Source organism: Allopusillimonas ginsengisoli (assembly GCF_004153455.1).
GTDB lineage: Bacteria > Pseudomonadota > Gammaproteobacteria > Burkholderiales > Burkholderiaceae_B > Allopusillimonas > Allopusillimonas ginsengisoli.
Window position 1 is genome coordinate 1 of record NZ_SDQE01000017.1, and the last position, 57,671, is coordinate 57,671.

Here is a 57,671-nt window from a genome sequence, read left to right on the forward strand (position 1 = left end):
CGCCGCCGGCGTTTTAACGATTCGTTCTCTTGGCTCGTGTACATGTGTCCACCTATTTTGATGGACACTATGCTCTTATGAGCGAGCGGCTAGCTCAAGATGCATTTACCGGACGCTTACGATGTCGTGACCAGCCGCTTGCAGGCGGTAGTCGGGTGCGCTCTCGTTGTCACCCTTGTCGTTGGGAACCAGCTTGACCTTGACGTTGAGCGTCAAGGTGCGAAGCGTGCCGGTAAAGCCGTCTTTCTATGCGGTGAAGGTGCCGATGTTAGCCATGATGATTTCTCCTTTCGGGTTGAACAAGGTCGCGCCAGTGCGTCCTTGTTGTGATCCGCCCGGCGGGGGATGGGCTGGCCGCACCGCGGAGCGGTCGCAACAACGTGGAGAACCTGGAGGCGAAAAGAATTTGTCCCGCAAGGAATGCGCGTAGCGCAGGGGAAATTGTTTTCGCTGGAAGGTTGCGGCCATGAAGCCCAAGGCGCAGCCGCGCCACCGCCAGGATTCACAACAAGACAAGGACGTACAGGCCGCCCCTCCCGAATGGAGACATGACCGACTCGGCATCCCCGCATGACGGCCTCACTGGCTTGCACCCTTACGCGGGCCTGGCCAAGCCTTGACGACAAGGCCAGAGCACCCCAGCTGCAACTCGCGGTCACATGCTTGAGGCGAGGCATGGAAGTTCCATGCAGAGGCCGGGCGGTGTGTCGGTGAACCGTCCTTCTTGACGAACAGGCAACGAACCGCCCAGCGTCGAGGATGACACGCTATCGCACAACCTGCCGCAGCAAACTGGGACGTAGCCTCACAAGCCCCGCCCATTGCGACGGGGCGCAGAGTTCACTGCAAGCGGAGCGCGCAGCGCCGTCAGGCGCGAAGGCGTGAGGGATTGAAGCCGAATGGCCGTGACGACAAAGACGGCACGGGGCGCAGCCCGAAAGCCCGGCGGCGCAGTGCGCCGACACGCTTACCTCACCTTACTTTCAGGGCGCACGAAGAGCGACATAGGCCTCACTCCCGTCCGAAGAAAATGAAATTTCATCAATCAGAGCAGCATCTGATCGGGGAGCATCAATGCTTTCAAGTGCAATTTCAGGACTGATGCTCAAAACGTTTCTTGCAATCTCTCTTACACGCGTCGTATCGCCCACGGAAGTGTTGAAGGATTTTTTGTCATGGCGCGTGCCATCAGCGTTCCACGATGCCTGCATGTTCTTCGCACTGGTGTGCTTCTTCTTGGCAATGTGGATGTGGCGTTGCAAAGGAAGCCTCGGATCTTCGGGGTCAACGCGATACATCCAGTCCTTGTACCCCGAGTTCACCCAGATGCTTTCTAGGGCGATTTCCAAGTTGCAGCGGAGAAGAGCATCGGACGATACCAGAACAGAAATCTCCGACGGCTCCGCATCCATCTCCCTCAAAATATCAGCCAATTTCATTTCAAAAATCCCTCTTGAAAGCCCTCGTTGAGCCACATGCAGCAGCTTTGAAACTCGTAGATGGGGTGCTCATCGGGAATTTCAACATCGCCACCAGAGTTTCTGCCAGGGAGCTATCCACTGAACTTACTATTGGTTGCTCGTTGTTCCTTCGTTTCGACAATCCACCACGCGGCAAGGCGTAGCCCGTGCCGAGGGCAGAGGTCGCGGCCATGCGCGAGCGGTTCGTGGTGTCGTGGCTCATGGGGGAATCCTCAACATGAAGCGCCCCGGCCGGAACCGGGGCGCTATTTGCGGTGCAAGGTCACGCGGCCAGTGCCTCGGCCTGCGGCTGCTCATACGCCACGGCGACGACTTCCTCCGGCGCTTCGGCCTCCTTGTCTGCCGTCACTTCTTGCGCGTCCTGCTGCGGGGCTTCGGGACGAAAGATGGCAGGCATCCATCCGGTGCCATCGGCCAGCCGTTCGGCTTCGCTGGCAATGTCGCCTTTCTTCAACTTCGCCAGCCGGGTGACGTGCTCCGGTGCGAACGCGCCCACGGCTTCCAGAATCGCGGCCTTCGGTACATGCTGGAAATAGCCGTCTGCGGTGGGCTTCCACCATGCGGCCATTTCCAAGCCGACAGCCTGCGCCAGTTCCGCGCCCGGTTGCTGCGCCGTAGCGCGGGGCGTCACCACATCGACCGTGGATGCCACGCATACGGCCAGCAGGCGCACCAGTTCATCCTGCGACTTCGCCAGCAGTGCGGCGAACAGTTCGGCGTTGTCCTCCGGCAAGGCTTGACCCGCTGCCTGTTGCAGTTCGCGCAGTGCCACGGCGGCAGGTGATTCCGGCCAGTCCGGGGCCATGCCTTCCAGCCGATCTTGCTGGGTCAGCTTCACGCCCAGCGGCAGATCGTGGCCGTAGTAGCTGCCTTGCAAGACAGCCTGCACCATGCCATGCACCAGCGCGGCCAGCGCCACCTGCGGATGCCGGGCCACTTCGATTTGCAGCGCGGCGGTACGGTGGGCACTCAACCGCTGCGCCAGTCGGTCGGACATAGCGGCGGGCTTGGGGGTATCGTCGACTTTCTCGCCGGTGTCGTCGTTTCCGGCTTCGCCCTCACTGCCGAAATCTTGCCGCAGCCGTTCAAGCGTGCGCAGTGCCTTGGCCTCGGCTTCGCGCAGCAGGCCACGATGAATCACGGCCTCGCCGTTGCGGTCGATGGTGACGATGGCACCGGCGGCAGCTTTGACGGCTTCCCCGTAGTCCTGCAAGCCATCTTCCAGCGCCTGCAACTGTTCGCCCAGGTGTTCGCCTTTCTCCTGCAAAGCGTCGGCCTTTTCTTCATCGTCGGCGTCCAAGGCTGCATCCACGGCCTCGGCCAGCGCCTGCATCTTGGTTTGCAGCTTCTCGATGCGTTGGGCTTCGCGCTTGTTCGGGCTGCGGCGATGCCTCGGGGCGCGCTGGAAGGCGTGCAGGTCGGCATGGGTCGTGCCGGGGGTGGCATCCACCCATGCCCAGCCTTCGGCCTTCACCTCGGCGGCAAGGCTGGCCAGCTTGTCCTGCGCCATCCGCTCCAGCAGCGTGGCATCGGTCAGATACACGCCACTATCGGCTTCTGCAAACAGATCGCGGCGTGTGCCACCGCCTGCGGCCTCGTAGGTGTCCAGTCCGACGAAGCGCACCAGCGGGTGCCGGTGGGCGTCAATCTCGCGCTCGGTCAGGCGGTCGCGCAGGTTGTGCGGGCTGCGCTGCCATGTGGGCGCATCGTAGAACGCGGCTTCCTGTGCGGTGTGGTCGTCGGTGATGGCAAGGGCCATCAACTGGTCAAGGCTCACGGCCTCGGCCCGGTAGTCGGCCAGTAGGCGCGGCGACACGTTGGCGAGTTTCAAGCGGCGCTGCACCACCAGCGGCGTGACGCTGAAATCGGCGGCAATGTCCTCGATGGGTCGGCCTTCGGCCACAAGCGCGGCGAATGCCTCGAACTGGTCAGCGGGATGCATGGCTTCGCGCTGTACGTTCTCGGTCAGGCTGGCGGTGCGGGCGGTGCCATCGGCCACCAGCAGGCAAGGGACGTCCCATTCCTTGCTGATGCGGCGCTTCTTCGCCAGCAGCTTGAGGGCGGCAAGGCGACGGCCTCCGGCCACGACTTCGTAACGCTCGCCGTCAGCGGTCGCGGTCACGATCAGGTTTTGCAGCAGGCCGACACGCTGGATGCTGGCGGCGAGTTCGGGAATCGACATGCGCGGGGTCTTGCGCACGTTGCGGCCCGTGGGACGCGATACCAGCCGCGACAGCGGCACCAGAATCAGGTTCTTGCTCGGGTCGGCGGCTTCCAGTAGCACGGCAGGCGCGGCACTGGCTGCGGTGTGATTGATGGCGTTCATGGTGAAAACTCCTTGCGATGATGGAATGCAGCAGCGAATGACGCGGCAAGGGTGGCTGCCTGCCCCTGCCGCGCAGGGAAATCAGGCTTTCAACTGGCGCAGGCCATCAGCCAGCAGCCACAGGGCGCGATTGAGGCGAATATCGGAATCAATGCCCTGCACCGGTCGGGTCTGCTGGCGGCGTCCGTTGGCGCTGCGCCCATGCAATCCGCCTTTGGTCAGGTTCTCTTGGGTGCGGTTGAACACGCTCCACAAGTCCGGGCGGCGGTCGTCGAAGCGGCGCGGCATCAGAATCTGCGACTCGGTGATAGGTGCGGGCTTGTCCGGGTCGTCGTACTTGAGCGACAGGGCGGCGCGGGCGAACACTTCGGCTTCGCCTTCATCCAGCGTGATGGCCTGCATGGATTCGCGCGATTCCAGCGCACGGTCAAAACCGTGCAGCACCTGATAGGCACCCTCGATCACTTGTCCGGCCACGTCCCCCTTGTGCGGCACGCGCACATCGGCCACGGTGTCCCCGCACACCAGCCCATTGCTGCATACGAAACGAAACATGCCGGCCAGCATCTGGTAGCTGCTGGTGCCATCGTGCGAGTTCAGCAGGATGATTTCGTTGGCTTCGCCTCGGGCATTGATCTGGCTGGCATGGCGCAGCCGGATCATGTGCTTGGTGTAGTCGCGCCGGTCTTCGTGGCGGGTGCGGGTCTGCGTCACCATGAAGGGCTGAAACCCTTCCTTGCGCAGTTCGGTCAGCACCGTGGCGGTGGGGATATAGGCGTAACGCTGGGAGCGGCTTTCGTGGGGCGCTTCCGCAAAGATGGACGGGGCCACACGGTGAATCTGGTCATCGGACAGCGGGGAATCGCTGCGCAGTACCGGGGAACGGGAAGCAAAACGGGATGCAAGCATGGTCTTTCTCCTGACGAAAAGGGTTTGCTGTTCAAGCCGCACACCGGATTCCTAGATTCGGAGCCCAGCCTTTCGGCTGTTCGGTGCGGTTGGCACGAAGAACCCGGTTGGCCCTGTTGCCACCGTCTTTCCTGAGTTCATCGCCCGCGACGGTCAGGAGCCCACGGACGTGGGCCGTCAAGGAGAAAAGCGTCAGGTAGGTGCGGCCCGCAGGCACAGCCGAGGACACGGCCTGGCGCGCCTTGATGGCACGCGGCCACGGGCTACAGTCGCGAGCAAGGTGATGGAGTCAGGAGAGACGGCTGGACATGGCAACGGCCGCCACGATGTGCAAACCGCACGCAAGCGAAGCGCGCAGGCCCGAAGCTGGAAGCCGGGCCGTAGGCGTCAGGGATGTGGAAGGCTGGCCAATGCCAGTCCCGTCAGGGATGAGCGAACAGCGAACCTGGAGCAGCGCGGTCCGTGAAACGGAGACGCAAGCATGTGTTTCGTTTATTATCTATTTGTGCTATGGACTTCTTTCGGCCATAAGCAGTAGCTCTTCTGCCAGCAAGCCGAATGGCAAAAGAACTTTTTTCGTGGAAGCTGCCAAATTGATCAGGTCAGCACATTGACCAAATCCGCCTCCGTTTCTGGCCAGGATCAGGCTGGCAAGTGGAACAGGATGTTATTGAGTCAAGAACAGCAGTTCGGACCGACAGGATGATAGAAAGTCAAGGGATGCTGGGGGAAGAATTGGATACAGAAAATGGATCGCCAGGTAGAAACCCTCTTGCCGCAGCACAGAGGGAAAGAGCTGGTGCGCAAACATTCGAAAAGTACGAGTACCAGTACCACTGGGCTCTCTGCCGAATTCTTGGTGCTCATGAAAACTCGGATGATTACGTTGTCTTTATCGAGCTTCATGAGGACGTAGTATTGGCGACTTCGACCGATGAATCTCTCGCGCGGTTTGAATTCAATCAGATCAAAAACGTCAATGCTACACCTTGGAATCAGAAGAAATTGACTTCGATCCCAAAGTCCACTACCAAAAAAAATTCAAATTCAATTCTTGGAAAAATGCTCCAAGGGATTCGAAAAAAGCCCTTTTTCGAAAAGCTGAACTCGCTCGATTTGGTCGCGACCTGTGGCTTTAAGCTACCTCCTAAAACCGATGGCTTGAAGCTCTCAATTATTTCAATCGGTGATCTTCATGATGAGTGTCTGAAAGACATCCAGGCTGCAATCGACAAAGAGCTTGGCTCCTACCCTATTCCCAGAACCTTAAGGTTCATCACACCTGATCTAGCCACCACCGGATTTCAGGATGTAGCTATTGGCCGAATTTCCAAACTTGTCAACATTAAAGCTCCCGGAGCCATGTATGACTCATCAACGATTTATCGAGTATTAATTGATGACTTGCATCGCAAGGGAACTGTAGCCTTTGATTTTACTGATTGGAAAAATCTTATAAAGAACAAAGGAACCACTCATGGCGATGTTGAGCGGGTTATATCGTCCTATACGGAGAAGAAGGGGCTCGAGGCATTCGAGAAAGACTTGGACGATATTCTCAAGGATCTTGAACTGAAATCGAATAAGCGGATTCAGGTACGCAGAGCGTTTGAACGCTATCACAACGCCGTGCGCCTGGAGCGTTCATTGATTGCCATTGACAACCAACAAGCAGTTAAGAATGCGGTTGAACACAACTTTGAAGTATTCGAAAAACAAGGCGTGATGGATTTTATGAATCTGACACTTGAAATTTTGCCAGAGGCAACCAAAAAGAATCTGGTGAACTTGGAGTCAATCCAAGCAGCCATCATTTACGAACTATTGAGCAAGTGTCATGAAAAATGAGCCGACTATCGACAACTTCAAACTGCTGATCAGAAATCTTAGGACAAAGCGGCATGGAAAACTTAGTATTCAAACGACTAGTAGTGGCGTCCGATACCCTAAAATCCGGAAATCAGTTCGAGTTCAAACCTCGCTTCAACTTGATAACGGCGAACGACAATAGCGTTGGGAAATCGACTCTAGCGAAGTTGCTTTTTTGGGCTCTAGGTGGAGACCCTGTCTTAGATGTTACGTGGACGGGGTTTGACGTTCGATGCCTGGTTGACTTCAGTGTCGGCAATCAGACTTATCAGGCGGGGAGATACGGGAACATCATGTTCCTTCGTCGCCCAAATGGAGAATGGGAAAAATTTCCCAAAATCACAGGCGCATACTCGGATGCCTTTGCTGAGATCGTAGGCTTCGAGGCTCTATTGCCGAGCCGGAGCGACTCAACCAAACTCGAAACACCGCCTCCTGCTTTCTACTTTCTGCCTTTCTACGTAGATCAGCAGCGCAGTTGGTCCCACGCATGGAACGGCTTTACCAATCTTGAGCAATACGCGAAATGGCAGAAGACCATCATCGAATACCACACAGGCTATTTACGGCCTGAATTTTTCACGTTCGAAGAGAAGATTGCTGCTCAGAACCTTGAGAAAAAAACTGCAGAAGGTGAAGTTAGAAAGATTGAGACAGCTATTGATGTAGTCAAAACATACGTACCTCAATCCAGAAAAATGGTCACCCTATCAAAAGGTGAGTTCGACATCCTCGCCTCCGAGGTCTCTGACGACATCGCAAAATTGCAGGCTAAGCAAGAGGATCTGCTTGGGACGATTGCCGAACTTCAAACGGAACGTGTCTATTTACAAGGCCAACTTGATCTGGCAGCGATTGCATCTTCTGAACTTGATAAGGATTACACCTTCTCTGTCGAGTGTATTGAAGGTGAGTCTCTTCTTTGCCCGTTGTGTGGAACCATGCACGACAATTCGTCACCGAGTCGAGCCTCCATTCTCGCCGACAAAGACGAGGCTGAAAGGCAAGTAATGCAAATCAACGGGAAGATCGAGCGGCTGAATAAAGAGTTGGCTAACTCTCAGAAAAGGCTTGAGAGTACGCGCACCGAAATTGATGAGATAAACAGCAAATACAAATCGCTTGAGCCCTCGAGCATGCCTGAAAATCAGGAAAATGCTTCCGAAGCATCATTTCTAGACAGCATAGCATCTCGTGCAGTTCAAAAACATGTACAGCGGACGATGGAGACAAAAACAGCTTTAATACGTTCCATAAATTCTACGAATAGAAGCTTGAGGGCCGAACAGAAAAAACTACTGACCAAGGAACAGCGGGAGGATCTGAACGCTGCATTCAAAAACTCTTTGACCTCTTACCTACAGGAGCTGAATGCGCAAGGCGTTAATCTGGCACCTGTCGAATCCCCCCTAGATTACAAGAAAATCCATGGAAGCGGAGGCGCAGCGGAAAGCACCCGTGGCATCTTGGCTTACTACATGTCCGTTATCCGGCAGGCACACAAAGCAGAAAATGAGGCTTTTTCGGCTATTGTGATCGACACTCCGAATCAGCAGGAACAAGCTGACTTCAACTACGAAAAAATTCTCCAATTCTTGACGGGTGCAGTACCTTCAAACGCACAGCTGATTTTATGCGCCATGAATCGCGACGAAATCAAGGACTACAAACGTGAGGCGCATGTGATCGAACTGGACGAACAGAAAATCCTCAAAGAGACGAATTACACGGAGTGCCGATCTTTGCTTAACTTTGATGGATCAATCACAGGGCCTTCGAATAATTTGCCGAGTTAAATCACTCATATTTATATTTACAAAATTTATCCGGACGCAGCAGCATAATAATTCTGCAGAGTGGAAGTTTTAAAAAATAACTTTAGCCGGTCTGCTGTTCATGAATGCATGCGCTGAACGTGAACTGTAATCATAGATGCGCTGTTTTGTCATTTCGAAGATTCACGGCCTCTACGGGGTATTGGCAGCGGAATTCTTGATCTGAGCGCTCTCAAAAAGGATGATGAAGATGCGAATAGCCAACTTGAGGATCGAGAATTTTAGGGGTGTAAGAAGCGGTTTTATTCAGTTTGGAAAACATCCTGTTCTTGTCGGAGACAATAACTCAGGCAAGACTACCCTGATCGAAGCTTTGACTCTCGTGCTTGGCAGGGATCGTCTTATTCGCGAGCTGAGCGAGCATGACTTCTTCGGGTCCAATCCACAAGCAGCCGATAGGATCAAAGTCGTCGCAACAGTCACAGGTTTTACCGGCGACGACCCAGAACAGAGTAGCCAATGGTTTCGTGATGAAAGAGCAGTAGTGAAATGGCTTGACGAGACGTCAGGCCAAGTGCATCCCGTGCGCAACAGCCCGGAATGGAAACTATGCTGTCAGCTCGGCGTTCAAGCACGCTTCGACCATGACACCCTAGCCGTGGAGACTGTACGCTACTTTTATGACCACGATGAACCTATAGATCCGTTTGCTGATGAGGCTCCGGCCCCTGTTCCAGGCAAGCTCATTCAAGAACTGAGTTTCTATCTGGTACGTGCGAGCCGGACGTGGGACAAAGTCTTCTCGTGGGGGAACGAGCTCTTCAAACGCACAGTGCTTGCAGCTGCGGCTCAGCCCGCAGCTGCGTTGCTGGCCGAGCGGGACCGTCTGCGAGAACCGGCGCAACCTATCGACGCCGACCCGGGCATTCAACCGCTGATTCAGAACTTGAATACCGAGCTTGCGCTCTCATTCCCAAATGCTCCAAAAGTTCAGTTGAGGCTTACTAACACAGACAGTCGGTCTGTGATGGAAGCAGTTTCAGCCCACTTTGCAGGCACTGATGGCTTCAGTATTCCTGCAGGCAGACAGGGCAGCGGGCTGGTTTCCATGCAGGGTCTGCTACTACTGCTCGAGCTGGGTCGTGCTCGTGCTGCAAGCGGTGGTGAATTCCTGATGGCATTGGAGGAACCCGAAGTCCATCTACCGCCATCTGCGCAGCAACGGTTGGTTCAGAGGGTTCAAGCTCTCTCCACTCAGACATTCGTCACGACCCATTCACCTCTTGTTGCTAGCATGGCCGATCCGACCTCTGTGCTGATCTTGAAGAAGCATGACGGCGTACTTTCAGCCGAACCGTTCCTAGCGAGCCCACTTACTGCCGCGGCGCCAAACTGGAAGCGCAAGTTCTTCCAGCACAGCAGAATTGACGTACTGAGTGCGCTGATGCAGCCGGCACTCCTCGTTCCAGAAGGCCGTGCCGATTTTCAGTTGATGCGTTGCATCCTCCGGCCGTTGACGATGACTGAAGGCTGGGTCGAAACAATGACTCGCCCCTTCGGCATCGAAGTCGGCGTGGTCCCAACGGAAGACGCAAATGTCATTGAGACCCACAGGCTGATGAGGCGCATCCACAAACGTGTGTGTTGTCTCGTCGATGGTGATGCCGCAGGTCTGGAATACGCAGATCAACTGCGGCTGGAGGCCGAGCCGCCCAGCTCGATCATCCGCTGGAACGATGGCGCAATGATCGAAGATGTCATCGGGTGGATTCTCAATGCGGATGAGCACGCAGTGGTTGCCAAGCTCGCGGAGATATCCCCTCAGCCTCCAAATTCGAGCGCGGATGTCGTGGCCTATTTGAAGACAAAGAAGATGGACGTCATCGCCTATGAAAGTCTCGCGGAAGCCATTTCTACGACGCCAGCATGCAGGGAGCGGGCCGCAGATCTCTTAAGCGGTCTGGCCTGTGCCTGTGCCGGCGATAACGCTACGCAGCGCTTTGTTCGCGGAGACCATGGTGTGTGGGTGTTTCATCCATGACGGTTCGCGCGTTCACCGGCGGTGCTGGTTGTGGAAAGACCCACATGCTCATGGCATCGCTGTCAGCGCATCTGGAGGGAGCGCCTCTCCAAAGCGAGCAGAAAGTCCTGGCTCTCACCTTCATGCATGGATCTCGCAGGCGCTTGGAAGAGCGCCTTGGGTTGCTTCAGAATCTGAGGGGAAAGACCGAGTGCACGACCATCGACAGCTTCGCATGGCGTCTGTTCCGACGTTGGCGTTCGCTCGCTTCAGCCCTCGGTTTTGTGAACATCCAACCGAGTGAGTACGAGCGCATATGCGAGGCCGCGAGTGCACTCGCACAGGTCAGAGATGTCCAAGGCTGGGTGGCTTCGACGTTTCCTATCCTTGTCCTGGATGAGGCTCAGGACATGACAGCGCACCGCCTAGGCATGGTGGCAGGCTTGGCCAACAGGTTGGAGGTCTTCGTTGCTGCCGACGAGTTTCAATGCCTGAGCGAGGAGCTACGCCCCAACCCTGCCTGCGCTTGGCTGGCCCAGGTATGCGCCCCTCAGGAGCTTTTACAGCCTCGTCGGACAAACGTTGATGAGCTACTCAATGCAGCCAGAGCAATTCGCGCCGGTGAGGCGCCCAAGTCGGAGAAGTTCTTCCTCGTTGCGCAGACCTCCACTGCGCCGTTGGCTGGCGCATGGATCAACTCCAATTTGAACTGGTATGGCGGAGGCAAGAGCGTCGCCATTATCACCCCGACCCTTGGAACGTTTGCCAAAGGCGCTTTGGCCTGGGCTGCTGCCAACAAGACCAAGAAAGGCGCAGGCCCGTATGAAGTCGCATGGGAGCAGTCAGAGGCTAAAGCCGCAAGCGAGTACCTCGCCGCGATCAAACTTGCGGACCGGACCGACGCTCCCTCCATCAACGCCGTCCTCGCGGCGGCTGGTGACGCCAGAACAGCCAGGGATGTGTTCGAATGGCTAGAGACTCAACGTCGGACCCGGGCAAAGCTGGAGTTCTCAAAGGATGAGATCGTGAAGTCGATTGAGCAGTCCTTTTCCCAGCGCCGCCAATCTCGCAGAAACGAGGTGCGTGGGTGGAAAGGGATGACAGTTCATGGCGCCAAGAACCGAGAGTTCGACAACGTCATAGTTTTGTGGCCAGCGGCGGTTGGTGGTAGCGACGACCAGAAGAGACGTTTGCTTTATAACGCAGTGACGCGTGCGAAGGAACGATGTGTTGTTCTTGTGCAGGCATCCGCCCATATGAACCGGCCTCCTTTCGCATGAAGCGCTGAATTGCCCAAAGGGGTCAGAGTTACTTCGGCATCTGGGTCAGTTTTACATCGGCGTTAACAGGTAGGATTGGGTCAAACGGATTTATTAAAATAAAAAAAAGGGGCCGAAGCCCCTAGACTCAGATCAGCCCTCGCTCTGCAAATGAAGTTGCTGCCTGTCCGGCCACGATGACATGATCCAGCGTGCGCACCTCCACCAGTCCCAGCGCATCCTTGAGCCGCTGCGTCAGCAGCTTATCGGCCTGCGACGGCTCAGGATTCCCGCTCGGATGGTTGTGCGAGAGGATGACAGCCGCCGCATTGAGCCGCAGGGCTTCCTTGACCACTTCACGCGGATACACCGATGCACTGTCGATGGTGCCGTGGAACATCTCCCGGTACTCGATCAGCCGATGGCGCGTATCCAGAAACAGCACCGCAAAGACCTCATGCTCAAAGCCTGTCAGCTTGTTGCGCAGGTACTCCTTGACCAGCGCCGGGGACGTGAACTCAGCACCACGCTGCATCTTCAGCTCGATGGCCTGACGTGCCGCTTCAAGAATTTGATCCACCGACGCCGGCAAGTAGCGCCCTTGGGCGTCACGCACCAGCAAAGCGTCATCGAACGAGGAAAAGGACAGTTGCGACATGATCGTGCTCCGGTTGCTCGGGCGGAATTGCCCGGAACCGTGGCCAGCACGGCGCAGCGCAAGCAGTCAGGGATCGAAGACGGCCGACAGGCCGCAAGCGTGCAAGCACGCGCAGTCATTGACGGCGAGAACGCCGTGATACGGTGAAGGGAACAGCAAGACCGCCTACACCCCTCCCAGCCACACACCCGCCGTTGGCAAGTGCGCAGCACGCGCAGGCTCAGATCAACGATCCAGGCCGGAGGCGTCAGGGATCAGCGCCGAATGGCTGTGATTTGGCACGAAATACGGGGCGCAGCCCGCGAGCCCGGCGGCGGAACGTCGGGACGCACAACTACTGCTTTTCGTCCTTGAGGGACAGCGTTCCGCGAGATTCGAGCAGACGCCGCGTGTTCTCCAGCTCTTTTTGCAGCAACTCGGCATCCGGCAGCACCGTCCGGTAGTTTGCCGCCATCACCTTGGTTGGCAAGCCATCCAACGCATACCGCGCCAGGGCATGACCCTTGTCCGCGCACAGGATCAGGCCCACCGGAGGATTCTCGTCCGGGTAAGCCCAATGCTCCTTGGCATAGTTGCAGTACATGTGCATCTGCCCCACATCGGCATGGGTCAGGCTGCCCAACTTGAGGTCGATGATGACCAGGCAGCGCAGCTTGCGATGAAAGAACAGCAGATCGACCCGATACCAGGTCTGGTCGATGCGCAAGCGACGTTGCCGCCCGACGAAGGTGAAGCCTTCCCCGAGTTCCAGCAGGAAGTCTTCCAGACGCTGGATTAATGCCGCTTCCAGGTCGGATTCCGAATACTCGTCCTTGAGGTCAAGGAACTCCAGCACATACGGATCTTTGATAGCGTCAGTGGGAGTGACGGTATCCTCGGGCTTGGCCACCGAACCCTTGACCAGCATCGCCGCCTTGTCTTTGGATAGGGCCGTGCGCTCGTAGAACTGGCTGCCGATCTGTCGGTCGAGCTGGCGCACGCTCCAGCCACCGCGCAGTGCTTCGGTCTCGTAGAACTGGCGTGCATGGTCATCTTTGACCGACAGCAGCCGGACATAGGCTGACCACGGCAAGGCGAAGGCCTGGGCCAGTTCGGAGAGGTCGAATTTCCGAGACACCGTCTCGGAATTCTCGATGGGCAGCCCTCCACCAGATTTCCGAGACAGTGTCTCGGAAATTGTCTCAAGGGGGTAAGCGGCGAAGAAGCGTCGCATGTTCTCCAGGTTGTCCGGGCTGAACCCGCGCCCAAATCGCGCCGTCAGGTCAGCGGACAACCGCGCCATCAACTGCTCGCCGTAACCAGCTCGCCGCCTGCCTTTCTGCTCGGCTTCGACGATCCGGCGGCCAATCTCCCAATAGCTGGCCGTCATCAGCGCATTGACGCTGCGCGCCGCTGCCTGACGCGCGGCATCCAGCAGCTCCACGATGCCGCCGTGGATGCCGGCATAGCCAGCCGGTAAGGCAGCGGGTTTCCGCGTTGCCACAGGCATCTTCCTTGTCATGCTGTCACCTCCATAGAGCGGGATGCTCCGGTAATCGCCAGCCGCCGATTCGCCACCAGTTCGGCCGCATCCCGCACCGGCTTGTCCTCGGTATGAACATAGTGCATAAACATCGCCACGGTCTTGTGGCCTGTGAGCTTCATGCCCACCTTGGTCGGCACGCCCGAGTTGGCAATGTCGGTCGTCGCCCGGTGACGGATGCCATGCGTGCCAACGTGGGGCACGCCAGCGGCCTTGAGCACGCGCGTCCAGCCGCCGTAGTGCTCACCGTGGGTCATGTGCCGGGTGGGATCGTTCGGCGACGGCAGGACATAGGGGCAGCCTTCCCGACGCGGCGCGGTGGACAGCAGCCGATAGGCTTCCTCGCTCATGGGCTTGGAAATGCCGCCGGTCTTGCTGTCAGGCCAGACGACGCGGCGCTTTTCCAGATCAACCCATGCCCATTCGAGCGGGCAGATTTCGGAGCGCCGGGCGGCGAACTCGAATTGCAGGCGAATCGCCAGCGGGATGACGTAGTTCTCCAGTCCCTCGGCTTCCAGATGCTCCAGGTGACGGAAGATCCGCACCAGCTCGTCATCGACGATGAGCCGGGTTTCCTTGCCGGGTGGGTACATCGGGACGTGGCGGCACGGATTGGTGCCGTCAGGGCGCAGCCCCCACACTTCGGCCAGGTTGAACATCTTGCGCAGCACGCCGAAGGTGCGGTTGGCCTCGGCCTGCTTGTAGGCCAGCTTCTTCATCAGCGTGGCCACGTCCGGGCGCTTCACGTCCTGCACCTTCATCCGGCCCATGATCGGGATGATGCAGCGGTCAATGACGCCCTGATAGCCGCGCTGCGTGCTGGGCTTGTTGCGCTGCTTGGAGTAGTCCTCCATGAAGGTGTGGCAAAACTCCTTCATGGTCGGTGCCTTGCGGGCAGCGCTCTTGGCCGCGCTGGGATCGCCACCCTTGCGCACCTCGGCCAGCCATTCCTGCGCCATCGTGCGCGCCTGATCGACCGTAAGTTCGCCGTACTGGCCCAGCGCTGGCTTGCGGCGCTCGCCGGCATTCGTGCGGTACTGGAGCATGAACACCTTGCGGCCCGCCGGGGTGATCTTGCACAGGAAGCCAGGCACCAAGGTATCCCGCAGTTCGATGGCCTTGTCTTGGGGTTGTGCCGCATCGACTGCGGACTTGGTGAGCTTGATCTTCGCCATGATGACTCCTCGGAAAGCCCGGTTTCCAAGAGCCGCATGGGAGCCACGCGAGGGGAAGCCGGGTCAAGTTTCGGAAAGCACCGGCATATGTTGAACTCGCCTAAGTGATTGATAAACCTGCTGTATCGAGCCTTGGCGTAGTCCAGCGAAATGCGATGCTGGAGTCATCGTGAAACAAAAAAAACCCCGGCCCATGCGTGAGCATGGCAAACCGGGGTTTTGACATTTGGCTGACCGCTCCCGGTCAGCCCGGAATATTATTTATATACCGTTTTGCTGCCATCTTTATGCCACTGGAAAACGTCGAACTTGAAATCGTTCAGGTCGCCTTGTTTGTTCCAGGAGATTTCGCCGATAGGCGTCTTGATCGAGTTGGCATGCAAGTACTCTGCCACTTTGATCGGATCGTCTTCACCGGCACCCGTAATGCCATCGGCAATCGCTTGTGTTGCCGAGAATGCCGTCAACTGGAATGCGCCGCTTGGATCACGGTCTTTGTCCTTGAAGGCTTTAACGATGCCGGCATTGGATGCATCCTGGGTGAAGTCGGCCGGCAAGGTAAGCAGCATGCCTTCGACCGATCCACCCGCAATGGCATTGATGTCTGGGTTGCCAACGCCTTCCGGACCCATGAATTGCGTCTTCAGGCCTTGTTCGGCGCCCTGTCGCAGCAGCAGGCCCATTTCGGGATGATAGCCGCCATAATAGACAAAATCGGCACCGCTGGACTTGAGCTTGGTAATGACAGCGGAATAATCGCTATCACCGGCATTAATGCCCTCGAACATCACGACATCCACACCGGCCTTTTTCAGCTCGTCGCGAACGGAGCTGGCAATACCCTGACCATAAGACTGTTTGTCATGCAGAACAGCAACCTTCTGGGGCTTGATTTTTTCGATGATGAATTTCGCCGCGGCCGGGCCTTGCTGATCGTCGCGACCGATGGTGCGGAAGATGGTTTCGTAGTTTTTGCCGTCGGTGACGGCGGGCGCGGTGGCCGAAGGCGTGACCATGACGACGCCTTCATTATTGTAGATATCGGTGGCGGCAATGGTGGCGCCTGAGCAGACATGCCCCACCACGTAATGGATTTCATCATTGACAACGCGGTTGGCCACCACGGGGCCTTGCTTGGGCTCGCAGCCGTCGTCGATGGTAATGGCTTCGAGCTGCTTGCCCAGCACACCCCCCTTTGCGTTAATCATTTCAATGGCGGTATCCACGCCCTCTTTCACCATGGCGCCGTACTGCGTCACTGGCCCGGTGAATGGACCGGCAACAGCGATTCTGATGGTGTCGGCGGCGAGCGCGCCACCCGACATGAGCATCCCCGCAATCAGGCCGACAGCGGCCGCAGCGGGAGTAAAACGAAGTTTCATATAGCCTCCTGAAAGTACGCAGCAAAGCATACACTGAAAGCCCCTTTCCGGCGTGAAAAATCAGGGTTTTCTCTAGCCGCTTTACGGATCTCTGCCAGCCTGCAATACAGGCTTATGGCGCCATCATGCAAAACACCCCTGACGTGCAAGTAACGCAAGGGGTGTCGAAGGGACAGTCTGCGGCGTGCGCTTTTCGACGCCGAGCCGGTTTACTGCAGCAAGCTGCGCAACATCCAGGCGTTTTTCTCATGGATGTCCAGGCGCTGGGTCAGCAAGTCGGCGGTGGGTTGGTCGTTGACGGAATCGGCCTTCTTGAGGGCCGAGCGCGCTGTCTTGGCGACTGCTTCGTTGCCCTTGACCAGGAGTTGAATCATGGTTTCGGCCGTAGGAACATCTTCCGGCTCCGAAATCGAGGACAGCTTGGCGTACTGCGCATAGGTGCCAGGCGCATAGTGGCCCAGCGCGCGAATGCGTTCCGCAATGCCGTCGAGCGCTTCCCATTCTTCGGTGTACTGGGTCATGAACATGTTGTGCAGCGTATTGAACAGCGGCCCGGTGACATTCCAGTGAAAATTGTGCGTCATCAGGTACAGGGTATAGGAGTCGGCCAGCATTTTGGAAAGTTCGGTGGCGACTGCGGCTCTGTCTTTATCTGAAATGCCGATGTCAATCGCCATGCCTTTGTCACTCATGGGAGCAATTTTGTTGCTTTCGATTTTGCGTGCTCTTGCCATTCTAATTCTCCAAAAAACACTAAAGGGTAATGGTCAATGTCAGAATACCACGCGGTCGTTTCGCGCCGCTGGCGTAGGCTGATGATAATTCTTAATGGTGTCGATAGCTATCATGCAACATGATCATGCCGGCTGCTCAAGCGTCTCGGGCAAGGCGGTGAGATAGTTCACGCCAGGCAAATCGCACGCATGCACTGCCTTGATCAAGGCATCGATAGCCGTAGGGCGCGGAAAGCTTTTTCGGCTCGCCAGCACCACGCGCCGATCTGGCACCGGCTTCTTGAACGGGATGTAAGTCAGCAGATGGTTCTCGATGCCAGGCATGGACAAAGAGCTGGCCGGAAGTACGGTGACGCCCAGTCCCGCAGCGACCATGTGCCGGATGGTTTCAAGCGATGAACCTTCAAAGGTGCGCTGTATGCCTTCGCTGGACGCGGAGAAACGCGAAAGCTCCGGGCACACCTCCAGTACCTGATCCCGGAAGCAGTGGCCGGTGCCCAGCAACAGCATGGTTTCATCTTTAAGCCGCTCTGCGTCGATGTGTTTCCTGTCTGCCCAGGGGTGGTGCTTGGGCACCGCCACCACGAAAGGCTCGTCGTACAGCGGATGTATCATCAAGCCCGCGTCGGGCAGCGGGAGCGCCACAATGGCACAGTCAATTTCGCCCTGGCGCAACAGCTCGAGCAGCCGAGTCGTGAAGTTCTCCTGGAGCAGCAGAGGCATTTGAGGCGTGGCCATGATTTGCGTGGGCACCAGGCGTGGAAGCAGATAGGGCCCTATGGTGTGAATCACGCCCACACGCAAGGGGCCTGCCAGCGGATCATGCCCCTGGCGAGCGATTTCGCGCAGATTGGCGCCCTCTTCCAGTACACGCTGCGCCTGCGCCACGACGCGCAAACCAATGGGCGTGATGCCGACTTCGGTGCCTCCGCGCTCGAAAAGCACGACGCCCAGTTCGTCTTCCAGCTTGCGTATGGCCACCGACAGCGTGGGCTGACTGACAAAACATGCCTCGGCCGCGCGACCGAAGTGTCTTTCTCTCGCCACAGCGACGATGTACTTCAATTCCGTAAGCGTCATAGATAGTCTCGCTATAAGCTGTTCCGTACAGGGTTTCCTCAACTGCGCAGGAAATCCTGGCGGTCGCGCATCCATCTGCGCAAGTGTGCCCGGGCATGCTCAGGAAAGCAGTCCCGCATTACCGCCACGGCTTCCTGCGCCTGGACGACCAGGCGAGTGTCGGTTTCGATGCTGGCAAAACGCAGCAGTTCCTGGCCGGACTGCCTTACCCCCAGAAACTCGCCAGGGCCTCTCAGGTCGAGATCGCGACGCGCGATCTCGAAGCCGTCGGTGGTTTCGTACATGGCCCGCAGCCGCTGGCGGGCAATGGCGCTCAGTGGCGCCTGATACATCAGCACGCAAATGGACTGCGCACTGCCACGCCCCACCCTTCCGCGCAACTGGTGCAGTTGTGCCAGGCCAAATCGCTCGGCGTGCTCGATAATCATCAAGGACGCGTTGGGAACATCGACGCCTACCTCGATAACAGTCGTGGCGACCAGCAAGTCGACGTGTCCATCACGAAACCCCTGCATCACTTGCTGTTTGTCAGCGGCTGCCATCTTGCCGTGAATCAGGGCGATGCGCAGATCGGGCAAGGCCTGGACAAGCCGCGCGTGCGTATCGACTGCTGTTTGAAGCTGCAAAACCTCGCTTTCCTCTACCAGGGGGCAGACCCAGTACGCCTGGCGGCCCTGCCTGACTTCGGCGGTAACGCTGCCCAGTACCTCGTCGCGGCGCGTGTCGGCGATCAGCTTGGTCAGAACGGGGCTGCGGCCCGGCGGGAGCTCATCGATGGCCGAGACGTCAAGATCGGCAAAGAATGTCATGGCCAGCGTGCGGGGAATGGGTGTCGCGCTCATATTGAGCTGGTGAGGGATGAGCGCGAGCACGCCCTCATGCGCCTCACCCTTGCGGCTGAGCTGCAGGCGTTGGCCGACTCCGAACCGATGCTGTTCGTCCAGGATGGCAAGCCCCAGATTGTCGAATGCCACCTTGTCCTGAATAAGCGCCTGTGTTCCCACGACCAGTTGCGCCTCGCCCGACTCAATGGCTGCCATGGCCTGCCTGCGTGATTTGACCGATAGGCTGCCCGTCAGCCACGCCACGTTCACGCCCAGCGGCTGCAGCCATGAAGCCAGCTTGCGGAAATGCTGTTCGGCCAGGATTTCCGTAGGCGCCATGAGCGCGACCTGACTGCCGGCAGAGATCGCCTGCGCGGCAGCAAAGGCGGCCACCACGGTTTTGCCGCTGCCCACATCGCCTTGCAGCAATCGATGCATGGGAAAATTGCGACACAAATCACTGGAGATTTCCTGGATCACCCGTTCTTGCGCATCCGTCAGGCGAAACGGCAGGCTGGCGCGCAGTCTTTTCAGCAATACGCCGTTGGGCGGGAGCTCACGGGCTTTTTGGCGCCGCCGGGCAGCACGGGCCGCCGCAAGCGACAACTGCTGGGCCAGCAGCTCATCGAACTTGATACGCTCCCAGGCAGGATGGCCGCGCTCGACAAGCTCTGCGTAGGACACCTGAGCCGGAGGATGATGGAGCATCCGGATGGCCTGGGCAAAAGGCAGCAATTGATACTGCTGGCGAACTTCTTCCGGCAACGTATCCGAGAGATCCGCGGTTTGCAATGCTTGATCAATGGCTTTGCGCAAGCTGGCCTGCGTAAGCCCATCGGTTGTCGGATAAACAGGCGTCAGCGCCTGCGGTAAATCCCCCCCTGCACGGCTGACCTTGGGGTGCACCATCTCGTGTCCGCCAAATCCGTTGCGCACTTCGCCACGCACCCTGAGCCGGTTGCCTTCGCTCAACTGTTTTTGCTGGCTGGGATAAAAATTGAGCCAGCGCAATGCTAACTGGCCCGAGTCGTCTTGCAGGACGGCGTGCAATTGTCGCCGTGGCCTGTATTGCACCTCGCTGCGCACGACCTCGCCTTCGACCTGTGCTGTCATGCCAGGGGCCAGGGACAGGATAGGCACGAGGCGGGTCTCGTCTTCGTAGCGCAAGGGTAAATGCACGACAAAATCGGAAGGATCACGCAAGCCCAGGCGCTCCAGCTTGCGCTGCAGGAGCGAGGTGGCGGGTTGGCCAAGTGGGAGCCTGGCGCCAGTGGCCCGGGATGCGCTCACCCTGGTTGCCTGCGTTTAGACGACGATAACCGCTTCCACTTCGAATTGGGCGCCCTTGGGAAGACTTGCAACGCCTATTGTGGAACGGGCTGGATATGGCTGGGGAATGATGTCTGCCATGATTGCATTGGCGCTGGCAAACTTGCTGAGATCCGTCAGGAACAGGGTAAGCTTTACGATGCTGTCCAGCGTCCCGCCTGCTGCCTCGATAACGGCCTGCATGTTGGCGAACGACTGGCGCACCTGGCCTTCGAAGTTCTCGGAAACCAGATCTCCTGTGCCCGGCTCAAGGCCGATCTGGCCAGACAGATAAACGGTTTTTCCGCCCTTGACCGCAACGGCCTGTGAATAAGGGCCAACAGCTGCAGGAGCCGTATCCGTGTGGATGATTTCTTTGCTCATTAAAACGCCTCAAGGAAAAAAGGATTAGTGCGACTATTGGAGTTTAATGCTCTATAGCTAAAACTAAAAGCCTATTTTACTGTGAAAGGCGTTTCAACAATGCTTGCGGCCTGTTTTTCACAAGCAGATTATTTTTCGACAAATGCGCGTTCGACAACATAATCCCCAGGCTGCCCGACGCCCGGCGACACAACAAATCCGCGTTTATCCAGCATGGCGCCGATGTCGGCCAGCATGGCGGGACTGCCGCACAGCATGGCGCGGTCAAGCGCCGGATCGAGCAATGGGAGGCCAGTATCCTCGAATACCTTGCCAGTTTCGATGACGTGCGTAATACGCCCTTCGTTGCGGAAAGGCTCGCGCGTAACGGTGGGGTAATAGATCAGCTTATCGCGGACGATATCGCCGAAGTACTCGTTGTCGGGCAACTCGTTCTGGATGAAATCAGAATAGGCAAGCTCGCTCTTGAAACGCACGCCATGCATCAGGACGACGTTATCGAAACGCTCGTAGACGTCAGGATCCTTGATGATGCTCATGAAGGGCGCCAGACCCGTGCCCGTGGCGAACAGATAGAGGTTTCTGCCCGGCTTGAGATCATCGACCACCAATGTGCCGACCGGTTTGCGGCTGACCAGGATGGAATCGCCTTCCTTGAGATGCTGCAGACGGGACGTAAGCGGCCCATTGGGAACCTTGATGCTCAGAAACTCGAGCTTGTCTTCGTAATTGGCGCTGGCGATGCTGTAGGCGCGCATCAGCGGCTTGCCTTCCACCTCGATGCCGATCATCACAAAATGGCCGTTGTGGAAACGCAGGGCCGGATCACGGGTTGTGGTGAAGGAAAACAAGGAATCGTTCCAGTGACGAACGCTGAGAACCTGCTCGGTATTGAAAGCTGCCATATCAATTCTAAAAAATGCAATGCCGCTATGCGGGTGAAAACATACACAGTGCTTTTTGCCTTGAGTTCCAGGCATGGAGCGGGCGGCAAAATGCCGCAGGCCCCGCCAGCATAGCTGTGCGTATGTATTTGAGGATAAACAGGATTTTATCGCACCTTGGTCATATCCATTTAAAACGGGCCACTAGCCTGTTTGACCCTGCTCAAAAAAACCGATGAATCACCTATTTTCAGGCTTACAAACAGTTGAATATAAGCGGCTAGTCTGTTATTGTTTCGCCATCTTACATGAGAATCATTATTATTTAAAACCGCCTGCCAATTTCGGCCGGCGGATTTTGTTTACCCCCTCTAGCCGGAGATCCCCTATGACTTCCCCGATCGGATCACAGCCGTTGTTCCGCACCCTTGTTCTTGCTGGCGCATTGGCATTGTCCTCCTTGTCAGGCGTTGCCAGCGCCGCTGATGTCAACCTGTACACCACACGCGAGCCCGGGCTGATCCAGCCCTTGCTGGAACAGTTCACCAAAGACTCGGGCATCAAGGTCAATACTGTTTTCGTCAAAGACGGCCTGATCGAACGCGTCAAGGCTGAAGGCGACAAATCTCCCGCCGACGTACTCATGACTGTCGATATCGGCAATCTGCTGGATCTGGTCGAAGCCGGGGTTACCCAGCCGGTCGACTCCAAGGTGCTTCAGGACACCATTCCCGCAAACCTGCGTGGCGCCGACAACCATTGGTTCACGCTGTCCCTGCGCGACCGCGTAGCCTATGTCGCCAAGGAACTCGACCTGGACGCCATCACCTACGAAGACTTCGCCGATCCCAAATGGAAGGGCAAGGTCTGCATCCGCTCGGGTCAGCATCCGTATAACACCGCGCTGATCGCCGCCATGATCGCGCACGACGGCGAACAGGCCACCGAAGAATGGCTGCGTAAAGTCAAGGCCAACCTCGGCCGCAAGGCTGCAGGCGGTGACCGCGATGTCGCGCGCGACATTCTGGGCGGTATTTGCGATGTCGGTATCGCCAATGCCTACTATGTGGGCCGCATGAAAAATGCCGAACCGGGCAGCGATGCGTACAAGTGGGGCGAAGCCATCAAGGTTGTGCGTCCTACCTTCGCAAACGATAAAAGCCGTGGCACGCACGTCAATATCTCCGGCGCCGCAATTGCCAAGCATTCGCCCAATCGCGATAATGCCGTCACACTGCTTGAATATCTTGTTTCCGACACCGCGCAAAGCATGTACGCAAAGGCCAACTACGAATATCCCGTCAAAGACGGCGTTGAGCTCGATCCAGTCGTTGCCAGCTTCGGCAAGCTGATCATCGACCCGCTCCCGCTGACAGAAATCGCCAAACACCGTAAACAGGCAAGTGAGCTGGTAGATAAAGTTGGCTTCAACAATTAGTCACAAGGCGGGAGCCGGGTGGCCGGCAGCGGCCTTATTGATCGCTGCCTGCGTTCTGGCTCCCGTGCTGGCCCTTGGCTGGTTTGCATTGCAGGGGGCGGCAGGTCACTGGTCACATCTTCTGCAGTTTGTCTTGCCCACGGCATTGGGCAATACATTATTGTTGCTGGCTGGCGTTGGCGTTGTTGTCACCTGTCTGGGTGTGGGCAGCGCCTGGCTGGTCACCGCGTATGATTTTCCTCTGAGAAACACCTTGTCGTGGGCACTGCTGCTCCCTTTGGCCGTGCCCACGTATATCGTGGCATTTGCGTATCTCGACATCCTGCATCCCATCGGCCCCGTACAAACGCTGATACGCGAGCTCCTGGGTTACGATAGCCCCCGCCAGTTCCGCCTGCCCGATCTGCGGTCCCTATCCGGCGCCATATTCCTGTTGGGCGTGGTGCTGTACCCCTATGTGTATCTCAGCACGCGCATCATGTTCGCCACGCAATCGGCGGCCCTGCTGGAAGCGGCCCGCGTGCTGGGCGAATCAAGTCGAAGTGTTTTTTTTCGTGTGGCCCTGCCCATGGCTCGTCCCGCAATCGCGGTCGGTGTAAGCCTGGCATTGCTCGAAACGCTCAACGACATCGGTGCTTCCGAGTTTCTCGGCGTTCAAACCCTCACTGTCTCGATCTATACCACCTGGGTTACGCGTAACGACCTGGCCGGCGCAGCACAGATCGCACTGGCCATGCTAGTCATCGTCGCATTGCTCATCGTGGCCGAGCGATACGGGCGACGGCGCCAGCGCTATGCGGGAACCCAGCGTACACGAGCTGTGCAGGCAATACGCCTGTCAGGCCTCCCGGCGCTGGTGGCGTGCCTGCTGGGTATCCTGCCCGTGCTTATCGGCTTTATTGCGCCTGCCCTTTATCTGCTCAACGAAACCATCAAGCGCATTCATCGTGTAGGTAACGTCTCGGATCAACTCTTGCGCAGTGCCTGGAATACGGTGACCATCGCGCTGGTGGCAACCCTGCTCACACTGGCCTGTGGCCTGGTGGTTGCCTGGGCCGTCCGATGCGCCAGGCAGCATTCGCGAATCGCCGAAAAGCTCGCACAAGCCGGCGCACGCGTGGCCACCTGTGGCTATGCCCTGCCGGGCACGGTTCTGGCCATCGGCCTGCTAATGCCACTGGTGTTCGCAGACCGGGTGCTATCGAACGTGTGGCAATGGCTGGGCAATCCAGACCCTGGTCTGCTCATCATGGGCTCGGGGATAGGCTTGGCGATCGCCTACGTCATCCGCTTTCTTGCGATTTCGATTGGCGGCATCGAGGCCGGCTTGGCGCGTATCCCGTCTTCCATGGAGCAAGCCGCCCGGCTGCTGGGTGAAACGCCCTCCGGCGCGCTGCGGCGCGTTCATCTGCCGCTGCTGCGCCCCGCGCTGGGCGCCGCGGCACTTCTTGTTTTCGTGGACGCCATGAAAGAGCTTCCTGCCACGTTGCTGTTGCGGCCCGTAAATTTTGATACGCTGGCAACATGGCTGTACGCAGAAGCCGCCCGTGGCACCTACGAAGAAGGTGCCGTTGCGGCGCTGGCCATCGTCGTGGCGGGGCTGATACCTGTTATTCTGCTGGCCCGCACGCAATTCAAGTCTCACTAGCTCGCTTTATCTACAACCATGTCCACCCTGCTCTCGCTCGATCACATCTCTCTTGCCTACGATACGACCAACGGTCAGGTTACGGCCGTGCAGGATCTCACGCTACAGATTGAGAAAGGCTGCATCGCCTGCCTGCTGGGTGCTTCGGGCTGTGGCAAAACGACGGTATTGCGCGCCATTGCCGGATTCGAACCCTTGCGTTCCGGCAGCATAGCGCTGGATGGCGCGGTGCTGTCCAGCGTGGAGCGTCGCATTGCGCCCGAGCACAGGCGCGTCGGCATGATGTTTCAGGATTACGCCTTATTCCCTCACCTGACGGTGGAACGCAATGTGGGATTTGGGCTGCGTCGCTGGGATAAGCACAAGCGCGCCCATCGCGTGCAGGAGCTTCTTGAACTCATCGGACTGCAGGGATCCGCCAAGCGTTATCCGCACGAACTTTCCGGTGGCCAGCAACAGCGTGTTGCCCTGGCGCGCGCCCTGGCGCCGGGGCCTGAAGTCCTGCTTCTGGACGAGCCTTTTTCAAATCTGGATATCGACACCAGAGAGCATCTGGCTTTCGAGGTACGGGATATTCTCAAGAAAACGGGCCATACCGCCATCCTGGTCACCCATAACCAGGCAGAAGCCTTCGCCATTGCCGATCGCATCGGCATCATGCAGGAAGGATCCATCGTGCAATGGGACAGCCCTTACGGCCTGCACCACAATCCCGCTACCCCATTTGTCGCCAACTTCATCCGGCGCGAGGCCCTGATGGCGCAACGCGCGCAAGCCTACCTGCGTGGCGAGGCCTCCATTCAGTAAGGCGGCTTTTGATCCAGCCCCAACTCATTGCACTTGCGCGTTAAGGTATTGCGGCCTATTCCCAGGCGCTGTGCGGCTTCCATGCGCCGACCCCGACTATAGTCAAGCGCCGCCTCGAGCAATACACGCTCGAACTCCCGACCCAGTGTCGCCATGATGGCTGGCTCATTACGGGCCAGTCTCGTCTGAGCCTCCTGCTCCAGCAGGCTAAGCCATGGCGCCCTGTCCTGCGCCGCCTCATCCGATTCCGTCGACAGCGCATGAACGTCGTGCTCGACATCGTGCTGTTTCTCGGTTTGTCCGGAAACGGCAAGCGGTCGTCCGGCGAAAGCCTGGCTTACGGACAAGAGTTCTGGAGGAAGGTCTTTGGCCTCGATGACCTGACCCGATGACATCACGGTCAGCCATTGACAGAAGTTTTCCAGTTGGCGGATATTGCCGGGATAATCGAATTCAGACAGCGCGTGCAGAGCATCAGGGGTCAGTTTGCGTTCGGGAACGCCCAGCGACTCCGCGCTGTTCTTCATGAACAAATTGACCAGCGCCGGAATGTCTTCTTTGCGTTCGCGCAAAGGTGGCAAACGCAGACGGATGACATTCAGGCGATGAAACAAATCCTCCCGAAACCGCCCTTCCGCGACCCGTTGCTCCAGGGGCTGATGCGTGGCTGCCACGATGCGCGCATCCGTCTGGATAGCCTGAGAACCGCCGACGCGATAAAAACTGCCTTCCGCCAGCACGCGCAACAAGCGTGTTTGCAGATCAAAAGGCATGTCGCCAATCTCATCCAGAAAAAGTGTTCCGCCCCGCGCCTCTTCAAATCGTCCGCGACGCTGCTGGGTTGCGCCAGTAAATGCGCCGCGTTCGTGACCGAAGAGCTCTGCTTCGAGCAAATCCTTGGGAATGGCCGCCGCATTCACGGCAATAAACGCGCCGTCAGCCCTATTGCTATGCTTGTGCAGCGCACGCGCCACCAACTCCTTGCCGGTACCGGATTCACCGGTGACCAGCACAGTGACGTTAGAGGCGGCCAGGCGCCCTATGGCCCGAAAGACTTCCTGCATGGCGGGCGCCGAAGACTGCATCATCAGCCGCTCGGCCGTACCAGCAACGGCGGGTGACGCGGGGACGGTGGCGGCCAGGTTGGTGGTAGTCTGTAGCGCGCGCTGTATCAACGCTACCGCAGCATTGACATCGAAGGGCTTGGGAAGATAATCAAACGCCCCCTTCTGGAAAGCGGCAACGGTGCTGTTAAGATCGGTAAACGCCGTCATGACAATCACAGGCAAGGCAGGATGCTGCTGCTTGATGCGATGCAGCAAACTCAGCCCATCCAGGCCCGGCATTCTTATGTCCGTCACGAGCACCGCCGGCGCGGCATCCTGGAGCTCATCCAGCATCTCGCTGGCCGCCGCAAAGCCTCGGGCAGGAATGGACACGCGTGCAAGCGCTTTTTCAAGCACCCAGCGAATACTCTGATCGTCGTCGATGATCCATACAGATTTCATACATGCTCCAGTGGCAGAATCATCCGGAATTCCGTATGACCGGGCTGGGTGTCGAACGCTACGATGCCGCCATGCTGCTGGACGAATTCCTGGGCCAGGCTCAGCCCCAACCCAGTGCCGCTGGCACGCCCCGTTACCAGGGGGTGAAAAATCTTGTCCTGCAAGGCTGGCGGCACTCCGGGTCCATTGTCGACGACTGACACGATCAGCCCCATTTTGGCCTGGTGCCCGCTCAGCAGCAATTGGCGGCCCACGCGGGTGCGCAGGATCAGGTGAGGTGTTTCCTCCTGAGGAGACTCCGTCAGGATTTGCGCTGCGTTGCGCGCGATATTCAGCAGCGCTTGAAACAGCCGCGAAAAATCTCCCAGCAGCTCAGGCACCGATGCATCGTAGTCTCGCGTGAAGGTGATAGCCGGAAACTCTACGCTCAATAGCGTATGGACGCGTTCGCAAGCCTCGTGGATATTGAACCACGATTTTTGCAGGGAACTGCCTTGCGGGGAAATCAGCCTGTCGACCAGGCCAGCCAGGCGATCCGCCTCTTCGATGATTACCTGCGTGTATTCGCGCAGCGCATCATTGCCTAATTCCGCGTCAAGCAACTGCGCCGCGCCGCGTAAGCCGCCCAGCGGATTCTTGACTTCGTGCGCCAGATTGCGCAGCGACTCGCGTTGCGCAGTCAGCTCATTGCTGAGCTGTTGATGCCTGTCCAGCAGAATATGATGCTCGATGACGCGTACTTCTGCCAGCGCAGCCCAGGGCTGCTGATGCAAGGGCACGATGGCCAGGCTGATGGCTTCTTGCCGGCCCCAGCGCTCTATCATCAAATCTTGCCGCAGTATGCCGAACTTGCCTGCAATCGCATCGGGCAGGCGATCGGCCAGCGCTGAATCGGTGTCAAACAAGCGCTGTGCGCACAGGCCTGCCAGTTGCCGGCGAGACATGCTGAACAGCTCTTCTGCGGCGGTGTTTGCGTGTTCTATCCGGCCGTCACTGCCCAGAAACAGAACCGCCGTCGAGAGCAAATCGTAACTGGCTACGTGCATGGTTCCGTCCGGATAATGCCGCCTGGGGCGACTTGACGCCGCCCCGGGCAGGCTGCCTTACAGGCTGTAGTACATATCGAATTCGACGGGATGCGTCGTCATGCGCAGCCGCGTGATCTCGGCAGCCTTGAGTTCGATATAGGCATCCAGCATTTCATTGCTGAACACGCCGCCACGTGTGAGGAACTCGCGGTCGCGATCCAGCGCGTCGACCGCCTCTTCGAGGGAAGCGCAAACGGTCGGGATCTTTGCATCTTCTTCGGGCGGCAGGTCATACAGGTTCTTGTCGGCCGGGTCGCCAGGGTGAATTTTGTTTTGCACACCGTCCAGGCCGGCCATCATCAAGGCGGAGAACGCCAGATAAGGGTTGGCCAGCGGATCGGGAAAGCGTGCCTCGACGCGACGGCCCTTGGGGCTGCCAACATAAGGAATACGGATTGAGGCGGAACGGTTCCGAGCCGAGTAAGCCAGTTTGACCGGTGCTTCAAAGTGCGGGACCAGTCGCTTATAAGAGTTCGTACCCGGGTTGGTCAGCGCGTTGAGCGCCTTGGCATGTTTGATGATGCCGCCGATGTAGTACAGCGCGAATTCCGACAGGCCCGCATAGCCATTGCCCGCAAACAGGTTTTGGCCGTCCTTCCAGATGGACTGGTGAACATGCATGCCTGAACCGTTATCGCCCACAATAGGCTTGGGCATGAAGGTCGCCGTTTTGCCATAAACATGTGCCACGTTGCGAATGGTGTACTTCATGATTTGGTTCCAGTCCGCACGCTGCACCAGCGTACTGAACTTGGTGCCGATTTCAAGCTGGCCCGGCGCAGCGACTTCATGGTGGTGGATCTCGACCGGCACGCCTTGCTGCTCAAGCAACAGAGACATTTCGGAACGCATGTCCTGGAAGGAGTCGACGGGCGACACCGGCACATAACCGCCCTTGACGCCGGGACGATGGCCCATATTGCCGCCGTCCATGTCCATGCCGCGCGACCAGGGGGCCTCTTCAGACTTGATCTTGACAAAGCAACCCGACATATCGTCATTCCAGGTCACCCCATCGAATACAAAGAACTCTGGCTCGGGACCGAAATAGGCCGTATCGCCCAGGCCGCTGGACTTCAGATAAGCTTCGGCGCGCTTGGCCAGTGAACGAGGGTCCCGACTATAACCCTTGAGATCGGAGGGTTCGACGACATCGCACGTCAAATTCAACGTGACTTCTTCACGGAAGGGATCCAGGCGGGCGGAACCCACGTCAGGGATAAGCAACATGTCCGATGCTTCGATCCCTTTCCAGCCGGCGATGGATGAGCCGTCGAATGCGACGCCTGTTTCGAGCTTTTCTTCGTCGACCGCATGCGCAGGCACGGTCAGGTGATGCTCCTTGCCAAGCGTATCGGTAAAGCGGAAATCAACAAAAGTAACTTCGCGATCGGCAATCAGTTTGACGACTTCTTCTGGACTGGACATAAAAGCTCCTGGAGCGATATGGATTCAAATTCAAAAACGGTGACACAGTGCATTATGCAAAATGCATGCCAACTTTCTGGGCAAGGCAAGGCCCCGAAAATCAGCGTATGGCGCATCGCGGCCAGCGAATTTCACCATTATGGTGCATTGAGCACCATAATGGTGCACACTTTGGTGCAAAAAAATGTATGCGCGCTGTATCCGTGGCTTTGGCATGACGAGCGCGAATTCTACATGCTGCACATCACGCCAGAAACTCCGCCTGCAGGTCGTTGAGAAACCGCCACCCTAATTCTGTGGCTTTCAGCCGCGCTGGATCAGGATCAAGCAAGCCTCGCGATATTGCATGCTCAATCGCTGGCATGATGGTCAAAATTGATTGCCCCGTATGTTCGATGAATAAAGCGCGAGGGACACCCTCCTTCAGGCGCAGGACATTCAGCATGAATTCAAAACCCATGTCCTGCCAGGGGATTTCGCGATCCTCGGCGAGATGGCCGCCGTCACGCTTCACGGCCTTTTCCATCCAGGACTTTGGGTTGCGCAGCCTGGCCTGACGCACAATGCGGTCGTGAAATGACAGTTTTCCATGCGCGCCGGGGCCGATGCCCAGGTAATCGCCAAACTGCCAATAATTCAGATTATGGCGGCACTGCTGACCGGGCTTCGCATAGGCGGAGACCTCATAGCGCGCCCAGCCCCCTGCAGCCGTGACGTCGGTGATCAGTTCCTGCATCGCTGCGCTCTCATCATCATCCGGGACGACAGGCGGGTATTTGGCAAACACCGTGTTGGGCTCCAGCGTCAGGTGATAAAGCGACAAATGGCCCGTTCCGAACGCCATGGCCTGCTGCACATCCTGTTCACACGCCTGCAGGGTCTGGCCTGGCAAGGCATACATCAGATCAAGGTTGACCCGCGCTACCACCGATTGCGCTGTATCGATGGCGCGCCGGGCCTGATCGCCATCATGGATACGCCCCAGCGCCTGGAGCGCGCTGTCGTTGAAGCTCTGGATACCGAGCGATATGCGATTGACGCCGCTGGCGGCATAATCGGCGAAACGGGCCGCCTCAACCGTGCCCGGATTGGCTTCAAGGGTGATCTCGGCGTCCGGCAACAGATTCAGACAGGCCCGAAACATGGCCAGCATCTGATCCATCGCGGCGGCAGACAGCAGGCTGGGCGTCCCCCCGCCAATAAAGATCGAAATCACCTGCCGCCCCCAGACCAGGGGCAAGGCCTGTTCCAGGTCGGCCTGCAAGGCAGCCAGATACGCCTGTTCGGGTAAATCGCCACCCAGCTCGTGCGAATTGAAATCGCAATAAGGGCACTTTCGTACGCACCAGGGCACATGAACATAAAGCGACAGCGGCGGAAGCCCGCGCAAGAGAGTGGGCCTGTCGCCACCAACGGGCATAACCACGCGCGAATGGGGCCCCACGCTACCTACCGCTGACCGGGGCTTGACCGATGGCGGCGCATTACGCCCGCCCGGGCCAGGCCTGCGGTTCGTCTGTCGCGACGGCGAATCGGGCTCCGTGTCGCCGTTTATGGGCGTGTCATCAATCATGGTATTTGCCATTGTCTGGAGTGTCTGCGTCCGTTACACCGTGCGTTCATGCAAACCGTGCAGCAGTGTTTGCAAAGCCTTGGCGCGATGGCTCAGGGCGTTCTTCTCGGCAGCGCTCAATTGCGCGACCGTTTTCCCTAAATCGGGCAGAAAAAAATGCGGATCGTAGCCGAACCCGTTCTCGCCACTCGGCACATCAACAATTTCACCATTCCAGCGCCCTTCGGCGATCAATGGCGTAGGATCTTCGGCGCTGCGGACATACACCAGCAGCGCAACATAACAGGCGCTTCGATCCTGTTTGCCGTCAAGCTGGGCGACCAGATGCTGGTTGTTGGCGGTGTCGGACTTCTCTCCACCCGCCATTGCCGCATATCGGGCCGAATACACGCCTGGCGCCCCATTCAGCGCGTGGACGCATAATCCCGAATCGTCGGCCAAGGCGGGCAAGCCTGTCAGCCGGCTGGCGTGTCTTGCCTTGGCAAGTGCATTTTCGACAAAGGTAGAAAAAGGCTCTTCGGCCTCGGTGACACCCAGTGCGCCCTGCGCCACCATATCGATACCCGCCTGGGCCAAAATGGCGGAAAACTCTCTCAGCTTGCCCGCATTGTTTGAGGCAAGCACAACTTTTTGTGTCATGGGGTGTTCTCTGTGGGAAGAATGGATTCCGTGGCCGGATCGGCCGCAAGCTTGGCGGCCACGCCGGCACGCTCTGTATCTTGTGCATTCACGGCGGCATCTTTGACCAGCAAGGACACGAGGTCCTTGGCAAACACTGGCAACTTGTCGAACTGCCGCACGCAAATATGCAGCCGTCGCAACGACCACTCGTCGTTCAGCGAGATGACCGCCAACGGCAGGCCTTGCACATAGCGCCTCGCCGCCGATTCTGGAATGATACCGATGCCGACATGCGCGGCGATCATGCGACAAGCGGCCTCAAAGTTACTGACCTCAACACGAAACCGGAGCACCCTGCCCAGATCGTCGGCAGCCTGCAGTAAAAAGCTGTGAATGGCGCTTGCCTCGGACAATCCAACATAATCCCAGGCCAGGGTTTCGTCAAAACCCACGGCATCGTGGCCCGCCAGCGGATGGTCCCGATGCGTCACGAGCACCAGCCGATCCGTGCGATAGGGCAGGAATTCTATGTTCTCGCCACCGCTGCCCTGCGCGGTGATGCCGATGTCCGCCGTACCTTCCGCGACAGCCTTGACGATGAGATAGCTGAGACGTTCACGCAATTCGACATTGACGTCAGGATGGGCGCCCAGATATCGCGCCAATACAGTAGGCATGAATTCATTCATGGCCGTGGTGTTGGCAAACACGCGGATATGCCCCTTTACGCCGCTGGCGTATTCGCGGATGTCCCCCCGCAGATGCTCGAGCTGGCGCAGAATAATGCGGGCATGGCGTATGAACGCTTCTCCGGACGGCGTCAGCGTAACGCCCTGGCTGTTGCGATAGAACAGCGCGGTGCCCAAATGCTGCTCAAGATTCTTGACGCGATTGCTCGCGGCAGGCAGCGATAAAAATGAACGTTCCGCGCCTTTGGTCATGCTGCGGGCGCCAGCAACATTTACCATCAGTTGCATGTCGATAAGGTCGAAGTGCGCGGCCATTGGATCTTCTCTTCAGTAATTGCAAAGCCCCGCTTAAGCAAGCAATAATTGGCAAGCGGCAGCGCTTGGGGCACAGTAGCACTACTTCTATTGTAATGAACCCAGAACCTCAAGCCATGACATCCCAGCAAAACGATTTCCAGGACATACGCGACGCCATCCGCGACCTTTGCGCACAGTTTCCCGCAGAATACTTCCGTAAAGTCGACGAGGAGCGTGGCTATCCCGAAGCATTCGTGAATACGCTGACCGAAGCCGGCTGGCTGGCCGCCCTGATCCCAGAGGAATACGGCGGGTCGGGGCTGAGCCTGACAGCCGCCTCTGTCATCATGGAAGAAATTAATCGCAATGGCGGCAACTCCGGCGTCTGTCACGGGCAGATGTACAACATGGGCACGCTGTTGCGTCATGGATCGGAAGCGCAAAAAAAGCAGTACCTGCCCCGCATTGCCAGCGGCGAATTGCGCCTGCAATCCATGGGCGTAACCGAACCCACCACGGGTACAGACACAACCCGGATAAAAACCACCGCTGTGCGCCAAGGCGACCGTTATGTGATCAATGGCCAGAAGGTCTGGATTTCTCGCATTCAGCATTCCGACCTGATGATACTGTTGGCCCGCACCACGCCGCTGGACCAAGTCAAGAAAAAATCCGAAGGCATGTCGATCTTTCTGGTTGATCTGCACCAGGCCGTTGGCCACGGCATGGAGGTGCGCCCCATCCCCAATATGGTCAACCATGAAACCAATGAGCTCTTCTTCGACAATCTCGAGATCCCCGCCGAAAACCTGATCGGCGAAGAAGGAAAAGGCTTCAGGTACATTCTGGATGGCTTGAATGCGGAGCGCACCCTGATCGCAGCCGAATGTATAGGCGACGGGCACTGGTTCCTGGACAAGGTATCCGCCTACGTGAAGGAGCGTATTGTTTTCAATCGCCCTATCGGCCAGAATCAAGGCGTGCAGTTTCCCATTGCCCGCGCCTACATCAATGTCGAAGCGGCCAGCCTCATGCGTTACGAAGCCTGTCGACTTTTCGATGCCCACCAGCCTTGCGGCGCGCAGGCGAATATGGCCAAACTGCTTGCTGCAGATGCCTCCTGGGAAGCTGCGAACGCCTGCCTCCAGTTTCATGGCGGTTTTGGCTTCGCCAACGAGTACGATATAGAGCGTAAATTCCGGGAAACACGGCTGTATCAAGTTGCCCCTATTTCGACCAATCTGATTCTGTCCTACGTGGCCGAGCACGTTCTGGGCCTGCCGCGCTCCTTCTGAGCCTGATAAAGAGGATCTTATGAGCCATCCCAGCGCCGACCTGGCCACCTTTGCCGCCAACCTTGCGTACGACGACATTCCGGCCACCGTGCTGCGCCGCGCAGAAGACCTGCTGCTGGACACGCTGGCCTCAGTGCTGGCCGGATCAAGTGCCCGCGCGGTTCAAAGTATTGCCAGATTCGCAGATGCCATGGGCCCGACCAGCGGGCCTGCCGAAAACATGGTTACCCGCAAGACCAGCAGTCCCCTGTTTGCGGCTATGGCCAATGCCGCAGCCGCTCATATGGTCGAGCAGGACGACGTGCACAATGGTTCGGTATTCCATCCCGCCGCCGTCGTGTTTCCGCCCGCCATTGCCACCGCCCAGGCACTGGGGCGTTCGGGCAAGGATTTGCTGGTGGCCTGTGTCGCCGGATACGAGGTAGGCATACGGGTCGGCGAATTCCTCGGCCGCTCTCATTACAAGATTTTCCATACAACAGGCACGGCGGGCACGCTTGCCGCCGCCGCTGCAGTGGGCCGCCTGCTCAACCTGAACTCCGATCAAATGCTCAATGCCTTTGGATCTGCGGGTACCCAGGCGGCCGGCCTCTGGGAGTTCTTGCGCGATGCCGCAGATTCCAAGCAGCTGCATACAGCCAAGGCCGCCGGCAACGGCCTCATGGCAGCTTACCTGGCGCACGATGGCTTTACCGGCGCCCACCGCATTCTGGAAGGATTGCAGGGCATGGCGGCGGGTATGTCCAGCGATGCCGATCCGGCCAAACTCACGGATCGCCTGAACGAACGCTGGACCGTCCTGGAAACCTCATTCAAATACCACGCTTCTTGCCGGCATACTCACCCTGCGGCGGACGCCCTGCTCGAGATCGTGCAAGCGCACGCTTTGCAGCCGGATGACATCGCCAGCGTCGTTGCTCATGTGCATCAAGGGGCGATTGATGTCCTGGGGCCTGTCGTCAACCCCACCACCGTGCATCAATCCAAGTTCTCCATGGGCACCGTGCTGGGCCTTATCGCCACCCATCGCCGCGCCGGGCTGTCAGAATTCGATGCGGGGTTCAATGATGAAGCCATCAAGGCATTTCGCGATCGCGTCACCATGGAGCTGGATGCGGAAGTAGACCAGGCCTACCCGGTTCAATGGATAGGCAAGGTCACGGTGCATACACGCGATGGAAAAACGCTGGACGCCCGGGTGGATGAGCCCAAGGGCGACCCTGGCAACACCTTGTCGCGTGACGAAATCGAAGACAAGGCGCGCCGCCTGGGTACCTACCGTAACGCGGCCAGCGCCGACGAAGTCCAGGCCATCATCGACAAGGTATGGCAGATGGCCGAGATGCCGCTTTTGGGCCGATTCATCGACTAGCTCAGGCTGCGTCCAGCGCCTGTTTCTGTAGATCAATCAGGCTGGCGATACCAGCCTGGGCCATATCCAGCAGTTCGTCCAGCGCCCTGCGCTCGAAGGTCTGTCCTTCGGCGGTACCCTGAACTTCCACAAAATGGCCGGCGCCAGTCATGACAATATTCATGTCTGCACCGCAACCCGAATCCTCGACATAATCCAGATCGAGCACAGCGTGTCCCTGGAACAGGCCTACGGATACGGCCGCAACATGATCCAGCACAGGATTGACCGCGAGCGTGCCGCTGTCGACCAAGGCGCGCACGGCGAGCGCAGCAGCCACCCAGGCGCCGGTGATGCTGGCGCAGCGTGTGCCGCCGTCGGCCTGAATAACGTCGCAATCCAGGTGCAAGGTACGTTCACCCAACGCCTCGAGGTCAAACACGGCTCGCAGACTGCGTCCGATCAGGCGCTGGATTTCCTGTGTGCGCCCGCTTTGCTTGCCTCGCGCGGCCTCGCGGTCTGATCGCGTATGCGTGGAGCGCGGCAACATACCATATTCGGCCGTCACCCAACCTTGCCCCTTGCCCTTGAGAAAGGGAGGAACCTTATCCAGGACACTGGCATTGCAAAGCACATGCGTATTGCCGGCGCGTATGAGCACCGAACCTTCGGCATAGCGCGTGTAGCCGGTTTCAATAGTGATGGCGCGCAGCTCATTGAGCTGGCGGCCGGAAGGTCGTGCAAACGTAGCGCTAATCAGATCAGACAAAAACAGCCTCTTTGATAATAAGTAGAAAAATATTCAGCGTTATTCAATGTTTTGCGCCTGCTCGCGCAATTGTTCTATTTGGAGTTTGAGATTGATGGCCGCATGCGTCACATTCAGCGCGCCTGCCTTTGACCCCAGCGTATTGGCTTCGCGGTTCATTTCCTGAAACAGAAAATCAAGGCGCTTGCCTACGCTGCCCGTGCTCTTTTTTCCGCCGGCACCCTGCTGTCCGCCGCCTAGCAGATGTCGCAGCTCGGCGATGTGCGAGCGCAACCGGGAAAGCTCCTCTGCAACATCAATGCGCATCGCGAACAGCGCACCTTCCTGAGCGATGCGCGCCGAAAGCTCCTCGCCACTGATCTGTGCAAAGCCATCAGGATTGACAGCCAGCAGCGCATCACGCAACTTGGAGACGATCTTTTGTTGATGTTCGGCCAGGACGGCAGGAAGGTCTTTTTCGACCTCGTCAACAATGACGGCGGCAGCGGTGGCGCACTCAAGCATCATTGCGGCAAGTCGCTGTCCCTCGCGTTCCCGGTTGGCCTGAAGTTCAGCCAGCGCCTGACCAGCCGCTTGCTGACACATGGCGACCCAGGCCTCGCTATCCATACTGCTACTGTCCTGGTTGCGGACAGAAGACACAAGCTCGAATAGGCTTGGCGCCGCCACATCGGGGATCAGGCGACGTGCATGGTCCAGCTGATCTGCAATCAGCGCAAGACGCGCTTCATCCAGCGTAGCGTCCGTATCGGATTCGGCACGACTGTAGTTGAGCCTGATCTCGACTTTGCCGCGCCGCACGTGCTGCCCAAGAAGCTCACGGATCGGGCCTTCCGCCATGCGCAGATCTTCGGGCAGGCGAAAGTTGACATCCAGGTAGCGGCTGTTGACACTGCGAAACTCGATACTGACGCTGCCAAGGGCAGATTCCGCGCGTGCACTGCCAAAAGCGGTCATGCTGCGTATCATGGACAAAGGTTCCTGTATTGAAATAAGGGTACACGGAGGGCGCGCCAAGCGTAGACGCCGCAGCAAACCGACGTAGCGCGCCAACCGGCTATTGTAAGCGGTGCCCGGCCACAGGATGGCCAGCAACGATCCTCGAGCCACGCCATTACCTGAAGGATATGTCCATACCGCGGACAGTCGTAAAGACCACCGAGTGCCGACAACCAAAAAAAACCAAGTGATCGATATAAACGACCATCTCATGGACACTCGAGTCCATAGATGATTGACACCATTATTTCATAATGGAACCATCACTTAGAACCAACACTCAATCAACTGATGCCAGGTTTCCAGGCGAATATCGCCAGTTATCGCCGGATTCAGGCAAGACTTTTACGCAGTGTGATGCGGATACGCTTATGATTTCCAGACTTGTAGCCACAGCAACAGAAGCGCTGGCTGATATGCCGGACGGCGCCACTGTCATGATAGGCGGATTCGGCACGGCCGGAATGCCCGTACAACTTATCGACGCATTGCTTGAGCAAGGTGCGAAAGACCTCACCGTCGTCAACAACAATGCCGGCAACGGCACGACAGGGCTCGCTGCCCTGCTCGATGCAGGGCGCGTGCGCAAAATTATCTGCTCGTTTCCGCGCCAGGCCGACTCGCAGATATTCGATGGGCTGTACCGCAGCGGCAAGATAGAACTTGAGCTGGTTCCCCAAGGCGATCTGGCCGAACGCATCCGGGCCGCAGGCGCTGGCATTGGCGCTTTCTACACGCCTACCGGATACGGCACGCCATTGGCCGAGGGCAAGGAAACCCGCGAGATCAACGGACGCCAGTACGTGCTGGAATACCCTTTGCACGCCGACTATGCCCTGATCAAGGCCGAGCGCGGCGATCGCTGGGGCAATCTCGTCTATCGAAAAACGGCTCGAAACTTTGGCCCTATCATGGCCAGCGCCGCGCGAATCACTGTCGCACAGGTACGCGAAACCGTTGAACTGGGCGAGCTGGATCCCGAGAGCATTGTGACCCCCGGCATTTTCGTGCAGCGCGTCGTGCAGATCGACGCCACGACTTCAGGCAGTGAGCAACCATGAGCAATAAACTGAGCCGCGACCAGATTGCCGCCCGTGTCGCACAAGACATTCCCGAAGGCGCCTATGTCAACCTGGGCATCGGCCTGCCGACACTGGTGGCCAACCATCTGCCGGCGGGGCGCGAAGTCATCCTGCATACCGAAAATGGCATGCTTGGCATGGGCCCCGCGCCTGCGAAAGGGCAGGAAGACTACGATCTGATCAACGCCGGCAAACAGCCCGTCACCGAACTGCCTGGCTGCGCCTTCTTTCATCACGCGGATTCCTTTGCCATGATGCGTGGCGGCCATCTCGATATCTGTGTGCTGGGCGCTTTCCAGGTTTCCCGACATGGCGACCTGGCAAACTGGCATACCGGCGCGCCCGACGCCATTCCCGCGGTGGGCGGCGCCATGGATCTGGCCATGGGCGCGAAAGATGTCTTCGTCATGATGGAGCTTCTGACACGCGATGGCCACAGCAAGCTGGTGGAACAATGCACCTATCCGCTGACCGGAATACGCTGCGTGTCACGTGTGTATACCGATGTGGCCGTGTTTGATATCCGTACAGAAGGCATCGTGGTCGTGGACATGTTTGGCGAAAACCGCCTGGGCGATTTGCGTAGCCTGACCGGCTTGCCGCTGCTGGGCCGCTGATCATACCGCGCGGGCGGGCGCCTGCTGCGGGATGCAACAGGCTAAAATGGAAAGCTTGCCCTTGGGGCCGCCTTTTGTCCATCGAAACATGATTTCCCGCCTTCGCCTCGTTTTTGACAACTTTACGCTTATCCTGATCGCGGTTGTGGCAGCCGCCACTTTCATTCCCGCGCAGGGCATCGGCGCTGTCATTTTCGGCTGGGTCACCAACCTGGCGATTGCATTGCTGTTCTTCATGCACGGCGCCAAACTGTCACGCCAGGCGATTGTGGCAGGCGCGATGCACTGGCGCCTGCATCTGCTGGTGTTTTCCTGCACTTTCATCCTGTTCCCCCTGCTGGCGCTCGCATTGCGCCCGCTTCTGCTACCGCTGCTGGGAGACCCGCTATACCTCGGCGTCATCTATCTTTGCGCCCTGCCCGGCACGGTGCAATCGGCCATTGCCTTCACATCCATTGCACGCGGCAACGTTCCGGCCGCCGTTTGCAGCGCGTCGGCATCAAGCCTGATTGGCATTGCGGTTACTCCCCTGCTGGTCAATTTGCTCACCAACATAGAGGCCAGCGGCACAGTCTCCACGCTGGATGCCATTGGGCGCATCAGCGTGCAATTGCTGCTGCCCTTTGTCGCAGGCCATCTCATGCGGCCTTGGATAGGCGGATGGATGGACAACAACAGGCGCTGGCTGAAGAACGTGGATCAGGGCTCTATTCTGTTGGTTGTCTACACAGCCTTCAGCGCGTCGGTCATAGACGGATTGTGGAAACAAGTACCGCCCTCTGCCCTGCTCGAGCTTACCGCTGTATGCTGCGTTCTGCTTGCCATCGCGCTGTTTGTCACCGCCAGGCTGTCACGCACCCTGGGATTCAATGTCGAAGACGAAATCACGATCGTCTTTTGCGGCTCCAAGAAAAGCCTGGCGACTGGCGTGCCGATGGCGCAGATCCTGTTCACCGGTGCGGCGGTCGGCCCTGCCCTGCTTCCCGTGATGATTTTCCATCAAATACAGTTAATGGTCTGCGCCGTCATGGCGCAGCATTATGCGCGCCGTAACAACCCGGCCATGGCCGCCTGACAGGATCATAAACTGCATGACACCTCCTTTAGCGCTATTTATTCTGGGACACGCCGGTGTCGGCAAGTCATTTCTCACCACGCGTTTTATCCAGGCGCAAGACGCCGCGAGCCGGGCCTGGTGCGTGCTGGATAAAGATGTGGTCAGCGAGAGCTGGTCTGGCCCGCTGTTGCAGGCGCTGGGCCACGACCCCAACGACCGCGACAGCCCTGCCTTCAAGGCTCACGTACGAGATTTGGGGTACCTGAGCACGCTGCGCATCGGCCGCGACCAGCTGGAACACGGGTTGAATGTCATCTTTCCCGGCCCCTGGAACCGGGAGTTGGCTTCAGGGGCTCTGTTTTCAGCGTCGGCGCTTGGCCTGCCGGCAGACACCCGCATGCGCCATGTCTGGCTGGAGCTGCCCGAAGCAGTACGCCGCGAACGCATCGCGCTCAGGGGCGACCCTCGCGATCAATGGAAGCTTGACCACTGGCATGAGTATGTATCGGCACTGCAACGGCCCGATGCTGTCGAACGAGGGCGCATCACGGTACTGGACGCAAGCCAGCCGCTGGCACATCAGCTTGATGCCCTGCACGCGCTGGTCGCCTGACCCGACAGGCTGTCACAGGCTCACTGTGCGCCAAGCGAAAGCGAGGCCTTGTATCCCGCGAGCCGCTACCCTCGCTGTCAGGCAACAGCGCAGGACTGCTTACTTTGCAAACACATAATCCATATTGGCAAAGGACTTGAATTCCAATGCATTGCCTGATGGATCAAGAAAGAACATCGTGGCCTGCTCGCCGACCTCGCCCTTGAAACGGATATAAGGCTCGATCACGAACTCTGTGTTGGCGGCCTTGAGCTTTGCCGCCAGCGCTTCCCACTGATCCAGCGGAAGAATGGCGCCAAAATGCCGGACGGGTACCTGTTTGCCATCCACCGAACTCGAATTGCGATGGCCAGTTTCTTCTGGCGACAAATGAGCGACGATCTGGTGGCCGTAGAAATTGAAATCAACCCAGTCTGCCGAGCTGCGGCCTTCAGGACAGCCCAGCAGGTCCCCATAAAAGGCGCGGGCCTCGGCCAAGTCATTGACGGGAAAAGCAAGGTGGAATAAAGGCAAGGATGTGCTCATTTGGAGTCTCTTCAGTCAACGTAACAGTAAGGAGAATATCAAAATCCTGACGCAACAGATTTTTTTGAATCTGGCAGGCTACCCGGCGGCGTTTCCGCGCGATCCTGCTGTCGACGTATCTTGGGATGGGCGGCGGCGCCAGAGACTGTGCCAGGCGCTGCAACGGCTGTCGATGCAGGCGTGCCTGCCGGCGTCGGCGCAGATCCCGGCACCGGAGGCCCGGCAGTCACCGCGGAGGGCACGTCTGGGTGTTCCAACGGCTCTGGCATCGGTGGGGCAGGCTTTGGAGGAAAGTCTTCTTCGTGTATCCATTCGCGCCACACTGCCACCAGCAGCGCCATGAGCACGGGCCCGACGAAAAGCCCGACCAGTCCCATCGTCTGCACCCCGCCCACCAGGCCAAAGAACGTAGGCAGGAAAGGCAGTTTTACCGGCCCGCCGACCAGCCGAGGCCTCAGCGTTTTGTCGACGATGAATAGCTCGATCGTTCCCCACAAGAACAGGCCCAGGCCCGCCATGGGGCTCCCGGAGCCAACCAGATACAAGGACACCAGCGTAAACGAAAGCGGTGCGCCACCAGGGATCAATGCCATGAAGCCCGTGACCGCGCCCAGCAGGACGGGTGATGGCACGCCGGCAATCCAGTAAGCAACGCCCAGCACCACCCCTTCGCCCAATGCAATCAGCCCCATCCCGGTGACCGTGGAGTTGATGGTGGCTGGCACTACGCGGGAGAAGCGCTGCCAGCGCCCCGGTACGATGCGTTCGCCCACAATATCCAGCTGCCCCAGCAGCCGCGCGCCGTCCTTATAAACAAAGAACAGCGTAATCAGCATGAAAATGACGGTCAGCAACAAGCGGAAAATATCGCCTGTTGCCGACAGCAGCATGCGATAGATATTGCCCAGATGCTCGCCACTGACGATTTCGACGACCTCGCCCAAAGCATGCGGTTCACCCAGATAGATTTCCCAGTACTTGGACAGGTGCTCGCCGATGAGGGGCAAAGCCGGGATCCAGGGGGGCGTGGGCATGCCATCCCGGTTGGCGGTCAGCATCCAGCCGATAAAACTGCTGGCCTCGCGTATGGCGTACGTCAGCGCAAACGACAAGGGCACAACCAGCACCGTAATGACGATGAGCAAGGCCAATGTCGCCGCCAGCGGCTCGGAGCCCCCGCAACGGCGCAACAGCCGGCGATAAAGCGGCCAGCTGGCCAGGCTGATGATGAGCGCGGCGAGCACTGGCACCAAAAAGCCGCGCAGGAAGTAAAGCCCAACAAGCACGACCAGCACCAAGAGCCAGCGTGCGATCAGGCGGGCGGGCAGGACAGGTTGCATAACAGTTTGATTATCGGTTTTTTACGGAAATTGCGATGGAGCCTCAAGAAACCGACGATAGCACGGAATTGTTTCAAACACGGCGCATGGCTGGCAGAAATGTGCAGCCACCCGCCGCGCACTCACTGCATGGCCATGGCGGCAGTGTCCCAGCCTCCGCCAATTGCACGTATCAGATCGACCGCCACATGCGCCCGCTCGCCATCCAGTCTGACGGCGGCCTGGCGCTGCTGGAGGACGGCGCGATCCGCATCAATGACATCCAGATAGGCGACCGAACCCTCACGATACTGAATGCGTGACAATTGAGCCGCCCGCTCCGCGGAGCGCACCGCCTCATCCTGTACGCCCGTCTGCTCGCTCAGAATCCGCAGGCCAGACAGGCCATCTTCCACCTCCTGGAACGCCTGGAGAACGGTTTGCCGATAATTGGCGACATCCTCTTCGTACCTTGCCTGCGCATTATCCAGCCCGGCCGCCCGCCGCCCGCCATCGAAAATGGGTAAGGACAGCGCCGTGCCGACCAACGGCCCCAGCAAAAAGGCGCGACTGCTCCAGTCGAACAAATCGCCCAGACTGGATGACTCGTAACCGAAGGCACCAGTCAGCGTCAGTCGTGGGAAGAAGGCTGCCTTGGCAGCACCTACCCGCGCATTGGCCGCCGCCATGGCCCGCTCGGCCGCCGCGATATCGGGGCGCCGCTCAAGCAGCGACGATGGCAACCCAGCGGGAATCTGCGCGGTGACGCGATCCAGCGGGTGCTCCGCCATGGCAAACGCGGAAGGTGGCTCGCCCAGCAGTATCGCAAGGGCATGCTCCGCGGCAGCCCGCTCCCGTTTGATCGCCAGTGATTGCGAACGCGCGGACGACAGCTCTGTGCGGGCGCGTGCCAGATCCAGCTCGCTGATTTCACCCGCGTCATAACGCTGCTGAACAAGTTCCAGCGTTTTGCTGCGCAAGGCCACCGTGCGCTCGAACAGCGTTTGCTCCGCGTCCAGCCGTCGAATACGAAAATAGGCCTGTGCCACATCGGCCTGCAAGGCCAGTCGCACTGACTGGAACAAGGCTGCGCTCTGCTCGGTGTTTGCCGTGGCCGCATCAACGCCGGCGGCCACACGGCCAAACAGATCCGCTTCGTACGACACGCCGGCCTGTGCCCGCCACAATGTGACAGGTGAGTTCTCCGCGTCTTGTGACAGGCCTTGCGATGCGTTGGATGCACGTTGACGCGTAGGCCCGATCCCTACGTCCACCGTAGGAAAACGGTCCGATCGCGCATCACGCTGCAAGGCGCGAGCCTGTTCCACCCGCGCGGCGGCAGCCTTCAGGTTCTGATTGGCGTCCATCGCACGGCGCTCCAGATCGTCCAGGGCAGCGTCCTGAAAGATGGCCCACCACTGCCCGCGCTCAAGGGCATCGGCGGGCTGAGCGGCTTTCCAGTGCTGGGCCGCCTCGGGCGACAACGTTGCTTCTTTGAACGCGGCCGGCATGTCTACATCAGGCCGCTGATAAGAAGGGCCGACCGCACAGCCGGCCATGGCGAGCGCCAGCCCAGACAGACCGGCAAGTACCCGCAAGCGTTTAATGAACATATTCACAATATCCTGTTTCTCTAATAGCTGTTATCCGATGGTTTCTACTCGGCAGCGCCTGCCTCGCCCAATCGGGCAACGCGGTGTTCGTCCGCTGCATGTCCGTCTTCTTTCCTGTCGGCAGCGCGCCAGAGCGCTTTTTTGCTCAGGCTCCGCAATAGCACATAGAAAACCGGTGTCAGGAACAATCCGAAGAACGTCACGCCCAGCATTCCGAAGAACACGGCCACGCCCATGGCATGGCGCATCTCTGAGCCCGCGCCACTGGAAAGCACCAGCGGCAGCACACCCATGATGAAAGCGATCGAGGTCATCAGAATCGGTCGCAGCCGCAGGCGGCTGGCTTCAATGGCAGCCTTGACCACCGACAAGCCCTGTTGCTCGAGTTCACGCGCAAACTCAACAATAAGAATGGCGTTCTTGCAGGCCAGGCCCACCAGCACCATCAAGCCGATCTGGGTAAAAATATTATTGTCACCACGGGTCAGCCACACCCCGGACAAGGCTGCCAGAATCCCCATCGGCACGATCAGTATCACCGCCAGTGGCAAAGCCAGACTCTCATAGAGTGCCGCCAATACCAGGAACACCAGCAACACACTGATGGGAAACACCCATACCCCAGCATTGCCCGCCAGTATTTGCTGATACGTAAGATCCGTCCATTCGAACTTCACGCCGCGTGGCAGCACCTTTTCCGCCACGCGCTCGGCCGCGGACTGCGCCTGATCCGAAGAGAATCCCGGCGCGGGCCCGCTGTTGATGTCCGCCGCGGTGTAGCCGTTGTAGCGAACCACCATCTCCGGGCCAAATCCCGGCGTGACATGCACCAGGGATGACAGCGGCACCATTTCGCCATCCCGATTCCGGGTTTTCAGCCGCAGAATATCCTCGGGCTGTGACCGGAATGGCGCATCGGCCTGCGCGCGCACCTGATACACCCGTCCGAAGCGATTGAAATCATTGACGTACAGCGATCCCAGGTAAATCTGCATCGTGTCGAACACATTGCTGATGGGCACCCCAAGCTGCTTGGCCTTGACGCGATCGAGATCGACATCCAGTTGCGGCACGTTGATCTGATAGCTTGAAAAGGCGGGGCCCAGTTCGGGCGTTTTGGCAGCTTCGGCCAGAAAGGCTTTGGTCACCTTGTCCAATTCGGCATACCCCAACGCGGCACGATCCTCAATCTGCAGCTTGAAGCCGCCTACCGTCCCCAGACCCATGACGGGAGGCGGTGGAAACACCGCAATATAGGATCCCGCGATATCTGCGTATTTGCTGTTCAGGGCCGCCGCAATCTGGTCTGCGGAAAGCGCCCGATCCTTGCGATCGGCAAAAGCATCCAGGGTCACAAAGACAATGCCGGCGCTCGAGCTGTTGGTGAACCCGTTGATCGAAAGCCCCGGGAAGGCAATGGTGCTTTCCACGCCAGGCTGGTCAAGCGCAATCTGGCTCATCTGGCGGATCACCTTCTCGGTGCGATCCAGGGATGCGCCGCTGGGCAACTGCGCAAAACTGATCAGGTATTGCTTGTCCTGCGCCGGCACAAAGCCACCGGGAACGATATAGGATATGCCTAATGTCATGGCCAGCAACAGCACATACACGCCCATGGAGGATGCCTTGCGGCGGATCACGCCGGATACCCCACGGGCATAACGATCCGAGGATCGTCGAAAAAAGCGGTTGAAACGATCGAAAAAACCTCCAAACAGGCGGCGCAATACGCGCGTCAGCCAGTCCGGCTTTTCGTTTCGCCCTTTCAGCAATAGTGCCGACAGCGCGGGCGACAGCGTGAGTGAGTTAATCGCCGATATCACTGTCGAGATGGCAATTGTCATGGCAAATTGCTTGAAAAACTGCCCGCTCAATCCTGTCAGGAAGGCCAGGGGAACGAATACCGCGACCAGCGTCAGTGCAATGGCGATGATAGGGCCGCTGACCTCGCGCATGGCGCGATACGTGGCTTCGCGCGGGCTGTAACCTTCTTCGATATTTCGTTCGACATTCTCCACCACCACAATGGCATCGTCGACCACGATACCGATGGCCAGTACCAGTCCGAACAGCGACAAGGCATTGATGGTGTAGCCAAAGAGCAGCATCAAAGCAAACGTGCCGATCACGGAAACAGGCACTGCTAGCAATGGAATGATGGAAGCACGCCAGGTTTGCAGAAACACGATGACAACCAGCACAACCAGCGCAATGGCCTCAAGCAATGTCTTGACCACGGCCTTGATGCTGGCCCGCACAAACTGCGTCGGGTCATAGGCAATCCGGCTCTCGAGCGATGTCGGAAAATCAGCCGACAGCTCCTTCATCGCGGCCCTGACCTGATCTGAAACCTCGAGCGCGTTGGCCCCAGGCGATTGCATGATGCCCAGTCCGACAGCCGGCTGATTGTCCAGCAATGAACGCAGCCCATACTCGGATGCGGCAAGCTCGATGCGCGCGACATCGCCCAGGCGGGTCACGCCGCCATCCGGCGATGTCTTGAGGATAATGTCCGCAAACTCTTCTTCGGTTTGCAAGCGCCCTCGCGCATTCACCGAAAACTGTGTCGCCACCTCCGGCCCGGCGGGCGACGCCCCGATCACGCCGGCCGCCACCTGCACATTCTGTTCGCGGATAGCGGCGATGGCGTCACTGGCAGTGAGGTTCCGCTCTGCCATTCTTGAAGGGTCCAGCCACACACGCATGGAATAGTCGCCAGCACCCCAGACCTGTACCTCGCCCACACCTGGAATACGTGCCAGCCTGTCCTTGACATTCAACACCGCATAGTTGCGCAGATAGGTGGCGTCATAGTGATTGTCGGGCGAAACCAGATGCACGACCATCGTCAGCGTCGGCGAGGTTTTGATGGTTGTGACCCCGAGACGTTGCACGTCTTCCGGCAAACGCGGCAGCGCCTGTGAAACCCGGTTCTGCACCAATTGCTGCGCCTTGTCCGGATCCATGCCCAGGTTGAAGTTAACCGTGACAACGAGATTGCCGTCGCTATTGGCCTGCGACTGCATGTACAACATGTTTTCCACCCCGTTAATGGCCTCCTCCAGCGGCGCGGCGACCGTTTCAGCGATCACTTTGGGGTTTGCCCCCGGATACTGGGCACGCACAACCACCGATGGCGGCACCACCTCGGGATACTCCGAAATGGGAAGCTGGAAGACCGCCAGTGCGCCGGCCAATAGAATCAGCACCGACAGCACCCCGGCAAAAATGGGGCGATCAATAAAAAATTTCGAAATGTTCATGAATTAGCCAGGATCAAGAAGCTAAAGAAGAGGCGACGGCGTCGGCAGTTTCCAGGTGCCCTGTCTCCGAAGCACCCGCGTCAGGCGCGCCGCTGCGCGCAAACGGACTGGACGTAGCCTTGGGCGTGCTTGTGTCTGCCAGAGAACCCGACGCAGGCAATGACGGTTGTTCAGCCAGCGCCGGGCGAGGTCGCACCAGATCGCCGGGGCGTACTCGCTGCAGCCCATCAACCACGATGCGCTCGCCGGGCGACAAGCCCGCTTCCACCACTCTCTCGCCTTCTTGCATCGCCCCCAACGTCACCTGGCGATAGGCAGTTTTGTCCTCGTCGTTCAACACCAGCACAAAGCGCTTGTCCTGATCTGTGCCAATTGCCTTCTCGTCAATGAGAACGGCCTGCCTCGGCGCACCACCACTTACTCTCAAGCGGGCATACAAACCAGGCAGCAAGACGCCATCCTTGTTATCAAAAATCGCCCGCACCCGTATGGTTCCCGACGTCGCATTCATGCGATTGTCGATCGACGCCACGTGACCCAAGCGCGGATAGCCCTCTTCATTGCCCAGGCCCAACGCAACCCGCATCGCCACACCGGGCGTTTTACGGGCTTGGTTCATGAACTGCAGGTAGCTCTGCTCGTCCAGATCGAAACTGGCATATATCTTGTCCACGGAGACCAGGGAAGTCAGCACGGGGGCATTGGCGCCAGCCTGCACAACGTTGCCCTCTGTCACTTCCGCGCGCGACACTCGCCCGGAAATCGGCGCCACGATACGCGTGTGCTCCAAATCGAGTCGCGCAGCTTGCAGCGCCGCCGCCGCAGCCGCTTCATCGGCCGATGCCACGCGTGCTTCATTGCGCTTCTGGTCAAAATCACGCTTGGCTACGGCATTGGCCGCCAACAGCCTTTTGGCCCGTTTCAGCTCAGACGCGGAATAGGCAACACGGGCCCGCGCACCAGCGAGTTGCGCCTCGGCCCGGTCTACGGCAGCCTGATAAGGACGCGGGTCTATCGTAAACAGCTCATCGCCCTGTTGAACCAGGCTGCCGTCTTCGAAATGCACTGCCGTAATCGTGCCGGATACCAGAGGACGAATCTGCACGCGGTCAACGGCCTCAAGACGCCCGGAATAGCCATGCCAATCGGTAATGGTCTTGTGATCAACGACCGCCACATCCACGACAGCCGCGGAGACTGTCTGCATCGGAGCCGCCTGTACGTCACCCGCGTGCGTACGGTAGGCGGCAATGCCGGCCCCTGCCGTCGCCACGAAAATTAATGCTATGACGTATCGTTTGCGTAGTGAAAACATGGTGCACCCTTGGTATGGAGAAACTCCCTGGCGCCATGCGAAAGCGGATCTAAACCGCCTGGTTGCAATTCAAAACATGAACACAGGTATGCTGGCCGGGAAAGAGCAGGTATTATTTGTTTTTTCCCAGGTCAGATAAATACTGTTATTTTGCGAACACTGTTTGTCTGAACGGAACAATCAAACGACATTGTTGTCACCCGGATCCAGGAGAACGTCATGGACCGATTCCAGGCCATGCAAGTGTTTACTCGCGTTGTTGAGGCCAACAGCTTTACCCAGGCTGCCGATAACCTGGGCTTGCCCCGCTCCACTGTCACCACCACCATCCAGAATCTGGAGCGTTCGCTGCAGGTCAGGTTGCTGAACCGCACCACCCGCAGGATCAGCCTTACCCCTGACGGCGCAGCCTACTACGAACGCTGCGTGCAGATATTGGCCGATCTCGAAGAGGCTGAGTCGTCGCTGCGCGACGTGACCCGCGGCCCGCGCGGACGGTTGCGCATTGATGTGCCGCCCTCCATAGGGCGGCTCATTCTTGTGCCGGCCTTGTGCGAGTTTCATCAACGCTATCCGGACATCGAGCTAGCCCTGGGCATGAGCGATCGGCCGGTCGACATGGTGCAGGAAGCGGTCGATTGCGTGATCCGCGTCGGCGACCTCGAAGATTCGTCGATGGTGGCCAAGCGCATCGGAACCTTCGAAAGTGTCTCCTGCGCAGCGCCCGACTACCTGGAGCGTCATGGCGAACCGCGTTCCATCGAAGAGCTCGCCAACCACCAGGCGGTTCATTATTTTTCAGGCCGTACCGGGCGTATTGTCGACTGGCGCTTCCTGATCGACGGGCAGACCACGGAAATACCTGTCAACGGCGTCGTCTCCGTCAACGACGCGGAAGCTTATGTCACCTGCGGTCTGAAAGGTTTCGGACTGATACAGCCAGCCCGCTACATGGTGGCGCAACATCTGGCCTCGGGGACCTTGCGTGAGGTCCTTGCCGACCACAAGCCTCCCTCCCTGCCCATTTCCGTCGTCTATCTGCACAACCGCCATCTTTCGCCCAAAGTACGCGTATTTGTCGACTGGGTCAGCGAACTGTTCAAGCGTTGTCCGCTCCTGTCCGGCTGCGGCGATGCATTTTCTTATGATGGGGAATGTCAATTCGTCGGCAAAGCCAAAAAACCGTTGCTGCGCCAGGAGATTATGCCCAGGCAAGATATCGAAGAAAGTGTGTTCTAGTGAGGTAACATGCTCCTGCACAGGCGGCGCAGGAAAACCTGCGCCGCAAGCCTGTTGTTCTCATGTTGAATGCTGCCATGACCTCCAGAACTGCACCGCCAGAAGCCATCGAATCCCCCTATGCCTGGGCCCGGTTATTGGTATCGCTTCTGTTGATGACCATAGGCGGATCGGGAATGTACTCGATCACCGTGGTACTGCCGCAGATCCAGGCCGAATTCGACATCAACCGGTCCCTGGCCTCATTGCCTTATACCCTGACAATGGTGGGCTTTGGTCTGGGCGGTATTCTGATGGGCCGTCTGTCCGATCGCTATGGCGTGATCGCGCCTATCGTCACAGGAACGCTGGGCATCGGCGCAGGGTTTCTGCTCGCCAGTTCCGCCAGCAATATATGGCTGTTCAATCTCTGGCAATGCGTGCTGATCGGCATGCTGGGCGCCGCCGCCACGTTTACGCCGCTTGTCGCAGACAGTTCTCAATGGTTTGTACGCAGGCGCGGCATTGCATTGGCCATCTGCATGAGTGGCAACTATCTGGCGGGTGCGGTATGGCCGCCCATCATGCAGCATTTCATAGACCTGGTCGGCTGGCGTCAAACCTATCAAGGCATGGGGTTGTTCTGCCTCGCCGCGATGCTGCCGCTGGCGCTGGTGTTTCGTCGCAAGCCGCCCATGGCATCGGTAGCACTTGACGCAACACCGGGTATCAGCAAGAAAATGTCGCGCTTTGCCCGCGAAGCTGCTGCCTCGGATCCCGCACGGCCTCTGGGCTTTACGCCCGCCACCCTCCAGACCTTGCTGTGCGTGGCGGGCGTCGCCTGTTGCGTAGCCATGGCCATGCCCCAGGTACATATCGTTGCCTACTGCGGAGACCTTGGCTTTGGCGCCGCGCGCGGCGCCGAAATGCTGGCGCTCATGCTCGGGCTTGGCATCGTCAGCCGCCTCGCGTCCGGCTGGATTGCAGATTACATTGGGGGATTGCGCACCCTCTTGCTGGGCTCGGCCTTGCAAGGTGTCGCCTTGTTCATGTTTTTGTTCACCAAAGGCCTCGTATCCCTGTACGTTGTCTCAGCACTGTTTGGCTTGTTCCAGGGCGGGATTGTGCCCGCCTATGCGCTGGTTGTGCGGGAATACTTCTCGCCGCGCGAGGCTGGCACACGTGTGGGCACCGTGCTCATGGCCACCTTGTTCGGCATGGCCTTGGGCGGCTGGATGTCTGGCGCCATCTATGATTTACGCGGGTCCTACCACGCAGCTTTTCTTAACGGGATCGCGTGGAATCTGCTGAATGCAAGCATCATGGTCATGTTGATTATCCGGGCGCGGCGCGGTGTCGATCAGGCGGCCGGCGTTACCGCATGAAGACAAAAAGGCAAATGCTGTGTATCCATACAGCAAAACTCCATAAATGTTCCAGGATTTACAAAAAACCTCAAAAAAAACTTAAAACAATGGTGTAACTATCTAATATAAAGCGATTTTTTTGCTATCATCTCGGCTAATCACCTGACAACGATGACGCCGCCCATGCCAGCCACCCTACGCTCTGTTTCGCGTCGCCTCTTGCCTTTGGCACTCGCACCGCTCTGCCTGTCTGTCTTTATCGGTATGCCAACCCAGGCCGATACCAGCATGCGCTCAGCCTCGCCAGCTCGCGCCGATCGCCACAGTCCACGCATTCTTCATCGCGAAAACCTGCGCCCTGTCCACTACAGCAATTCAGGCGCGCTAACGCCTGTCAGCCTGCAGCAACCGGATCGCGATCCCAGCCTGCCAGGGCAAACCGAACCCGCCACTGAACCTGATATCGAACCGCTGACCGGCAAGGCCGTGCTGCAATCCGAAGTCGCCTATGTGCAGGATCTCGCCAGCTCCACCGTTCTGTACGACAAGAACAGCGATGAAGTCCGCCCCATCGCCTCCATTTCCAAATTGATGACCGCATTGGTCGTTGCCGAAGCGCGGCAGCCTATGGATGCGGTACTGCGCATTTCGGATGCGGATGTCGACAGGCTGCGTCATTCGCGCTCCCGCCTGTCGGTAGGCACAGAACTGAGCCGGGCAGACATGCTGCATCTGGCGCTCATGTCTTCCGAGAACCGCGCGGCGCATGCGCTGGCGCGCTACTACCCTGGCGGCATGCCAGCCTTCGTGCGTGCCATGAACGACAAAGCGCGTGCCCTGGGCATGCGCAATACACGCTTTGTCGAGCCAACTGGCTTGTCCAGCGAAAACGTTTCATCCCCGCGCGACCTTGTCCACCTGCTCCAGGCCGTCAGCAAGCAGCCGCTTATCCATCGCTACACAACAGATGACACCTATCGGGTCACGGTCGGAAAAGGCCGGGAACTGGTCTACAACAATACCAATCGCCTGGTACGCAATGGAAACTGGGATATCAAGGTATCCAAAACCGGATTCATCAATGAAGCCGGTGAATGCCTGGTCATGCTGACCCGGATCGGTGACCGCGACCTGGCCATTGTCCTGCTCAATTCCAGCGGCCGCTACTCTCGCATTGGCGATGCCGTACGCTTGCGCAATCTGGTCGAAAACTCCAACGTCATCGCCATGCTGTAGGCAAGGCAGACATGTGCATCGCTTACCTGGCCATCTCGGCACATCCGCGGTGGCCTTTGTTTATCGCAGCCAACCGGGACGAATTCCATGCCCGTCCATGCCTGGCCGCCGCGCCCTGGCCCGATCGCCCGGACATCATCTCAGGGATAGATACGTTGGCAGGGGGGACCTGGCTGGGCGTCACCAAACAGGGCCGTTACGCACTCATCACAAATTATCGCGATCTCTCCACTGTCATCCCTGACGCACCTTCCCGCGGCGCACTTGTCAGCAATTATCTCGCAGGCGCGCAGGCGCCACAGGAATATGCCGGCCACGTGCAGGCTCAGGGCCATGCGTACAATGGCTTCAACCTTATCGTGGGCGATCATCGACAGGCCTGGTATGTGGGCAACCGGTCGGGCCAGGACAGCCCGACGCAGCTCGCGCCAGGGCGTTATGTATTGTCCAACCACCTGCTGGATACTCCCTGGCCCAAGTCGCAGCGTCTGCGTCGAGCACTCGACACGCTTTCTTTCGATGGGCTGAACCAATCACTCACCCCTGTCTTCCGGGCTTTGCGCGATACGACGGTGGCCGAGGATCAAGCCTTGCCCGCCACAGGCCTGGCGCTTGAGCGCGAGCGGCTATTGAGCAGTCCTTTTATTGTCAGCGACACCTACGGCACCCGCTGCTCCACTGTGATTGCCCTGCAGGCGGAAGGCCCATCGCTATTGAGCGAAACCAGCTACAACGCGCAGGGCCATCAAACGGAACGCCACGACTGGCCTTTTCCAGGCCCGGCCTTGTAGCCCGCACAGGACACCACAAACCGATAGCGCCATTCGACATTCAATGCAGGGTTCTGCGTGTGCCGCCCTGGACCTGCTCCTGTCCCTGTGTCCGGATTTCGTTTTCCAGCGAGTTCAGGGCATCTTCCCAACTGCGCAGAGGCACACATGTCTGCAAGCGCACAATGGCCTGTTTTATCAAGGCAGTGTGCAATTCATGCCCGATGCCCGAAGCGACATCCAACGTCGCATCTCCCTGAAGCTCACCCAGGCGAACCAGCGTGGATTCTACGTTGTCCGCCGAGACCTGTTGATCGTTGGCGCCATGGAAGAAATGCAGAATGGTGGCAGGCGGCACTGTCGCGGGCGCCTGGACATACAGGCCAGAAAACGCCAGGATGCGGCCAGCCAGATCAGGCTGCGCATGCGCTGCCTCCAGCGCCATTGATGCACCTTGCGAAAAGCCTGCCACCGCTGTCTGCTGGCCGGTCAGGCCATATTCTTTCTGCAGGTCTCGGATAAAACTGATCAAGTTGCGCAAAGCTTGCTGCATCTGATCCGCGTAATTGGCGGTTTGCAGTGCATCAGGACTCACCCAGTAATAGCTTCCCGGTTCAGACGCTGTTCGCGTATTTTTGCCTTCGAAAGCATAAGGCAGCACGACCATGGAGGCCGGAAAAGCCTGTTTGATGGCATCTGCCAGCGGAAACAACTGCTCGGGGCTGGCTGACTCACCATGCAGCAGCACAAACAACAGCTGGGGCTTGCCGCTGCGTGGAATAAAAATATAGGGTTGGGGCAAAACTGATTTCTCCCGCTCAAGCCAGAATCCATTTCATTTTCAAAAATTGTACGCCACCCAGCCAATCCCGGACAGACAAGCAATTATTGGCAAGTCGCTTTATACTGTGTTTTTAAACAGTATTTGGAGACTGAGGCTGCCTGGTACAGCCATTTGATGGTCATGGCACACGCACGTTCGTCACCCTCCTTGCGCCACCCCGAGCGTATTCATCCAGCCTTGTGGCGCGGCAGCCAACTGGCGCGGCCTTGTCATGCCACGACAAGCACAGGCCATCCAGAGCTGGATCAAGCCCTTCCCGGCCAGGGCTGGCCCGTGGGCGCGCTCATCGAGCTTTTTCCCAGTCGGACAGGCATAGGCGAACTTTCCCTTCTGCGGCCATGTCTGGCTGGCCTGTCTTGCCAGCGCAGCATTTTTCTGGTTGCCCCGCCCTACCCGCCCCATTTCCACTGCTGGTTCAATTGGGGGCTGGAACAACACCGTCTGCACTGGATATCGCCGCGATCGCCAAGCGACACCCTTTGGGCCGTAGAACAAATTCTGCGTCACAATGCCAGCGCTGCCCTGCTTTGCTGGACAAACTCCCTGCGGACAAGCACTCTGCGTCGCCTGCATCTTGCCGCCCGCCAAAGCGAATCTCTTTTTTTCATGATGCGACCTCCTTCTGAGGCCGAACACGCCAGCGCGGCACCCTTGCGCCTGCTTGTGCGGCCCAGCCTTCAAGGCGTGGATATCCACATCCTGAAACGCAAAGGGCCGGCCTGTGAACAACCCATTCGTTTGGCTTTGTATCCCACCCGGTCCGTCCGAATCGCGCCAGCACCCTATCATGCCGCTCTGGATCAGTCTTTATCTGCCTACGCATAGGCTGGACGTCACTTTTCCGCATTGGTCGGCTGACACACTGGCCGCGGTGCTGGCCGGCGGAAAGATCTGCGCATGCACCCCAGCCGCCTACCGCCGGGGCATACGCACCGGGATGAGTGCCGGCACCGCGCAGGGGCTGGCGCCCAAGCTCAACCTGGCGCAGGATGATGCGCAGCAACGCACACAGCACCTGCATGGCCTTGCGCTGAGCATGCTGCAGTACACGCCTTGCATAAGCTGTTTTCGCGAACACGCTGTGCTCATGGAGGTCAGCGCCAGCCTCAGCCTGTTCAAAGGCCCGCGTCAACTATGCCGGCGTATTCGCGCCACCTTGCGCAATATGGGCACACAGGTCTGGCTGGGCGTGGCCCCCACGGCCTTGGGTGCCTGGGTACTGTCCCGTCAATCCGCAAGATATCGCCGGGCATTATCGCTACGCACATTGCATCGCCGGCTTGATGCCTTGCCCGTGCGCACACTCCCCGCTGTCTTGCCTTATGCCGACTGGCTTGAAGGCGTGGGATGCCGTCAATTGGGCCAATTGCGCAAACTCCCCCGCCAAGCGCTTCAACAGCGCAGCAGCCCTCAACTTATGCAAGAGGTCGATGCCGCCTATGGCCTGCTGCCCGAGGGGTTCTCCTGGTTTGAAGCGCCCTTGTCCTTCAGACAGCGGCACGAACTGATCGAACACCTGGAGCATAGCAATGCGATCATGGCAGTGGCGGTCAGGCTGATTGAACAGCTCTGCGGATGGCTTCAGGCTCGTCAACAATCCGTGCGCTATCTTGAACTCCTGCTGCATCATGAAAAAGGCCGCCATGCGCGTCCGCCCACGTCCTTGACATTGCGTTTTTCCGAAAGCGCCTGGCAACCCAATGATTTTTCCGATGTACTGCGCGAGCATCTGCATACGCTCATCCTGCCCGCACCTGTCATCAGTCTGGAACTGGCGGCCCCTCAGACGACGCCCCGACCCGCGGCCAGTGGCAGCCTTTTCCCGGAACCCGCGCAATGGCAGCGACAAGAGCATCGTCTGCTCGATTTGCTGCAGGCGCGCCTGGGTGCAGGGCATGTTCTGTGCAGCAAACCTGTTGCTGACTACCGGCCGGAACAGGCAAACCTGTGGCAACCACTCGATGCGCCGGGAGCACCAGCCCCGCAAACGCCGCCACCGCGCTTGCCGGCGCATTCACGTCCCTTCTGGTTACTGGCCTCTGCACAGAAACTGCGTACAAAAGATAACTACCCCGTTTATCAGAACAGGACGCTACGTCTGGTGCAAGGCCCTGAACGCCTCGAAAGCGGATGGTGGAGCGGCTCAGGCCACGAACAGCGAGACTATTTCATAGCGCAGGACACGCAAGGCGCCCGCTACTGGATATATCGCGAACGCGAAGCCGGCGACGCTGGCTGGTTTCTTCAGGGGATCTTCGGATAAGAAAATGCCCATGCAGACCCATACCCTGATCGATTATGCTGAACTGGATTGCCTGTCTAACTTTTCTTTTCTTCAGGGGGCCTCCCATCCAGAACAGTTGGTGGAGCGCGCGGCCAGGCTGGGCTATCAAGCCTTGGCCTTGTGCGATGAATGCTCGCTGGCAGGCGTCGTCCGCGCTCATACAGAGGCCGCCAGGCTGGGCCTTAAGCTGATCATTGGCAGCCGCTTCAGACTGGACAGCACATATCTGATCATTCTGGCCCGCAATGAAAAAGGTTATGGCGACCTGTCCGAATTGATCACGCTGGCGCGGCGGCGCAGCGCAAAAGGCCATTATCAATTGGCATTGGAAGACATCGCCAGCCCTCCCCCAGGCAGCGAACACTTGCGCGGCCTGCCCGATTGCCTGGCCATTCTGCGACCAGATTACGGAATCAGCGAAACAACGCTGGAAAACCATTTGTTGCGTCTGGGTCAGGTTTTTCCGGAACGCTTATGGCTGGGGCTGGCCCTACATCATCATCATGCAGACGCCCAGCATCAGGCCAGGCTCGAACAAGCGGCGCAACGCACGCGAGTCAGGATAGTCGCCCTGGGCCAGGCCGAGATGCATGCACGGTCATGCCAGCCGCTGCATGACACGCTTGCAGCCATCCGCCTCAAGCAACCGCTGTCCCAATGCGGCTATGCGCTCAAGCCCAATGCCGAATATCATTTGCGCAGCCGATTTCGCCTGGCCAGCACCTACCCTGCCCAAGCGATTGCCGAAACCCTGCTTATCAGCCGCCTGTGCACGTTTAACCTCAAGGAGATTGCCTATCAGTATCCACAGGAAATCGTACCCGAGGGCATGGCCCCTGATGTCTATCTGCGCGATGAAACCTTTGCCGGCGCCCGAAAACGTTATCCGAATGGTCTCAGCGCAAAGATCCGCAGTCAGATTGAAAGCGAATTGCTGATTATCCGCACGCTGAACTATGAGCCTTATTTTCTGACGGTCTACGATATTGTCCAGTTTGCCCGCAAGCGCGGCATCCTGTGCCAGGGGCGAGGCTCGGCGGCGAATTCCGCAGTCTGTTATTGCCTGCACATCACGGAAGTCGACCCCGAAAATGGCAATGCCCTGTTCGCCCGCTTCATCAGCAACGCCCGCAAAGAACCGCCTGATATTGATGTTGACTTCGAACATGAGCGTCGCGAAGAAGTCATTCAATACATCTACAAGAAATATGGCCGTGAGCGAGCAGCCCTGACGGCTGTCGTCACAACTTATCGTATTCGCAGCGTTTTGCGCGATACCGGCAAGGCGCTGGGTATTGATCTGGATCTGATCGGTCGCATTGCAAAATCCTTCCATTATTGGGATGGCAAGCAAGGCTTGCTTGAAAAGCTGGCCGAACATGGCCTGGATCCCGACGGCCCCGTCGCGAACAAGTGGATAGGGCTGATTGAGTCCTTGCTGGGCTTT

47 protein-coding genes and 2 pseudogenes (1 of these 49 running past the window's edge) are annotated in these 57,671 nt (G+C 58.4%); 22 read left to right on the forward strand and 27 right to left on the reverse strand.

Going from position 1 to position 57,671, the window contains the following annotated elements; all coding sequences use genetic code 11:
- Nucleotides 1-120 precede the first annotated feature (120 nt).
- The 4 genes and pseudogenes from ERE07_RS19960 to ERE07_RS19990 all read right to left on the reverse strand — a co-directional run.
- A pseudogene (locus ERE07_RS19960) lies at nucleotides 121-276 on the reverse strand (DUF736 domain-containing protein); the annotation flags it as partial.
- 707 nt (nucleotides 277-983) lie between these two features.
- Complete coding sequence (locus ERE07_RS19980; RefSeq protein ID WP_130010802.1) at nucleotides 984-1,439, reverse strand: DUF6367 family protein; 456 nt, start codon at nucleotides 1,437-1,439, stop codon at nucleotides 984-986.
- A gap of 304 nt (nucleotides 1,440-1,743) precedes the next feature.
- Nucleotides 1,744-3,807, reverse strand: a complete 2,064-nt coding sequence (locus ERE07_RS19985) for a ParB/RepB/Spo0J family partition protein (RefSeq protein ID WP_130010803.1) — start codon at nucleotides 3,805-3,807, stop codon at nucleotides 1,744-1,746.
- Nucleotides 3,808-3,888: 81 nt separating this feature from the next.
- Nucleotides 3,889-4,716, reverse strand: a complete 828-nt coding sequence (locus ERE07_RS19990; RefSeq protein ID WP_022960621.1) for a DUF932 domain-containing protein — start codon at nucleotides 4,714-4,716, stop codon at nucleotides 3,889-3,891.
- A gap of 702 nt (nucleotides 4,717-5,418) precedes the next feature.
- Here ERE07_RS19990 and ERE07_RS19995 point away from each other — a divergent pair.
- The 4 genes from ERE07_RS19995 (at nucleotide 5,419) to ERE07_RS22090 (ending at nucleotide 11,660) form a co-directional block, all read left to right on the forward strand.
- Nucleotides 5,419-6,564, forward strand: a complete 1,146-nt coding sequence (locus ERE07_RS19995; RefSeq protein ID WP_209021202.1) for a DUF4297 domain-containing protein — start codon at nucleotides 5,419-5,421, stop codon at nucleotides 6,562-6,564.
- 53 nt (nucleotides 6,565-6,617) lie between these two features.
- A complete protein-coding gene (locus ERE07_RS20000; protein ID WP_019436909.1) occupies nucleotides 6,618-8,381 on the forward strand; it encodes a coiled-coil domain-containing protein in 1,764 nt (587 codons plus the stop codon).
- 229 nt (nucleotides 8,382-8,610) lie between these two features.
- A complete protein-coding gene (locus tag ERE07_RS20005; protein ID WP_033946832.1) occupies nucleotides 8,611-10,401 on the forward strand; it encodes an ATP-dependent nuclease in 1,791 nt (596 codons plus the stop codon).
- Complete coding sequence (locus ERE07_RS22090; RefSeq protein WP_023081476.1) at nucleotides 10,398-11,660, forward strand: ATP-binding domain-containing protein; 1,263 nt, start codon at nucleotides 10,398-10,400, stop codon at nucleotides 11,658-11,660. Before ERE07_RS20005 ends, ERE07_RS22090 begins: the two co-directional genes overlap by 4 nt.
- 127 nt (nucleotides 11,661-11,787) lie before the next feature.
- Here the strand turns inward: ERE07_RS22090 and radC are convergent, their stop codons facing one another.
- Nucleotides 11,788-12,297: a RadC family protein gene (gene radC, locus ERE07_RS20015; protein ID WP_019436912.1), complete on the reverse strand. Its 510-nt coding sequence runs from the start codon at nucleotides 12,295-12,297 to the stop codon at nucleotides 11,788-11,790.
- Here radC and ERE07_RS21745 point away from each other — a divergent pair.
- The gene (locus ERE07_RS21745) at nucleotides 12,289-12,444 is read left to right on the forward strand and encodes a hypothetical protein (RefSeq protein WP_167671024.1); all 156 of its coding nucleotides are present in this window, start codon (nucleotides 12,289-12,291) and stop codon (nucleotides 12,442-12,444) included. The genes radC and ERE07_RS21745 overlap by 9 nt on opposite strands.
- Nucleotides 12,445-12,631: 187 nt before the next feature.
- Here the strand turns inward: ERE07_RS21745 and ERE07_RS20020 are convergent, their stop codons facing one another.
- From ERE07_RS20020 to ERE07_RS20055, 8 genes are all read right to left on the reverse strand, one after another.
- Nucleotides 12,632-13,798: a PDDEXK nuclease domain-containing protein gene (locus ERE07_RS20020; RefSeq protein WP_023081477.1), complete on the reverse strand. Its 1,167-nt coding sequence runs from the start codon at nucleotides 13,796-13,798 to the stop codon at nucleotides 12,632-12,634.
- On the reverse strand, nucleotides 13,795-14,994 hold the full coding sequence (locus ERE07_RS20025; RefSeq protein ID WP_130010804.1) for a tyrosine-type recombinase/integrase: 1,200 nt from the start codon (nucleotides 14,992-14,994) through the stop codon (nucleotides 13,795-13,797). Before ERE07_RS20025 ends, ERE07_RS20020 begins: the two co-directional genes overlap by 4 nt.
- A gap of 257 nt (nucleotides 14,995-15,251) precedes the next feature.
- The gene (locus ERE07_RS20030) at nucleotides 15,252-16,376 is read right to left on the reverse strand and encodes a branched-chain amino acid ABC transporter substrate-binding protein (protein WP_130010805.1); all 1,125 of its coding nucleotides are present in this window, start codon (nucleotides 16,374-16,376) and stop codon (nucleotides 15,252-15,254) included.
- 209 nt (nucleotides 16,377-16,585) lie between these two features.
- Nucleotides 16,586-17,068, reverse strand: a complete 483-nt coding sequence (locus ERE07_RS20035) for a Dps family protein (protein ID WP_130010854.1) — start codon at nucleotides 17,066-17,068, stop codon at nucleotides 16,586-16,588.
- A gap of 165 nt (nucleotides 17,069-17,233) precedes the next feature.
- The gene (locus ERE07_RS20040; protein ID WP_130010806.1) at nucleotides 17,234-18,190 is read right to left on the reverse strand and encodes a LysR substrate-binding domain-containing protein; all 957 of its coding nucleotides are present in this window, start codon (nucleotides 18,188-18,190) and stop codon (nucleotides 17,234-17,236) included.
- A gap of 38 nt (nucleotides 18,191-18,228) precedes the next feature.
- Entirely contained in the window at nucleotides 18,229-20,304 is a 2,076-nt protein-coding gene (gene recG / locus ERE07_RS20045) for an ATP-dependent DNA helicase RecG (protein WP_130010807.1), read from the reverse strand.
- 15 nt (nucleotides 20,305-20,319) lie between these two features.
- On the reverse strand, nucleotides 20,320-20,706 hold the full coding sequence (locus tag ERE07_RS20050; protein ID WP_130010808.1) for a Rid family detoxifying hydrolase: 387 nt from the start codon (nucleotides 20,704-20,706) through the stop codon (nucleotides 20,320-20,322).
- Nucleotides 20,707-20,834: 128 nt separating this feature from the next.
- Nucleotides 20,835-21,611 carry a ferredoxin--NADP reductase gene (locus ERE07_RS20055; RefSeq protein WP_130010809.1) on the reverse strand — a complete coding sequence of 259 codons (777 nt, stop codon included), beginning with the start codon at nucleotides 21,609-21,611 and terminating at the stop codon, nucleotides 20,835-20,837.
- Between the two features lie 367 nt (nucleotides 21,612-21,978).
- Here ERE07_RS20055 and ERE07_RS20060 point away from each other — a divergent pair, with 367 nt between their 5' ends.
- The 3 genes from ERE07_RS20060 to ERE07_RS20070 are packed head-to-tail and all read left to right on the forward strand — an operon-like array spanning nucleotide 21,979 to nucleotide 25,483.
- Nucleotides 21,979-23,028, forward strand: a complete 1,050-nt coding sequence (locus tag ERE07_RS20060) for a Fe(3+) ABC transporter substrate-binding protein (RefSeq protein WP_130010810.1) — start codon at nucleotides 21,979-21,981, stop codon at nucleotides 23,026-23,028.
- Nucleotides 23,012-24,676: an ABC transporter permease gene (locus ERE07_RS20065; RefSeq protein ID WP_245153808.1), complete on the forward strand. Its 1,665-nt coding sequence runs from the start codon at nucleotides 23,012-23,014 to the stop codon at nucleotides 24,674-24,676. Before ERE07_RS20060 ends, ERE07_RS20065 begins: the two co-directional genes overlap by 17 nt.
- Nucleotides 24,677-24,694: 18 nt before the next feature.
- Nucleotides 24,695-25,483 (forward strand): ABC transporter ATP-binding protein, encoded by a 789-nt coding sequence (locus ERE07_RS20070; protein WP_130010812.1) that lies wholly within the window; start codon nucleotides 24,695-24,697, stop codon nucleotides 25,481-25,483.
- Here the strand turns inward: ERE07_RS20070 and ntrC are convergent.
- From ntrC to glnA, 3 genes are read right to left on the reverse strand one after another with little or no spacing between them, the layout of a single operon-like run.
- Nucleotides 25,477-26,991 (reverse strand): nitrogen regulation protein NR(I), encoded by a 1,515-nt coding sequence (gene ntrC, locus ERE07_RS20075; protein WP_130010813.1) that lies wholly within the window; start codon nucleotides 26,989-26,991, stop codon nucleotides 25,477-25,479. The genes ERE07_RS20070 and ntrC overlap by 7 nt on opposite strands.
- Nucleotides 26,988-28,037 (reverse strand): nitrogen regulation protein NR(II), encoded by a 1,050-nt coding sequence (glnL, locus tag ERE07_RS20080; protein WP_130010814.1) that lies wholly within the window; start codon nucleotides 28,035-28,037, stop codon nucleotides 26,988-26,990. The genes ntrC and glnL overlap by 4 nt, the downstream gene beginning before the upstream one ends.
- 57 nt (nucleotides 28,038-28,094) lie before the next feature.
- Entirely contained in the window at nucleotides 28,095-29,507 is a 1,413-nt protein-coding gene (gene glnA / locus ERE07_RS20085; RefSeq protein WP_130010815.1) for a type I glutamate--ammonia ligase, read from the reverse strand.
- An 18-nt stretch (nucleotides 29,508-29,525) separates the two neighbouring features.
- Between glnA and ERE07_RS20090 the strand changes: the two genes are divergently transcribed.
- Nucleotides 29,526-29,783 carry a hypothetical protein gene (locus tag ERE07_RS20090; protein ID WP_130010816.1) on the forward strand — a complete coding sequence of 86 codons (258 nt, stop codon included), beginning with the start codon at nucleotides 29,526-29,528 and terminating at the stop codon, nucleotides 29,781-29,783.
- On the opposite strand, the gene hemW is transcribed toward ERE07_RS20090, so the two are convergent.
- From hemW to ERE07_RS20105, 3 genes are all read right to left on the reverse strand, one after another.
- Entirely contained in the window at nucleotides 29,752-30,927 is a 1,176-nt protein-coding gene (gene hemW, locus ERE07_RS20095) for a radical SAM family heme chaperone HemW (protein ID WP_130010855.1), read from the reverse strand. The two genes, ERE07_RS20090 and hemW, sit on opposite strands and share 32 nt — an antisense overlap.
- Before the next feature lie 186 nt (nucleotides 30,928-31,113).
- Complete coding sequence (rdgB, locus tag ERE07_RS20100; RefSeq protein WP_130010817.1) at nucleotides 31,114-31,719, reverse strand: RdgB/HAM1 family non-canonical purine NTP pyrophosphatase; 606 nt, start codon at nucleotides 31,717-31,719, stop codon at nucleotides 31,114-31,116.
- Entirely contained in the window at nucleotides 31,716-32,705 is a 990-nt protein-coding gene (locus ERE07_RS20105) for a LysR substrate-binding domain-containing protein (protein ID WP_130010818.1), read from the reverse strand. Before ERE07_RS20105 ends, rdgB begins: the two co-directional genes overlap by 4 nt.
- Nucleotides 32,706-32,821: 116 nt before the next feature.
- On the opposite strand from ERE07_RS20105, the gene ERE07_RS20110 reads away from it, so the two are divergent.
- On the forward strand, nucleotides 32,822-33,982 hold the full coding sequence (locus ERE07_RS20110; protein WP_130010819.1) for an acyl-CoA dehydrogenase family protein: 1,161 nt from the start codon (nucleotides 32,822-32,824) through the stop codon (nucleotides 33,980-33,982).
- Nucleotides 33,983-34,001: 19 nt separating this feature from the next.
- On the forward strand, nucleotides 34,002-35,354 hold the full coding sequence (locus ERE07_RS20115) for an MmgE/PrpD family protein (RefSeq protein WP_130010820.1): 1,353 nt from the start codon (nucleotides 34,002-34,004) through the stop codon (nucleotides 35,352-35,354).
- A 1-nt stretch (nucleotide 35,355) separates the two neighbouring features.
- Here ERE07_RS20115 and rph read toward each other — a convergent pair whose 3' ends face one another.
- Nucleotides 35,356-36,102 (reverse strand): ribonuclease PH, encoded by a 747-nt coding sequence (rph, locus tag ERE07_RS20120; RefSeq protein ID WP_130010821.1) that lies wholly within the window; start codon nucleotides 36,100-36,102, stop codon nucleotides 35,356-35,358.
- A 39-nt stretch (nucleotides 36,103-36,141) separates the two neighbouring features.
- Nucleotides 36,142-37,071 (reverse strand): YicC/YloC family endoribonuclease, encoded by a 930-nt coding sequence (locus tag ERE07_RS20125; RefSeq protein ID WP_130010822.1) that lies wholly within the window; start codon nucleotides 37,069-37,071, stop codon nucleotides 36,142-36,144.
- 401 nt (nucleotides 37,072-37,472) lie between these two features.
- Between ERE07_RS20125 and ERE07_RS20130 the strand changes: the two genes are divergently transcribed.
- From ERE07_RS20130 to ERE07_RS20145, 4 genes are all read left to right on the forward strand, one after another.
- Nucleotides 37,473-38,162, forward strand: coding sequence for a 3-oxoacid CoA-transferase subunit A (locus tag ERE07_RS20130; protein ID WP_130010823.1), 690 nt, complete (start codon nucleotides 37,473-37,475; stop codon nucleotides 38,160-38,162).
- On the forward strand, nucleotides 38,159-38,800 hold the full coding sequence (locus tag ERE07_RS20135; protein ID WP_130010824.1) for a 3-oxoacid CoA-transferase subunit B: 642 nt from the start codon (nucleotides 38,159-38,161) through the stop codon (nucleotides 38,798-38,800). The genes ERE07_RS20130 and ERE07_RS20135 overlap by 4 nt, the downstream gene beginning before the upstream one ends.
- A gap of 88 nt (nucleotides 38,801-38,888) precedes the next feature.
- Nucleotides 38,889-39,875 (forward strand): bile acid:sodium symporter family protein, encoded by a 987-nt coding sequence (locus ERE07_RS20140; protein WP_130010825.1) that lies wholly within the window; start codon nucleotides 38,889-38,891, stop codon nucleotides 39,873-39,875.
- A gap of 16 nt (nucleotides 39,876-39,891) precedes the next feature.
- Complete coding sequence (locus ERE07_RS20145; protein ID WP_167671026.1) at nucleotides 39,892-40,470, forward strand: P-loop nucleotide/nucleoside kinase family protein; 579 nt, start codon at nucleotides 39,892-39,894, stop codon at nucleotides 40,468-40,470.
- A 99-nt stretch (nucleotides 40,471-40,569) separates the two neighbouring features.
- Here ERE07_RS20145 and ERE07_RS20150 read toward each other — a convergent pair whose 3' ends face one another.
- From ERE07_RS20150 to ERE07_RS20170, 5 genes and pseudogenes are all read right to left on the reverse strand, one after another.
- Nucleotides 40,570-40,995: a VOC family protein gene (locus tag ERE07_RS20150; protein WP_130010827.1), complete on the reverse strand. Its 426-nt coding sequence runs from the start codon at nucleotides 40,993-40,995 to the stop codon at nucleotides 40,570-40,572.
- Between the two features lie 305 nt (nucleotides 40,996-41,300).
- A pseudogene (locus tag ERE07_RS20155) lies at nucleotides 41,301-42,335 on the reverse strand (AI-2E family transporter); the annotation flags it as partial.
- 122 nt (nucleotides 42,336-42,457) lie between these two features.
- Nucleotides 42,458-43,927, reverse strand: a complete 1,470-nt coding sequence (locus tag ERE07_RS20160) for an efflux transporter outer membrane subunit (RefSeq protein WP_130010828.1) — start codon at nucleotides 43,925-43,927, stop codon at nucleotides 42,458-42,460.
- Between the two features lie 44 nt (nucleotides 43,928-43,971).
- A complete protein-coding gene (locus ERE07_RS20165) occupies nucleotides 43,972-47,190 on the reverse strand; it encodes an efflux RND transporter permease subunit (protein ID WP_130010829.1) in 3,219 nt (1,072 codons plus the stop codon).
- Between the two features lie 13 nt (nucleotides 47,191-47,203).
- A complete protein-coding gene (locus ERE07_RS20170) occupies nucleotides 47,204-48,505 on the reverse strand; it encodes an efflux RND transporter periplasmic adaptor subunit (RefSeq protein ID WP_130010830.1) in 1,302 nt (433 codons plus the stop codon).
- Between the two features lie 219 nt (nucleotides 48,506-48,724).
- On the opposite strand from ERE07_RS20170, the gene ERE07_RS20175 reads away from it, so the two are divergent.
- The 4 genes from ERE07_RS20175 to ERE07_RS20190 all read left to right on the forward strand — a co-directional run bounded on the left by ERE07_RS20175 (nucleotide 48,725) and on the right by ERE07_RS20190 (nucleotide 53,117).
- Nucleotides 48,725-49,744, forward strand: a complete 1,020-nt coding sequence (locus ERE07_RS20175; protein WP_130010831.1) for a LysR family transcriptional regulator — start codon at nucleotides 48,725-48,727, stop codon at nucleotides 49,742-49,744.
- A 77-nt stretch (nucleotides 49,745-49,821) separates the two neighbouring features.
- Nucleotides 49,822-51,108 carry an MFS transporter gene (locus tag ERE07_RS20180; RefSeq protein ID WP_130010832.1) on the forward strand — a complete coding sequence of 429 codons (1,287 nt, stop codon included), beginning with the start codon at nucleotides 49,822-49,824 and terminating at the stop codon, nucleotides 51,106-51,108.
- Nucleotides 51,109-51,273: 165 nt separating this feature from the next.
- Nucleotides 51,274-52,326 (forward strand): D-alanyl-D-alanine endopeptidase, encoded by a 1,053-nt coding sequence (gene pbpG, locus ERE07_RS20185; protein ID WP_245153809.1) that lies wholly within the window; start codon nucleotides 51,274-51,276, stop codon nucleotides 52,324-52,326.
- 11 nt (nucleotides 52,327-52,337) lie between these two features.
- Nucleotides 52,338-53,117 carry an NRDE family protein gene (locus tag ERE07_RS20190; RefSeq protein WP_130010833.1) on the forward strand — a complete coding sequence of 260 codons (780 nt, stop codon included), beginning with the start codon at nucleotides 52,338-52,340 and terminating at the stop codon, nucleotides 53,115-53,117.
- Nucleotides 53,118-53,157: 40 nt separating this feature from the next.
- Here ERE07_RS20190 and ypfH read toward each other — a convergent pair whose 3' ends face one another.
- Complete coding sequence (gene ypfH / locus ERE07_RS20195) at nucleotides 53,158-53,898, reverse strand: esterase (protein WP_130010834.1); 741 nt, start codon at nucleotides 53,896-53,898, stop codon at nucleotides 53,158-53,160.
- Nucleotides 53,899-54,060: 162 nt separating this feature from the next.
- Here ypfH and imuA point away from each other — a divergent pair, with 162 nt between their 5' ends.
- The 3 genes in view from imuA to ERE07_RS20210 are tightly spaced (at most 10 nt apart) and all read left to right on the forward strand, a layout consistent with a single transcriptional unit that may run on beyond the window.
- On the forward strand, nucleotides 54,061-54,765 hold the full coding sequence (imuA, locus tag ERE07_RS20200; RefSeq protein WP_130010835.1) for a translesion DNA synthesis-associated protein ImuA: 705 nt from the start codon (nucleotides 54,061-54,063) through the stop codon (nucleotides 54,763-54,765).
- The gene (locus ERE07_RS20205) at nucleotides 54,728-56,203 is read left to right on the forward strand and encodes a Y-family DNA polymerase (RefSeq protein ID WP_130010836.1); all 1,476 of its coding nucleotides are present in this window, start codon (nucleotides 54,728-54,730) and stop codon (nucleotides 56,201-56,203) included. The genes imuA and ERE07_RS20205 overlap by 38 nt, the downstream gene beginning before the upstream one ends.
- A 10-nt stretch (nucleotides 56,204-56,213) precedes the next feature.
- A protein-coding gene (locus tag ERE07_RS20210) for an error-prone DNA polymerase (RefSeq protein WP_130010837.1) crosses the window boundary here: on the forward strand, nucleotides 56,214-57,671 show its 5' end (the start). Its footprint extends 1,716 nt past the window's final position; the window shows 1,458 of its 3,174 coding nt (coding positions 1-1,458); it begins with the start codon at nucleotides 56,214-56,216; its stop codon lies beyond the right edge, outside the window.

What these genes read in the sequence shown, in the direction of transcription:
- ERE07_RS19980 (WP_130010802.1), bottom strand. Translation starts at nt 1,439, where the DNA reads ATGAAATTGGCTGATATTTTGAGGGAGATGGATGCGGAGCCGTCGGAG.
- ERE07_RS19985 (WP_130010803.1), bottom strand. Translation starts at nt 3,807, where the DNA reads ATGAACGCCATCAATCACACCGCAGCCAGTGCCGCGCCTGCCGTGCTA.
- ERE07_RS19990 (WP_022960621.1), bottom strand. Translation starts at nt 4,716, where the DNA reads ATGCTTGCATCCCGTTTTGCTTCCCGTTCCCCGGTACTGCGCAGCGAT.
- ERE07_RS19995 (WP_209021202.1), top strand. Translation starts at nt 5,419, where the DNA reads ATGATAGAAAGTCAAGGGATGCTGGGGGAAGAATTGGATACAGAAAAT.
- ERE07_RS20000 (WP_019436909.1), top strand. Translation starts at nt 6,618, where the DNA reads ATGGAAAACTTAGTATTCAAACGACTAGTAGTGGCGTCCGATACCCTA.
- ERE07_RS20005 (WP_033946832.1), top strand. Translation starts at nt 8,611, where the DNA reads ATGCGAATAGCCAACTTGAGGATCGAGAATTTTAGGGGTGTAAGAAGC.
- ERE07_RS22090 (WP_023081476.1), top strand. Translation starts at nt 10,398, where the DNA reads ATGACGGTTCGCGCGTTCACCGGCGGTGCTGGTTGTGGAAAGACCCAC.
- radC (WP_019436912.1), bottom strand. Translation starts at nt 12,297, where the DNA reads ATGTCGCAACTGTCCTTTTCCTCGTTCGATGACGCTTTGCTGGTGCGT.
- ERE07_RS20020 (WP_023081477.1), bottom strand. Translation starts at nt 13,798, where the DNA reads ATGACAAGGAAGATGCCTGTGGCAACGCGGAAACCCGCTGCCTTACCG.
- ERE07_RS20025 (WP_130010804.1), bottom strand. Translation starts at nt 14,994, where the DNA reads ATGGCGAAGATCAAGCTCACCAAGTCCGCAGTCGATGCGGCACAACCC.
- ERE07_RS20030 (WP_130010805.1), bottom strand. Translation starts at nt 16,376, where the DNA reads ATGAAACTTCGTTTTACTCCCGCTGCGGCCGCTGTCGGCCTGATTGCG.
- ERE07_RS20035 (WP_130010854.1), bottom strand. Translation starts at nt 17,068, where the DNA reads ATGAGTGACAAAGGCATGGCGATTGACATCGGCATTTCAGATAAAGAC.
- ERE07_RS20040 (WP_130010806.1), bottom strand. Translation starts at nt 18,190, where the DNA reads ATGACGCTTACGGAATTGAAGTACATCGTCGCTGTGGCGAGAGAAAGA.
- ERE07_RS20050 (WP_130010808.1), bottom strand. Translation starts at nt 20,706, where the DNA reads ATGAGCAAAGAAATCATCCACACGGATACGGCTCCTGCAGCTGTTGGC.
- ERE07_RS20055 (WP_130010809.1), bottom strand. Translation starts at nt 21,611, where the DNA reads ATGGCAGCTTTCAATACCGAGCAGGTTCTCAGCGTTCGTCACTGGAAC.
- ERE07_RS20060 (WP_130010810.1), top strand. Translation starts at nt 21,979, where the DNA reads ATGACTTCCCCGATCGGATCACAGCCGTTGTTCCGCACCCTTGTTCTT.
- ERE07_RS20070 (WP_130010812.1), top strand. Translation starts at nt 24,695, where the DNA reads ATGTCCACCCTGCTCTCGCTCGATCACATCTCTCTTGCCTACGATACG.
- ntrC (WP_130010813.1), bottom strand. Translation starts at nt 26,991, where the DNA reads ATGAAATCTGTATGGATCATCGACGACGATCAGAGTATTCGCTGGGTG.
- glnL (WP_130010814.1), bottom strand. Translation starts at nt 28,037, where the DNA reads ATGCACGTAGCCAGTTACGATTTGCTCTCGACGGCGGTTCTGTTTCTG.
- glnA (WP_130010815.1), bottom strand. Translation starts at nt 29,507, where the DNA reads ATGTCCAGTCCAGAAGAAGTCGTCAAACTGATTGCCGATCGCGAAGTT.
- ERE07_RS20090 (WP_130010816.1), top strand. Translation starts at nt 29,526, where the DNA reads ATGGATTCAAATTCAAAAACGGTGACACAGTGCATTATGCAAAATGCA.
- hemW (WP_130010855.1), bottom strand. Translation starts at nt 30,927, where the DNA reads ATGCCCGTTGGTGGCGACAGGCCCACTCTCTTGCGCGGGCTTCCGCCG.
- rdgB (WP_130010817.1), bottom strand. Translation starts at nt 31,719, where the DNA reads ATGACACAAAAAGTTGTGCTTGCCTCAAACAATGCGGGCAAGCTGAGA.
- ERE07_RS20105 (WP_130010818.1), bottom strand. Translation starts at nt 32,705, where the DNA reads ATGGCCGCGCACTTCGACCTTATCGACATGCAACTGATGGTAAATGTT.
- ERE07_RS20110 (WP_130010819.1), top strand. Translation starts at nt 32,822, where the DNA reads ATGACATCCCAGCAAAACGATTTCCAGGACATACGCGACGCCATCCGC.
- ERE07_RS20115 (WP_130010820.1), top strand. Translation starts at nt 34,002, where the DNA reads ATGAGCCATCCCAGCGCCGACCTGGCCACCTTTGCCGCCAACCTTGCG.
- ERE07_RS20125 (WP_130010822.1), bottom strand. Translation starts at nt 37,071, where the DNA reads ATGATACGCAGCATGACCGCTTTTGGCAGTGCACGCGCGGAATCTGCC.
- ERE07_RS20130 (WP_130010823.1), top strand. Translation starts at nt 37,473, where the DNA reads ATGATTTCCAGACTTGTAGCCACAGCAACAGAAGCGCTGGCTGATATG.
- ERE07_RS20135 (WP_130010824.1), top strand. Translation starts at nt 38,159, where the DNA reads ATGAGCAATAAACTGAGCCGCGACCAGATTGCCGCCCGTGTCGCACAA.
- ERE07_RS20140 (WP_130010825.1), top strand. Translation starts at nt 38,889, where the DNA reads ATGATTTCCCGCCTTCGCCTCGTTTTTGACAACTTTACGCTTATCCTG.
- ERE07_RS20145 (WP_167671026.1), top strand. Translation starts at nt 39,892, where the DNA reads ATGACACCTCCTTTAGCGCTATTTATTCTGGGACACGCCGGTGTCGGC.
- ERE07_RS20150 (WP_130010827.1), bottom strand. Translation starts at nt 40,995, where the DNA reads ATGAGCACATCCTTGCCTTTATTCCACCTTGCTTTTCCCGTCAATGAC.
- ERE07_RS20160 (WP_130010828.1), bottom strand. Translation starts at nt 43,927, where the DNA reads ATGTTCATTAAACGCTTGCGGGTACTTGCCGGTCTGTCTGGGCTGGCG.
- ERE07_RS20165 (WP_130010829.1), bottom strand. Translation starts at nt 47,190, where the DNA reads ATGAACATTTCGAAATTTTTTATTGATCGCCCCATTTTTGCCGGGGTG.
- ERE07_RS20170 (WP_130010830.1), bottom strand. Translation starts at nt 48,505, where the DNA reads ATGTTTTCACTACGCAAACGATACGTCATAGCATTAATTTTCGTGGCG.
- ERE07_RS20175 (WP_130010831.1), top strand. Translation starts at nt 48,725, where the DNA reads ATGGACCGATTCCAGGCCATGCAAGTGTTTACTCGCGTTGTTGAGGCC.
- ERE07_RS20180 (WP_130010832.1), top strand. Translation starts at nt 49,822, where the DNA reads ATGACCTCCAGAACTGCACCGCCAGAAGCCATCGAATCCCCCTATGCC.
- pbpG (WP_245153809.1), top strand. Translation starts at nt 51,274, where the DNA reads ATGCCAGCCACCCTACGCTCTGTTTCGCGTCGCCTCTTGCCTTTGGCA.
- ERE07_RS20190 (WP_130010833.1), top strand. Translation starts at nt 52,338, where the DNA reads ATGTGCATCGCTTACCTGGCCATCTCGGCACATCCGCGGTGGCCTTTG.
- imuA (WP_130010835.1), top strand. Translation starts at nt 54,061, where the DNA reads ATGGCACACGCACGTTCGTCACCCTCCTTGCGCCACCCCGAGCGTATT.
- ERE07_RS20205 (WP_130010836.1), top strand. Translation starts at nt 54,728, where the DNA reads ATGCCGCTCTGGATCAGTCTTTATCTGCCTACGCATAGGCTGGACGTC.